This is a genomic window from Rossellomorea marisflavi (genome assembly GCF_001274775.1).
Classification (GTDB): domain Bacteria; phylum Bacillota; class Bacilli; order Bacillales; family Bacillaceae_B; genus Rossellomorea; species Rossellomorea marisflavi.
In genome coordinates this window covers 57,672-115,342 of record NZ_LGUE01000005.1, presented here as the reverse complement: position 1 = coordinate 115,342, position 57,671 = coordinate 57,672, and the positions used below count along the sequence as shown (strand labels likewise).

The window sequence follows — 57,671 nt, the reverse complement described above, 5'->3', positions numbered from 1 at the left end:
AAACCGATTACTATTGTACGACCAATTTCAGATTTTCTATTTTCTCCATCTGATCACTCCTTATTTAATCCCAGGAATGCACCGCAAGCTAATACGTTTCAATACTATTAAACCCAGCATTGCCGCTTCCAAGCGGACGACGATTTACCTACCCACATTACTCAAATTGAAGCACCCTACTAAAGAAATAAACGAGCAACTATCTATTCTCACAGCCCTATACGATGAGATTAAAAGGGAGAGATTTTATTCAAACGTGTTGTTAAATACAGTAGAAGAGCTCTCAACTCAAGAAATAAAACCCTACCAAGTTGTGATAAAACCAAATAATTTGGAAATTTGTTTAATCCTGAAGAATATTACGGGGTTAAACACGGGACAATTAGTAACTCTATGTTTTTTGATGAACTAGGATACATAAAAAAAGAGGCCCTGAGACCAGGACCCCTTTAAACATAAAATTAACGAAGAAGTTGAAGCACACCTTGTGGCTGTTGGTTTGCTTGCGCAAGCATAGCTTGAGCAGCTTGAGAAAGAATTGAATTCTTCGTTTGTTCCATCATTTCTTTCGCCATCGTGCGAACATTTACTTTCATAAATGACCAGACTATATCTTCACCCTCAATATAAGGGGTTGGGCACTTCGGATCCTCAGTGCTGATGGACACTGGCTCACCTACGGATTTCATCATCATGAGCAAGCTTTTAGATGGTCTATCCTAGTCGTTGAACCTTCTCCAAGGTTTCCCCACAGGAGCTTGGCTGCTGATTGCCCAATCTCTTCTTTTCTCATAGCCATCGCGCCTGTCGTTTCCAACTACGCTGTGGCAAGAAGAGCTCTAAGGGGTTTCCAGCAATTCACCCAATCATAATCACTGACCGTTACCAGTCAGGACGACTGTACTTGTTGCTGCTTAGGCAGCTAAAGTATAATCTACGTCGCGAACACGGGATTCTGCGGCAGTTAGGTTTTCGGAAGATGTATTAAGGTTATTAATAGTATGTTCTAGGCGATTTTGAGTTGCACCTAATTTAGAGCGCTCACTTGATACTTTTTCGATAGCATTATTAATGGTTTTGACTGCTGCGGTTGCTTTCTCAGAGTCAGTTATATCTAATGCGTTTCCACCATTTCTTAGTCCAAGAGCATCTGCTCTCATGTCGTCTATTCCTACTAGTATGTTTTGTCCTTCATTAGCACCAATTTGGAAAGATAAAGAATTACTTGCATCAGTACTTCCTGCATCGTTCTTCTGAATACTAATAGTTACACTTTCTCCAACTTTCATATTAGCCAAATTAGCTAGAGTTAGATCATCACCGAATCCCGATAAAGCAGTAAGATCATCCGCCGTTGTGAATGCAGCATTTGTGCCTGACGGATCTCCAATAGTGAAGTCTTTTGTAGCATCGTCAGCATCTTTACCTTCAGCTGTTCTCGTAATTGTTATTGTTCCCGTTTTAGTAAGAGCATCAGTATCAGTTGCTGCAGATACTGTTACTGAAGCAGTAGTGTTAGAAGCAACTTCTATTTTGCCAGTTGATGCTGGACGTAGTCCTGCTTTGTCCCCATTAAGTAACTTTTGAGTATTAAATTCTGTAGTATTAGCAATTCGATCAATTTCTTGAGTTAATTGATCCACTTCTTTTTGTAGTTCTTTTCTATCTGACTCAGTATTAGTATCGTTAGAGGATTGTACAGCTAACTCACGCATACGCTGTAGGATAGAATGAGTTTCATTTAAAGCACCTTCAGCTGTCTGAATTAAAGAAATTCCATCTTGGGCATTCTTTGATGCCATATCCAACCCACGAATCTGCCCACGCATTTTTTCAGAGATTGCTAGTCCGGCAGCGTCGTCTCCTGCACGGTTGATACGAAGACCTGAAGAAAGTTTTTCCATTGATTTAGATTGAGCATTTGTCGCACTGTTCAATTGACGGTGCGTGTTCAATGCAGCGATATTGTGATTGATTCTCATTTTGTTGTTTCCTCCTTGAAAGTGAGTTCACGTCCTTGTGAACTGTTTGGTTTTGGTTTGCCGGGGAGGAAGAGGTCGGCCGCCCTTTCCTCTTTGGCTTACATAAGTAGTATCGGTCGTTTTTCCTGGGTGTTTAGTCGTTTTGAAAAAACTTTTTATTCGTTTTTCGGGAGGAGGTTTAGTAGGTTTAGGATGCCTTTTGAGGCTTCGGTGTTTTGTTCTTGAATGGATAGATAGACTTCCTTTCGGTGGATGTCTATGTGTTTAGGAGCATCGATGCCGAGTTTGATTTGGTCTCCTTGGATCGAGACGACTTTGATTTCAATGTTGTCTCCGATTTGGATGCTTTCGCCGGTTTTCCTGGTGAGTACGAGCATGCGGTCACCCCTTCTTTCCGGCTGGCTGTGCCAAGATTTGGTGTTGGGTGCGGTAGTTGGTGTCCGTTAAGATGACTTGCTTCCCACTTTTCTTCACTGTGTTTATGATAATTGGTGCCTGGAGATTGGCTGTCGATTCCTTGAATGGGTCTTTTACTGTAAGGATTGAAAGGACTTGAATATCTTCTGTTGTCGGATTACCAAGTTGATCTAGACTTGCGCCATCAAGTTCGAAATCATATTCAGGGAAAAAGAGAAACGGATTTGTTGTGATGAAAGCAAGGTCTGGCGTCGAGGTGGACTGGAGAACTTGAAACCATTCATTCCCTTCAAGGGGAAGCAGGGCAAATTCGTTTTCATCATGGAAGCCGGGTATACCTTTTATGAATGAAAGTAGTTCTTCGTCATTGACAGTGATGTTGCCGTGATAGGCTGTTTGGATGTTCATATGTCACATTCCTTTGTTTAGATTTTCACCTGGTGCGACCCAGTCGATTTTGAGGTCCGCATATCTCTGCATACCGATGTTTACCTTGGCAGGAGTGAAGTCAACGATCGGTTTATTCGTCCGGGTATTGTTGATGACCCGTTGGGGCTCAATGTTCACCCTTACGCTTCCCGGATCGTACCCGATTTTGACGCTGCCGGCCGATGGGATGAAGCCTATATTAAAGTCATAAATCGGACTCGCACTGTTGCGGTCCGCCTGTTCGGCCAAGGCATTTCCACCGTTTTCGATCATCATGAGCTCATCGCCGTCCCCCGAGACGCGCGCCATGCCCTCGAGCCAGTCCTGATAGCCTTGATTCGCAAAGTCTTCAATCCGCCTTCTGATCGATTTTAGATCCATATCGGCCCTGGCTTCTGATTGATCGATGGTTAGTTTGGACGGAGTTCGCTCAATATCCATCTTAGCTTGCGGCTGCTGGATATCTACAGTGGCATTTGGTTGCTGCATATCGAATTGACCCGGAGTGGTCTCAATAGATATCGCGGCATTCGTTGATTGGATACGGATTTGCGGGACATTCATCCTGTTCACCTCTCTATGGTAAAAGGGACCGACCGCGGATGGTCGGTCCCTTTATTTAACTTATCGTAAAAAGTCCATCAAGGTCGGCTGCATGATTCTTGCCCCGACACTGAGTGCTGCACGGTGGACGCTTTCCTGTGATTTTAAATCAGTAATGACTCTCTCAATTTCAGCGTCTTCATTATCAGACATGATGCGCTTCGCCATTGTTTCTTGTTGAGAAAGACGGTCATCAACCATTTCTAAACGATTGTATCGAGCACCTAGGTCGGATCGTTCCGAGGATAGTTTTTCAATAACACCGTCAAGTTTATTTAGCATGCCATCTAGGTCCGTGTCATCATTCGACTCAAACGCTTTCTGAATGGAATGGAGCGTGTCAAACATCTCCTGATTAAAAACTTTACCCGGCGTGACATTTGCCTTAAGGGTAACTCCAGGGGACACCTCTACAATATAATCACCGATGGCGGCATCCCTGAGGTTATCAGCCACCTGTGGTGCACTACCGTCTGCTGGTGCTTTGTCCTTGATTGGTGAATGATTCACGTCGGTACCGTGGTAGATGTAGCGACTGCCGACCTTCGTTTCAGCGATGGTGATCATATCCTGCTTGATCTGTCCAATTTCAGCGGCTACGGCTTTCTTATCATCTTCTGAAAGAGTGCCATTCTTTCCTTGGAGAACCAACTCCCGGACACGTTGGAGGCCTTGGTTACCTTGTTCTAATCCTGCCTCCGAATTATCCATCCACAAGTACAATTCAGACAAATTCCGCTTATACTGCTCCACCCCGCTTACATTGGAGCGGTAGAACATTCCCTTCATGGCGACGACTGGATCGTCTGAGGGACGGGTGATCTTTTTACCGGTGGAGAGTTGATCTTGAAGCTGGCCCATCCGGCTGTAAGAGGAGCTGAGGTTCCTCATAGAGTTGTTGGTCAGCATGCTTTGGGTTACGCGCATGGTTCATTCACCTGCTTATCTTCCAACGGTTCCCATGCCGTTGATGATTTTGTCGAGCATTTCGTCCTGTAGGGTGATCATCCGGGCAGAAGCATTGTAGGCATGCTGGAATTTGATCATATCGGTCATTTCTTCATCAAGGGATACACCGCTTACGGACATGCGGCGTTCGTCGACGGAGGAACGAAGGACGTTTGAGTTTTTGGTAAGCTTGACGGACTCCTGGGATTCAACCGCCATTTTACCGATGACAGATTCAAAATGGCCTTGGAAGGAAGATTCCTTTTCGCCGTATGGCAGCTTTGTTGTTGTAATGAGATCAGCCAGCTTTTGAACATTCGAGGTATCACCTGCTGTCGGATTTCCGGTTCCTGCTGTGGCGATATTATCAGGGTTGCTCATTTCATCCGCGATCTGGATCCGCTGGGCGAAGCCTTCTTTATTTACGTCTTCAAGATCCGCACCAGGGGCCTTTCCATCCTTGAAGAATTTCGGCGTAGTCGACTCAAAGTTTTCAGGATCGAAGTTCGGATCTTCCATCTGCGCCACTGTGAGACCTTGCTGATGCTGTTCATTGAATGCTTTTGCAAATACATAAGCCATATTGTCAAGTTCATCGAGCATGGCCACATAGGATCCCGTGGCTTTTCCATCTTTATTCGTATACCCATATGAATCGATCAAACCACGAAGTTTTCCTTCCCCTTGGCTGAGGAAGCTGTTGATGTCCAGGGTTTGATTGCCGATCTTGACAGAGTCGACTGATTCTTGCGGTCCTTTGATCGAAAGGGAGAGTTCATTCACACCGGCCTTATCTACCAGTTTGATGGCAAAGTCTCCATCTTTCCCAACGAGATTCACAGATACCGAGCCTTCTGCTATAGCAGAGGAAGCTCCACCATTCGATTGGTAGCTGGTCTTGATTGGCACAAGGGTTGAGAGTTGATCCAATAAGCGATCACGCTCATCGTACAGATCATTTGGAAGATAGCCGTGTGGTTCTACTTCGGCAATCTGCTTGTTCACTTGATCGATCTGCCTTGTGAGGGAATTGATTTGCTTTTCAGTCACGGCAAGTTCATTTTGAAGGTCTTTTCTGACGCTTGTCAGTGATGTGGACAAATAGTTAAATGTTTCTGCCACGGCTTTTCCGCGTTGGATGACAACGGAACGTGCGCCGGTATTCGATGTATCACTCGCCAAATCCTGCAGGGACTTCCAGAAAGAGTCCATTGTACTGGACAATCCAGATTCAGAAGGTTCGTTCATGATTTCTTCCATCTTCTGCATGGATTCCATCTTGTTTTCCCAGTATCCGAGCTTATTGTTTTCATTGCGGTACTGCAGGTCAAGGAAGGAATCCCTTACTCGCTGGATCGAACCCGCTTCGACTCCTGTACCGAGCTGTCCGGGAATTTTGGGACTGTTAAAGCCCGGGGATGGGAAAGCTTCCGTAGGGTTGAAGTTGACGCGTTGACGGGAATAGCCCGGTGTGTTGGCATTCGAAATATTATGTCCGGTCGTATAAAGGGCTCCCTGCTGGGTGTACATGCCCCGTTTGGCTGTTTCAAGGCCCATGAATGTGGATCGCATCTTGATGCCTCCGTTTCTGATCTATGCTTTTGAATCAAACAAAGACCGGCTTGGAGCCGGGACTTTATTGTCATCGTTCGGTCTTGTATAGTTGGTCTGCTCTTCTTTCGGCTGCAGAGCCGACAAGCTCATATTCACAAATTGAAGAGATTGATAGACAAGCTTTTGATTGAGTTCATTTTGCTCTTTCAACTCAGCGATGACTGCCGTTAGTTTTCCGTGCCAATCGGAGAGTGTTTCTCTCTCTTCTTCGGGAGCCGTTTCCATGCACTGTAAAAGGGTCGGTGACTCATCAAATGATCGGCCATTCGATTCAGCATATTGCTTTGAATGGGTTTGAAGGTCGTTTTCTACCGTCTGAATGGCTGCAAGATGTCGTTGTTCATCTTTTAATAGGCCATCCAATTGGTCCATCTCACTCGCCTTGATAATGGTGGTTTTTCGTTTGGAGAGGTCGAGGAGGCTCATATGCAGTTTATGGAGTCTGTCTAATGTTGTGGTTAAGGCATTGAGTGACATGGTGATCCCCTTCCCTATTATTCTCCGTGATAGAATTGCTTCAGGCTTTTTGCGATGGAGCCTGCCTGGATCGTATAATTTCCGCTCTGTACCTGTTCTTTCAATGCATCTACTTTCACTTGGCGATCGTTTTCCAATCTGGACACTTCCTGCATCTCTTTAGCCCGTGAAGAAATTTCCACCTTATCTGAAGGAGCACTTCCCCCTTTGACAGGTTGGTCAGCTTTGTTTTGTTGTTGCTTATATGCTTGGATATTGTAGTTCCCGATCTGATTAATCTTCAAATCCGTCTACCTCCTTTTTCCGTTCTTTCCGAGTCTTATAGTAAGTATATCGGATGATTGAGAGGTTTGTTTAGTGATAGGATATGGTTCATTTTTCCTTTCTGCGGGTGTAGTACGTATGACCTGATTCCTTGATGGATTGCTTCCATTGTTCGTCTGATTCGTGCTGTTTAAGGTCTTGGATGAGGGACGTTTGGCACCCTTCGCAGATCCGTGCACTTTGGATGATCTTGCCGCACCGGTCGCATGGGTAGCCCATATTCGGGAATTGTCTGGATTGGATGCGGCCTTTTTTCACCCAATTAAAAAGAAGCTCTTCCTCTACACCGGTGACGTCAACGACTCGTGCGATAGACGCGGCCCGGTTTTCGCGTTTTTTCAGGAATCGGATGACAGAGTCGAAGAGAGTTTCTTCTGCTTTATGACATGCTTCACACACTTCACGGAAGCGGGATTTCATGAATAGCGCATTACAGCGTGGACAGTTGTTTACATCTGACATGGTTCATTCCTCCGTATTTGGCAGGTTCTTTTCTTTTATCGGCAGGTAAGGGCAAGGATTTAACCCCTGGCGATCGTGAACGATGAGACTTCCCTTGCACCTGCTTTTTTGAGGAGAATCGCCGCCTGTCTCACGGTGGTACCCGTCGTATAGATATCATCGATGAGAAGGATATTCTTGCCTGAGAGATCCTTATCGGGTAGGCGGAATACCTGTGCGCCTGTCATCCGCTCCCGTCTCGTCTTCTTCGATTGCTTCTCGGTGTGGGCCCTCATGAGGAGCTCATGACATGGATATCCCGCTTCGGTCAGGAGGGCCTTTGACTGATTGAATCCACGTTCATATAAACGCTCGGGACTGAGGGGAATGGGAAGAAAGAGGTCGGCTTTCGGGATAGCCGTTTGCATGAAAGACGCCAGTGCCTTAGCGAGAACGTAATCTCCTCTATATTTGTAGCGTGCGAGGACCTCTTTCATGAACTCATTGTATTGGAAAAGGGAGGCATTCCGCTCCAGCACCCCATTCCATTCAGGGTTCCCGTTCCACTCCAGGCAGTCACGGCAGAGGCTTCCCTCCGCTCCAGGTCTCGAACAGCCCGGGCAGCCGCCCTCGATCCGTACTAATCCCCTGTCACATTCGTCGCATAGAAGTCTGGTGTCCCTTTGAAATAAAGCCCCCCAATTCATTTTTTCATCAAGGACTTCTCCGCAGTACAGACAGTCACGTGGCATCGATGAGCCCCCTCTTCCCGGCTTCCTTGTTCATGTCGCTGATATGGGCACGGGCTTTAATCATCTCGCCGGTCTTGCCGTGGTGAAAGTACACAATATCCCCGTCCGGATGATCAGAACTCCTCCCCACCCGGCCTGAGATCTGGACAAGGGCACTCTCGGTGAAGATGGTTTCCTCTGCACCGAGGACCGCCACATCAATGCCAGGAATGGTGACTCCCCGTTCCAGGATTGTCGTGGTAAGGAGGATCGGCATCTCGAACTTACGCATCCTCATGACCTTCTCCTTTCGTTCCGGATCCTCGGCATGGACGGACTCGATCAGTGGGTGAATGGCTTTGAACATGGGAAGGGCTTTGTTCATGATGGCTACGCTGGGGAAAAAGATAAGGGCTGGGGTTGAGGTATGCAATCTTTGCAGCATCCACTTCTTCAGTGGCGGCGGGATCTTTCCTTTTTCCAACGATTTCTGCCAGTTACCACACCAGGCAAATCGCGGGGATGGAATGGGGTGACGATGAAAGCGGGCCGGGATCCTGAAGTGGTGCCGCCGTCCCGACCTGCACTCCCGCTGCGTTGCAGCATCGGGCGTTGCCGTGAGATGGATGAGGGAGGAAGACGGTTTTCTTGCTTTCTCCACTGCGTACTGAAGGGATGAATCGAAAGAATAGGGAAACGCATCGACCTCGTCGACGATCATGACATCGAATGCCTCCTTGAACCGGAATAGCTGATGCGTGGTGGTCAGCACGATTTGCCCGTATGACTGGCGTTCCTCGGAACCACCGTAGAGTGTGATCAGATCGGTCTCAGGAAACACCTTCTTCAAACGCGGGGAAAGCTCCAGGATTACATCCGTCCTGGGCGTGGCAAGGCAAACACGATTACCGCTCCTGAGCGCCTCGTGGATCCCCTCGAACAGCACCTCCGTCTTACCGGCACCGCACACGGCCCACACCAGAAGATCCCGATTCTCTTTCACCGCCGTGACGAGCTCGGTGGATGCCTCCTGTTGCGCAGGCGACAGCGTCCCCTCCCATGCAAAAGGCGCATCATCTTTCATATGGGGCGGCGGACCATTCCACGTCAGGAGGGGTGTGCACTCAGACACCCTCCCCATCATCAGACAGTTCCGGCAATAGCGGCATGATTTCCCGCAGCGGGCGCATTCAAACTCACCAAAACTTCCGCGCGAACCATTCCCGCAGCGCTGACAAATCCCAGCCTTCACACCGGGACCGTATGATACGTATCCATGACGATAATGCTCATGAACGAGCGCCCCATCAAACGGTACCTCATCCATCAATAGGGACCTGCCGCAAAGTAGTAATTGTAAATCTGGAGAATAAGAAAAAGATTCATCGAGAGGGGGAGAAGGAATGGAAGGAAGGTCTGAAATGCGTACAGCCTTGGGGTCAGGTTGACCAACAGGGGCTATCGGGGCTATAAAACCATCTTGCTTTGTAAAAAGCATGGCCTCAATCCTTTCTAAAGGGGTTGTAAGAGTAATTCTCCACTAGGTATGCGAATTCCTTTATTTTCATGGAGGGGCTGTACCAGACCTCTCTTCCTCCCCAAAGAGTGAAGTGTAGCGGAGGGCGGCCGACTCTGAGGCGAAAAGCGGGCAGGGTGAGACCCCGCAGGCACGAGGAGGCTCACCGCACGCCCCGCGGAAAGCGGACACCCGCAGCGAAACGAAACGGTCCTCATCCCAATAGCTCCAAACTCCGGACCACTCATCCAAATAAAAAAGGCCTGGACCCAAGTCCAAACCTCCTTCACTCTACAATCATTCCGTCATCTTGCGCGCCCATCCCATACCCATGGACCCTTCCCCAAGATGCGTCCCGATAACGGGACCGAAATAACTCACATTGAATTCCACATTCGGGAACTGTTCCTCAAGCTGCGCCTTCCATTCCAGTGCTTCTTCTTCGCGATTGGCATGGATGACCGACGCCTGATAACGTCCGCCGTCTGAAACAGCTTCACCCAGCAGGTTTTCGACGCGCTTCAGAGCTTTCTTCCGCGTACGGATCTTCTCGAACGGGACGATGACCTTGTCCACAAAATGAAGCAACGGCTTCACTTGCAGCAGGCTTCCGATGATGGCCTGCGCGTTCGACAAGCGTCCTCCGCGCTGAAGATGGGTTAGGTTGTCCACCATGAAGTACGCCCTCACCGTTTCCTTCATTTCATCAAGGAGGCTGACGATCTCTTTGGCATCCCGTCCTTCACTGCTCAGCTTTGCCCCCTCAAGAACATAGAAACCCTGGACCATACAGCTGATCTCGGAATCATACGGGTACACCTCGATTCCGCTTACCATTTCACCAGCTTGCACGGCGCCCTGGTAGGTGCCGCTGATGCCGCTCGAGAGATGGATGGAGATGACGGCGTCGTAATCGTGTGAGAGCTTCTCGAAAAGCTCCACGAACTGGCCGACGGGCGGCTGCGAAGTGGTTGGCAGTCGATCCGAGCTCCGTACTTCTTCAAAGAACTGACTTGCGGTGATATCAACTTCTTCCTGATAGGTTTCCCCTCCGATGATGACGCTCAAGGGGATCATATATATGTCCAGCTGATCACGCAATTCTTTCGGGATGTAGGCTGTACTATCCGTTACAATTGCCGTTTTCATAGAATTATTACCATCCTTATATGTTATTTTCATCGCTATCTGTAATAGCTTATCTTATGTATCCCTCTCATTTTATATGAAAAGGAATGGATTTGCACCCGTTAAAAGGCTGCGGTTGTCTAAACGGCTGTTTAGACTTAGAACTCCTTCATTACGGCCTTCCCACAGTTCCATCAAACGTTTGTTTAACCTTGACTGTCCTCTTTTTCCTTGATGAAAGGTACACGCCGGTGAAGATGATGAGGAGCCCGATGATCAGGTTCGGGGTGATTTCCTCCTGTAGAAGGACGAATCCCCATACCATGGCGCTTGCCGGGATGAGGTACGTCACCGTGGACGCAAGCTCAGGGCTTCCCTTCGTGACAATATAGAAAAACAGCAGGGCCGCAATACCCGAACCGAGGCAGCCGAGACCGATGACGCCCGCCAGTACCTCAAGGCTTAGAAGTCCTTCATACGAGTTCGGTCCGCCCGTGGCGGCAAGCCCGATGAAGCTGAAGACACTTCCGATCAGCAGCTGGAAGGTGGAGATGACGACGACGCTTGTTCCACCGAGGTACTTTTTCGTGAAATGGGACGAGAACGCATAGCACATCGTGGCGGCAAGCATCGTTCCCACCCCAACAAAGTCCGATGAGAAGAGACCGGTGATCTGAAAGTCCATCAGCACCAAGATCCCGAAGAACCCGATGGCGATGCCCAGCCACTGCGAGCCGGTCAGGATGACGGAAAACAATAAAAATCCGATCACCCCTGTCCAGATCGGCGTCGTCGCGTTCAAGATCGACGCCGTATTGCTGTTGATCTGGGTTTCACTGAGCGCGATGAGCGTCCACGGTAAGGCTGCGTTCCCGATCCCCACGACGAGGAGTTTCTTCAAAGGAAGCTTGGTCTTCCCTGACTTCTTTCTGTGCATGAAATAGATTGGAAGCAGAATCAGAGCTCCTGCAAAGCAGCGGATGAACACGGTCCCCCATATCCCTGCAGGCTCCACGAGCCATTTAATGAATACAAACGACATCCCCCAGATGAGGCTGAGCCCCACGAGGGCACTATATAATCGGACCACTCCGGTCCCTCCTCCCTTTTACCTTCTATCATCCTATCCTATGCGCCAGGAATTGGATAGACCCCACTGTAAAATCCCGGTTTTCCGTTTACACAAATGATACTTTTCCACCATTTCAACTTTACAGCTTTATGCTAGGATGGAATTGCTTTCATATCATGACAACATTAGGAGAGATGAACATGCAGTATACGAAACTGAAGTGGATCACCGGTACCTCCCTGGCCCTCACCCTCCTCGCCCCCAATGTACATAGCGCCAAGGCTGCAGAAACGGATCTCGTCAACCTCCGCATCCTTGAGACGACGGATATCCATGTGAACCTGGCCAACTACGATTACTATCAGGACGCGGAAACGGACAAGTACGGACTTGTCAAAACCGCAACCCTCATCAAACAGGCCCGCACCGAAGCAAAAAACAGCCTCCTCTTCGATAACGGGGACTTGATCCAAGGAAATCCACTCGGTGATTATGTCGCGAAAATCGACCCGCTGCAACCGGGGGAAACCCATCCAGTATACAAAGCCATGAACCTGCTTGATTATGATGCCGGGAATATCGGAAATCACGAATTCAACTATGGACTCGATTTCCTGAAAACGTCCCTTTCAGGCTCCAACTTCCCGTACGTGAATGCGAACGTGTATGTGGATGACGGAACCGGGGAGAAGAATTACTTCAAACCTTATGAGATCCTCGACCGCCAAGTCGTCGATGAAGACGGTGAAACCCACTCAATCAAAGTAGGAGTCATCGGGTTCGTCCCTCCTCAAATCATGCAGTGGGATAAAGCCAATCTTGAAGGAAAAGTCGTCACAAAGGATATCGTAGAAACCGCAGAGCATTTCATTCCAAAGATGAAGGCTGATGGAGCCGACATCATCGTCGCCATCCCCCACTCCGGAATCGGAACGGTAACGAGCGAAGGCATGGAGGAAAACGCCACCTATGACCTCTCTAAAGTGGACGGAATCGATGCGATCCTCTTCGGCCATTCCCACGGGACCTTCCCTTCTGCCGCTTATGATGGGATTGAAGGTGTCGATACGGCAAACGGGACCATCAACGGAACCCCTGCCGTCATGCCAGGCTACTGGGGCAGCCACCTCGGCCTCGTCGATCTACAGCTGCAGCACGCAGATGGGAAATGGACCGTATTGAACGGGAAATCATCCACCCGTGGCATCGCCGATAAAGACGGGAAACCACTTGTCGCCCGCGATGAAGAAGTGTACAAAGCCATAGAGGACGATCATCAGCACACCATCGACTGGGTGCGTAGCTCCGTTGGCGAAACGACAGCTCCCATCACGTCGTACTTCTCACAGGTGAAGGATGATCCATCGATCCAGATCGTGACCAATGCCCAGAAATGGTATGTGGAGAAATATATCCAAGGTACAGAATACGAAAACATTCCGGTCCTTTCAGCGGGAGCACCGTTCAAAGCAGGTACCCGAGGGGACCCGACATACTACACCGATATCCCTCAGGGTGAACTGGCCATCAAGAATGTAGCCGACCTTTATCTCTATCCGAACACCCTGCAGGCTGTCCTCATCAAAGGCTCTGACGTGAAAGAGTGGCTCGAAATGTCTGCCGGTCAGTTCAACCAGATCGATCCGAAAAAACGCGGTGAACAATCCCTGATCAATCAGGAGTTCCGCTCGTACAACTACGATGTCATCGATGGTGTCACGTACGAAATCGATGTCACCAAGCCGGCAAAATATGATGCCGATGGAAATGTCATCAATCCAAAATTACAGCGAATCAAGCACCTGAAGTTCAACGGCAAGAAAATCGATCCAAAACAGTCCTTCCTGGTTGCCACCAACAACTACCGTGCAAGCGGGGGTGGGCACTTCCCGGGCATCGATGGCACCAACATCGCCATCCAAGCACCGGATGAAAACCGCAACGTCGTCATCGACTACATCATGGAACAAGGCAGCATCAACCCGGAAGCGGACGGGAACTGGAGTTTCTCTCCAATCAAAGGTCCGGCCACCGTCACCTTTGAATCATCACCAAAAGCAAAAGAGTACATCAAGGATTCACGCACTTTCAAATACATCGAAACCAAGGAAGATGGCTTCGCCAAGTACACCATCAAACTTAAGAATTCAGGCAAAGACGAACAACCAAAAGGGTTCATCGCGAACCTCATTTCTTCCATCTTCAAGTAAAATTAGAGAAAGCGCCCGATGAACGGGTGCTTTTTTTGTATGCAATTTTATAGGAAATATCGTTAGTAAAAGGTCCGTTCCTTTTCGCTGCAGGCGCTTGCTTTCCTGCGGGGAGGGTGTCGAGCCTCCTCGTGCCTGCGGGGTCTCGCCACTCCTCCTTTTCCGCTGGAGTCAAGCACCTTTCGCTTCAATCCACTCTTTGGTTGAGGATGAGATGGAATTTTGCATTGTACTGCACACTTATCAGAGCTGAATGGTTTATCAGGGACACACACTTCATTACCCCAAACCCGTTTCCGCATTGGTTACGTGCTTATGTATGGGACAGTTCCTTTCCGCTGCAGACGCCTGCTTTCCTGCGGGAATGGCGGCAAGCCTCCTCGTGCCTGCGGGGTCTTGCCACCATTCTTTTCCGCTGGAGTCAGACGTCTTCCGCTTCAATCCACTCCTTGGTTGAAGATTGGAATTAAAGTAACCTTAGTTTGGTAAGTCTATTGTGAGGAATAGGGGATGGTCGACCTTGTCCTTCTTATTTGATATGGGAGAAAGATAAGTTCACCTCAAAATCTTCCCTCTGTATCCAAAATGGGCTTGATACAGAATGGTATTCCTTTATCTCTCCACCACAAAGTGTAGTGCACTGAAGGGTGAGACCCCACCAGAATGAGGAGGCTCACCGCACACCTCGTGGGCTCCCACAGCGAAACAGAACGAACCCTTCCTCTCTTCATCCCTAATCAAAAGAGAGGTGGTTGAATTTCGTCACATGCATGAGCATTCTCTCCTCCAAAAGCACACAGTGCAGTGCAGCGGAGGACGGCCGACTCCTGCGGGAATAGTGGACAGGTGAGACCCTGCAAGCGCAGCTGAAGCGGCTCACCGTCCACCCCGCAGGAAAGCGGCCGACCGCAGCGAAACGGAACGGACTCTTCTCCTCTTCACCCCTAATCAAAAGTAACAGCAGACCCAAATGAATCCCTCCAAACAACGACGCTCACCCCTAATTCACCCAACTGTCAAACGAAACCATTTAACTTTCATGGGTTTTCGTCATATAATGGTGTGGTAACTTCATTCACGGATAAAATATTCTATAGGACTGATAGAGATGTACAATAAAGAAATCGTTTACCAAGAACTCTCAAACGTAATGAAAAAAGAAAACATCAAACGCGACGAACCGCTTCGCGATCACCTTTACACGCGACTTGGCGGCAACGCCGACTTCTTCCTCACGCCGACCACCTATGAAGAAGTCCAGGAAATCGTGAAACTCGCAAACAAGAGCGACGTGCCCTTCACCCTTCTCGGGAACGGATCGAACCTCATTGTCAAAGACGGTGGAATCCGCGGAATCGTCCTTCATTTGAAAAACTTCTCCGACATCAGCGCAACCGACCAGCAAATCGTTGCCCAGAGTGGAGCTGCCATCATCGATGTATCCAGACGTGCCCTTGATGAGACCCTTTCCGGGCTTGAATTCGCCTGCGGCATCCCTGGAACCGTCGGCGGTGCCCTCTTCATGAATGCCGGAGCGTACGGCGGTGAAATCAAGGACGTGCTGGACTACTGCTATGTCGTCGACCGTGAAGGCAACCTTGTGAAAAGGACGGCACTGGAGCTTGAGCTGGATTATCGCCACAGCAACATTTCCGAAAAGGGAGACATCGTCCTTGAAGCGACATTCAGCCTGAAGCCGGGAGACCATAAGGATATTAAGGCCGTCATGGACGACCTCACGTTCAAGCGTGAGTCGAAGCAGCCCCTTGAATATCCTTCATGCGGAAGTGTCTTCAAACGTCCTCCAGGCTATTTCGCCGGGAAGCTGATCCAGGACAGCGAACTGCAGGGCACGAACTTCGGTGGAGCAGAAGTATCCACGAAGCATGCCGGCTTCATCGTCAACAAAGATAACGCATCGGCTTCCGATTACATCGCCCTCATCGAACACGTCCAAAAGACGGTCAAAGAAAAATTCGATGTGGAACTTGAGCGTGAAGTACGCATCATCGGGGAAGATCCCCAATAACACAAATAAGGCGCCAGGGAGTTGATCCCCGGCGCCTTATTTCTATCCCATAGATGACCCCTTAACGTCCGCTATTTCTTCGAAACTTTCGCCATTGACTTCTGTTTGTTGTCGTCTTTCATGCTCGCGGCCAGAGAAGCCTTTGAATCACGATCATATGCTTCACGAGCCTTCATATACAACAAGGACACGGGGATGCCTCCTTCTCTTTGGGATTATATGGTCTCAGTTTACCACACACAGCCTTGCTAAAACCATTAAATTGGAAAATCTCCGAACTCATTTAAAGTGATAATTCCAAAGCACCTTCCATTTGCCTTTGTCAAGGGCCACATAGCAGGGCTGAGTGACAATCAGCTCTCCGAACTGGCTATCGTAAAACATATCCACTTGCGCTTTCCTTACATCTTTAAACACAAGTCCCTCATCGTCAAAAGCAAAGCGCTCCACCTTTTCAAGCTTGCTGATTTCAACATCGAACTCTTCCACACCCATATGCCCCATGAATACATGATTCTTGGTTTGGATGTAATTCGATTTGGAGAACTTTTTCTTCATCTCAGGATGAAACAACTCCCACGCATTGCCGAAATCCCCCGTCGACTCAAACTCATAAAAGTCCCGGATCACCTCCTCCGGTGAACCCGAAGCATCCCCCCTGCCAAAAAGCATGAACCCAACAAACGAGAGGAACAGTACGGCCACGACCACGACAGCCACCAGGGGGAAAGGGCTCCTCCTTCTCATTGGTCACCACTCCCTGCTTATCCGTACATAAATATGAAGGACGCGCTTGGTGTATGTTGAAAGATTTTAAAAGTCGTTCTTTTTCAGCTTGGCTGCATAATCAGAGCGTTTTTTTTGAAGAAAATCAAGATAAGGACAATCTGGGTTCAGTTCAAATAATTGAATACTATAGTCCAAGTACTCCAATGCCTTCTCATAATCATGTAAAAGCTCATGATTATATCCGATATGATAGTGCAGTTCTGCCATGAGATAGAGATCCTCACACTCGATACACCAGTCGATGCCTTGAAGAGCGTAGGAGATGGACTCCTGATAATTTTTCAAGCGGGTGTTCACACGGGCAATATTGTAAAGTAGGCGGCTCTTTATAGACTTTACTTTTAATACACGATCAGTGGACGTGATGATCTGTTGAACAAGCTGATATTTCTCCATGGCCCGGTCGTAATGCTCACCATTGAATTCGAATGCTCCCAGGGTCAATAACATTTCAAGTTCATTTTCTGTATATGCGCGTTTCTTTCGGTCTACTAAATCCATTGCCTCCTCCAACAATGATATGGCACCGTCATGATCCCCTTTCACCTCGTACATGTACACACTTTTATGCCAGTAAAGGAATTGCATGGCCCTGCTATCATTGCTGAATAAAGGATTATGTTCCTCCACCTGAACGATCTCCATCATTTCTTCATGCTGACGATTGATTCGCAGTCTCCTTAACTGAGTTGCCACCTCACGTACATAATCGAGTCTTGGAGTTGAACCAATTTGAAAAAAGTAATTAACATCCACCCCAAGCTTCCTGGAAATTTGGTAAAGGACCGTGGCATTGGGATCCAACTCACCTTTTTCAATCAGACTGATCAGTGCCTGCGTACAGATCCCTTCTGCCAGTTCCCCTTGAGTTAAATTCATTTCTCTTCTCAGTTCACTGATTTTCTTTCCAATTTCAGCTAGCTTCAATAGATTCCACCCCCTATGAAATAAATGGGTTGGTCCTCTTACTTTTCAAGCATATGTATGTAGTTTACTCTTTTGTCTCTTACGAAATTTCCACCAGGGTTTTCTGGATATAGTTCAAACAATTGAATACTGTGATCCAAAAATTCTAAAGCTTTTTCAACGTTATTCATAAGTTCATAGTTATAAGCGACCTGATAATGCAGGACCGGCATAAGATAGAGCTGATCATATTCTAAGCACCAATCAATTCCCTTGGTCGCGAGTGAGATGGAATGGTCGAGATTTCCCAAACGTGTATGTGCCCTTGCTGAATGATAATAAAGACGGCTATATATAGACTTATCTGCAGGAATCCTTTTTGATCCTTCCAAAGCTTCTTCCACTTGATTAAAATGTTTTATTGCTCCTTGAAAGTTCTCCTCCCTGTATTCAAACACACCCAATGTCAAAATCATTTCCATTTCAAGCTCAGTAAAGGCTCTTTTACTATTCTTAGTGAGGTGGAAGGCTGATTGGATATGTGAAACAGCCAGTGGGTGGTCCTTTTCTACCTCAAAGGCATAAATGCTCTTATGCCAAAGGAGCAACTGCATTTTATTCGGATCACGGTAAAAAAGGGGATTCTTTTCTTCTGATTTTATATAATCCATCATTTCTTCATACTTATAAACGATCCGGAGTGCCCGAAGCTGTTTTTCCACCTCATTGACGTAGTCTAGCCGTGGAGTCGAACCAATTTCAAAAAAATAGTTAATGTCCACTCCAAGCTTCCTTGCAATCTGACTAAGCGTTGAAGCATTCGGTTCCAGTTCACCTTTTTCAATCAGACTGATTGAAGCTTGTGTACAAATTCCTTTCGCCAGCTCCATTTGGGTCAAGTTCTTTTCGCATCGAAGTTCACTAATTCTCTTCCCGATTTCCTCCATTTTCATACATCCACCCCAACTCACACTTAGATATGAACCTTGATCTTATTGCTTCTTTAAAGCCTCCAAATAGCCTGTCCTTTTGTCAGTAAGGAATCCATTATTCACCGGATGTTCGGGTGTTAAAGCATATAGAAGAATGCAGTAGTCCAGATATTCCAAGGCCTTTTCATAGTCACCCAAGAGTTCGTAATTATATCCGATTTGATAATGAAGCCCCGCCAGGAGATAAAGTTCCTCACTCTCGATGCACCAATCGATTCCTTCGTTTGATAACGCAGTGGACTCTTCCAGGTTACCCAGCCTCGTGTGCGCTCTGGCAAGATTATAATACAGTCTCGTTTTAATCGACTTATCATTGAGAGCTCTATTGGTACCGTCCAGGATTTTTTGAATCTTGTCATATTCTTCAATGACAGCTTCGTAATTTCCGAGGGAAAACTCATAAATGCCAATAGTTAACATCATTTCAATTTCAAGCTCAGTGGTTGCCCTTTTTTTGTTTGGAAATAGCGCAAACGCTTCTTCTAGTATGGAAACAGCCTCTTGATGGTCATTCTTCACTTCAGAATAATAAATGCTCTTATGCCAATATAAAAACTGAAGATTTTTTGGGTCATTATAAAACAACGGATTTTTCTCCTCGATCGAAACAATATTCATCATCTCTTCAAACTCATTTAAGATCCGTAGCTTCCTCACTTGTTTCTGTACTTCAGTAATATAATCCAGCCTTGGCGTCGAACCAATATGAAAGAAGTAGTTCACATCCACTCCGAGTTTCTTCGCAATTTGATACAAGCTTGATGCATTGGGGTCCAACTCCCCTTTTTCAATCAGACTGATTGATGCTTGTGTACAGATTCCCTCTGCCAGTTCCCCTTGGGTGAGATTCATTTCTCCCCGAAGTTCACTGATTTTTTTTCCGATTTCGGAAAGCTTCATGCTCAGCACCTACCTTTGTGATTGGGCTACTCTTACTGCTTCTATCTTTTTATCAATAAAGTCAACGAAGCGGGCATTCTTTTGGATTTGGAAGTAGTCTCTTCCCTTCTGAAAATATGAAAGTGCCTCTTCGTCATTACCTTTTAACTCAAGGTTGTATCCAATTTGATAGTTTAATTGAGCAATCCCATATAATCGTTCTTCACTAATGGTCCATTTCAACCCTTCCTTGCAGTACTTAATCGATTCATCATAGTCTCCAAGACGGGTAATAATCCTAGCAGTATGGTAGTACAACCGTGTTTTAATAGACTTATCCTGCAGATAAGGATTTTGATCTACTGCTTCCTGAGCTTTCCCATAAGCTGCTAACGCCTCATCATATCTTTCCAGAAGTGCTAACATATTACCCAGTGTAATTTGAAGGCGCATTTCCCTCTCCGTCATGGCCCTCTTAGGATCCTCCGTCAATTTGATTGCATCCAACACCATACCCACCGCTTTTTCTTTATTTCTTTCCACTTCACTCACATAGATGGCTTTATTCCAATCCAATAGCTGTTTATTTTCCTTGTTGTTCACAAACAACGGATTTTGTTCTTCCTTCTCGATCAGCTTGATCATGTCGTCATATTGCAAATTGAATCGATAGGTGTGAAATAGGCGCTCCACATTTTTAATATAGTCATGTCTTTCGGTAGAACCTATTTCAAAGAAATAATTCACATCCACCCCAAGTCTTTGGGAGATTCGATAAAGAACGGTAGCGCTAGGATAGATATCTCCCTTTTCCATACGACTGATCAAAGCCTGGGTGCAGATTCCTTCTGCAAGTTCTCCTTGAGTGATACCTATAGCTTTCCTGAGTTCTTTTATCTTCTTTCCAATTACTGAGTAATCCATGGAATTCCACCTTTATCTTTCATTTTCTGTTTCAACTACACCACCTACGTTTTTGCTTCTACATTTACCGACCTCTTTGTCTCTGCAATCTTTCGATCGATGAATTCGACAAGCTTCTTATTCTTTTGAATTTGAAAGTAATTTCTCCCTTTTTGAAAATAGGGAAGCGCCTCTACAGGTTTTCCTTGAAGCTCCAAATTGTAACCAATTTGATAATTCAATTGTGCAATGCCGAATAGCCGCTCTTGGGTAATGGTCCATTTCAGACCTTCCCTACAATAGTTGAGAGATTCCTCGTATTCTCCAAGCCTTGTAAGAATTCTGGCCGTATGATAATAAATTCTCGTTTTAATCGACTTATCTTGAAGGAACGTATCCTGACCAATGGAATCTCGTACTCTGTTATACGCCTCCAACGCTTCTTTATCTTTATCCTGGGAAGATAGAATGTGACCCATAGATAGCTGAATGCGCATCTCCCTCTCCGACATCGCCCTCTTCGGGTCTGCCGTCAGCTGGTAGGCGTCCAGTAACACGCTGATGGCCCTGTCTTTGTCGTTTTCTATTTCTGCTATGTAGATGGCTTTATTCCATTCGAGTAGCTGCTTGTTTTCTTTGTGATTGATGAAAATCGGATTTTTCTCTTCTTTTTGCACGAGTTCGATTAGTTCGTCGTACTGCAGTTTGAATCGGTAGTTATTCAGTAATCGTTCCACGTTTTTGATGTAATCAAAGCGCTCGGTGGAGCCGATTTCGAAGAAGTAGTTCACATCCACCCCAAGCTTCTGGGAAATACGGTATAGCACCGTGGCACTGGGGTAGATATCCCCTTTCTCCATGCGACTGACCAGTGCCTGCGTACAGATTCCATCAGCGAGTTCCCCTTGGGTGATGCCGATGGCTTTTCTCAATTCCCTTATTTTCTTTCCTATGATTGAATAGTCCATTCTAATCCACCCCTGCTGTAGATATGTTCGTCTCGATCATTGGTTTGCACAATGAGCAAATATTAATATTCTTATAGATTCTGAGATTTCCGCAAAGCCCTATCATATTGACCTCCTACACCGGTCAAGGTAAGACGAGAGCGGGATTACATGTACTTATTGAATATGGTTTAATGAATTCAACGACAAATTACAATACCTTTGGACGACGCTCTTGCTTAGGGGGCGTCCTTTTTTTGTAAAAGAAAAATATTAATATCCTTATAATTTCTGAGAAATTCTCACTTTCATCATGAAATACTGAAAGTCCTGACCTGCCGTGTGTCGAGAGGGGGGAATTCATTGAATTCCCGGATATGGTTTAATGAATCCAACGACAAATTACAATACCTTTGGACGGCGCTCTTGCTTAGGGAGCGTCCTTTTTTTATGTAAAAGAAAATATTAATATTCTTATAACTTCTACGAAATGCACGCTTTCATCATGAAATACTGAAAGTCCTGACCTGCCGTGTGTCGAGAGGGGGGAATTCATTGAATTCCCGGATATGGTTTAATGAATCCAACGACAAATTACAATACCTTTGGACGGCGCTCTTGCTTAGGGAGCGTCCTTTTTTTCGGCTATGAATATTAATATCCTTATATTCTTTTAGGAATAAAGGCTTTTATTCCGCATAAGACGTTTTATCCCTGAGGCATTCCTTCACAGCAGGATTTCACCCATTTTCGATCTATGGTTAAATAGACCCAACGACAAATTTCAATACCTGTGGATGACGCTCTTGCTTAGGGGGCGTCCTTTTTTTATTCTTTTATACGTACGAAGCAGCCGGTGGTTTCAGCCTGCGTCTATTTCAAATCTCATACAGTTCCAATGGGAGACCATCGGGGTCAGAAAAGAACGTGAATCGTTTGGACGTATATGGATCGATTCGTATATCCTCGACCTGTATGCCCGATTGATGAAGTTCAGCCACCACTTCTTCCATATTCTCCACTTCAAAAGCCAGATGCCTGAGTCCCCTGGCTTCCGGATAGCTGGCGCGTTCCGGAGCTTCAGGGAAAGAGAATAGTTCGATGAGGTAGGTGCCGTTCAAGGCAAGGTCGAGCTTATACGAGTCACGGTCTTCCCGGTAGACTTCCCTGATGATCGTGAAACCAAGGAGATCGGTGTAGAAGGCCTTTGAAGCTTCATAGTCGGAACAGATAATGGCAATATGATGGACAGCCTGTAGGTGCATATGTTTCCTCCATGTAAAAAAGGAGCAGCCTGTTTCAGCTGCTCCTTGATGATTATTTGATGGATTCGGTCAGGACCGGTACGATTTGTTTTTTACGTGAAACGACGCCTTTAAGAAGTGCACGGTTGTTCTCAAGCTTCACGTTGAAGGCTTTCTCGACTTCTCCTGCCTTGCTTCCAAGGGCAAGGGCCGTCGAGTCGTTCTCAAGGATGTCAGTGACCACAAGAAGGAACAGGTCCAGGCCTTTTTGTTTGATGAGGGTTTCCATGGCTGCTTCTACCTCTGCTTGGCGGCCGAAAACATCATTCAGGTCGACGACATTGATCTGAGCAACTTCAACCTTGGCAGTCCCCATGGAGAATTCCTTGGCATCAAGGGTCACAAGCTCAGCAACCGTCTTCGTGCTCATATTGGCTCCAGCTTTCAACATTTCAAGACCGTATACCTGTGCGTCAACACCGGCGATTTCAGCCAGTTCATTCGCTGCAGCCACGTCTTCATCTGTGCAGGTCGGCGATTTGAACAGGAGTGAATCAGAGATGATGGCAGACAGCATGAGGCCGGCCATTTCCTTCGTCACTTCCACGCCTTTCTCTTTGTACATTTTGTTCAGGATCGTCGCCGTGCAGCCAACTGGCTCGGCGCGGTAGTACAACGGGTCAGCCGTTTCGAAGTTGGCGATACGGTGATGATCGATGACTTCGAGTACGCGTACGTCTTCGATGTCTACGGCGCTTTGCTGGCGTTCGTTATGATCGACCAGGATGACCGTGTCGGCTTCAGGTGCGACCTTCTCCACAAGGCGGGGCGCTTCCACATTGAAATGGTCGAGTGCATATTGGGTCTCCCCGTTCACGTCGCCGAGGCGTACCGCTTCCACTTCTGCTCCCAGCTTCGTCTTCAAGTCTGCATAGACAAGGGCGGATGTAATCGTATCAGTATCGGGATTCTTGTGTCCGAATATAAGCGTTTTACTCATGATCATACTCCTTTTATGTAAAGTTTGGTGATGTTCTCGTATTCATTTTCTTATATTACCATATTTGATCGCAAAACCGAACGAAGATCCGACGAATTTTTCATGGAAAAATGCCACGGTATAGGGAATTGGAACCCTATCTGATTCAAAAGAAGCCTGCCGGGAACACCGGCAGGCTTTCTCTTATTTCAAGCTGTCATAGAACTTCTTCGTCACCTGAACGGTATGGGTGCTTCCCCCGTTGTCCTGGACATTTTCCAGTAGCATGGCAAGGACCATATCAGGATTGTTCTGGTCATAGGAGACGAACAGTCCATTTTCTCTTCCTTTTGACCCCTGTTCCGATTTGATTTCAGCTGTTCCGGTCTTTCCGGCAATGGCTTTCCCTTCAGAGTTCGCTTTCGTGGCGATCCCTTCTGATACGACCTTCCTCAAATCCGTTTGCAGCAGTTTTGCCTGTTCCGTTGTGACGACTTCCTTCTTCCACACCTTCGGCTCTTGATCAAGAACGAGCTGTGGCTCCATCATGTTCCCATCGTTGATGATGCCTCCATAGGCACTGGCAAGATGGACGATATTCATGAGCACTTGTCCCTGTCCGAAGGCAGAATCGGCGAGTTGGACTTCTTTCTCGATCTTTCCATCATTGGACACTTGGGAGTTATAGAGCGGATACTCAAACGGGATGTCCTCTCCGAATCCGAAGTTTTCTTTCAGACCCTTCACGAAGGTATCTGCCCCCATATCGAGTCCGACACGGGCAAAATAGATATTATCGGAGAATTTCAGGCCGCTTTCGAGATCCACCGAGCTATCGTTGTCGAATACGCGGACGACCTTGTAGTTCCCCCATGATTCATCCTTCTTCCATGTCTTCCCTTTGATGTCATACGTCTTATTCGGATCGAGCTTGCCGGATTTCAATCCGACGGATGCGGTGATCCCTTTCATAGTGGATCCAGGTGAGTAGGTGATCTGGAAGCGATTCTCGAGGGGCTTATCCGGATCTTCCGAAAGCTCCTTGTAACGGTCCGAAGATATACCGAGAATCATTTCATTCGGGTCAAAGGACGGTGTGCTGACCAATGCCAAGGCTTCACCGGTCTTCGGGTTCATGGCTGCCGCCGTGCCCGGTTCCTTCTTCATCTGGGCGTAGATTTTCTTCTGCAACTCTGCATCGATGGTCAGCTTGACGTTTTTCCCGTTCTCCACTTCCTGCTCAGCGACGGTCACCTCATCGCCATTTTCCTTCGTGAGGAAAAGGCGCTGACCGTCTTTCCCGCGTAGCTTGTCCTCAAATACTTCTTCTGTGCCGCTCACCCCGATGAGGGAATTGGCTGTATATCCCTTGTCCTTCACCTTCTCGAGCTTCTCTGCTGTAAGCTTCCCGATATAACCCGTCAGGTGGGCGGTCGCTTCACCGAAGGGATACTCCCTTGCTTTCACCCGCTTGGAGTAGAGACCATCAAGATCGATGACCTCCAGAGCTAGGGGGCGTTCGGAAAGGGGCAGTTTTTTGATCGGAACAAAATACTCCGGTTGCACCCAGCTTTGATCGAGTTCTTTTTTAATTGCCTCTTCAGAAGTATCAAGGAGATCGGCTACCTTCTTCAGATTGCTTTCGTCAAATTCACCTGGTACGATCCCGATTTGGAACGCTTCACCGTTCACGGCAAGGGGCTGATCATTGCGGTCGTAGATTTCCCCGCGCTGAGCAGTGATCGTGTCGATCCCGACCTTATCCCCATCCTCCAGTTCAGGCAGGATAAAGGAAGGATCCCAGTTGACGTACCAATCCTCTTTATCATCACGTTCTTCTTTTGTAAGCTTCACTTTTTGATCGTACTTCACTTCTCCCGCAGATGTGTTAAAGCTGATGATGACGGGGAACTCTGCTTCCTTCTTCTTATCCCAGTCGGTATCATCTTTCGGTTCTTTGAATGATACCTTCAAATCCGATACACCGGCGTCTTCATAAATTTTCTTATACCGGTCGACAAAATCCTTCTTTTTATACGAGTCCTTTGTCTCGGTACTCAAGTAGCTACCGTACATGTCATCAAACGTCTGTTTATTCCACAATTTCACATAATCCTTCAGGCGATCATCGGGCTTCGATTGCTCCTGGCACCCTGCCAGTACAAGTCCGAATATCAATAGGAAACAAAGTATGAGTATCTTGCGCATGAAATCGTCATCCCCTAATGTAGAATTTTCCTCTACGTTCATTCTTTCAAAAAGATAGACAAGTTTCAATACAAAGTCACCGAACTGTACCAGTAAAATCCACCGTTTCCTGACGATTCTCTTCAATGGATGATGCATTTTATAAAAAATTTGTTATAATAGACAATCGTAAGAGTAATAAGGAAGAAATCCTAAGATTATATCTTGCAAATATTAATCGACAGGTGGAATAAAAATGAACGACTATCGTGTTTTACTGTATTACAACTACACCCAGGTAGAAGATGCAGAGGCATACGCTCCTCAGCATAAAGCCAAATGTGAAGAAATCGGACTGCTCGGACGCATCCTGATTTCAGAAGAAGGAATCAACGGAACTTGCTCCGGTACAGTCGAACAGACTGACGCCTATATGGAGTACATGAAAAACGATCCGCGTTTCAAAGACACGGTCTTCAAGATTGAAGAAACAGACGGCCACGCATTCAAGAAATTGAAGGTGAAATACCGTAAAGAACTAGTTACCCTTCGCCTTGAAGATGATGTAGATCCGAATAAACTTACCGGCCAGTATCTTGAGCCGAAAGAATTCTACGAACAAATCCAGCGCGAAGACACCATCGTCCTCGACGCACGGAATGATTATGAATATGACCTTGGACACTTCAGAGGCGCGATCCGCCCGGATATCCGCAACTTCCGCGACCTTCCGCAATGGATCCGCGATAACAAAGAAAAGTTCATGGATAAAAAGATCATCACCTATTGCACAGGCGGAATCCGCTGTGAGAAATTCTCCGGCTGGCTTCTTAAAGAAGGATTCGAAGACGTTGCACAGCTTCACGGAGGCATCGTGACGTACGGTCAGGACCCAGAAGTGCAGGGTGACCTATGGGACGGACAGCTTTACGTATTCGATGAGCGTATCTCCGTACCGGTCAACCGCAAAGAGCATGTGGTCATCGCCCGCGATTTCTACGACGGCGAACCATGTGAACGCTACGTCAACTGTGCGTACCCGCCATGTAACCAAAAAATCATCTGCTCTGAAGAAAATGAGCACAAATATATGAGAAGCTGCTCTCACGAATGCCGCACACATCCTGAAAACCGTTATGTACAAGAATACGGTATGACAGAAGAGGAAGTGGCAGAACGCCTCGCTGTCATCGAGCGTGAGAAAGAAACAGCTGCGATCTAAATAGAACGACGAACAAGCTGCCGGATGCCGGTAGCTTGTTTTTTTATGTTCATCTACTTTGGTAAACACTAGGACTGTTATTTTTATGAGTGAGCGGTTTGTATTTAGTCCGTTCCTTTTCGCTGCAGGTGCTTGCTTTCCTGCGGGGAGGGCGGCAAGCCTCCTCGTTCCTGCGGGGTCTCGCCACTCCTCCTTTTCCGCTGGAGTCAAGCACCTTCCGCTTCAATACACTCTTTGATTTTAATGAAGTGGTGAATGGTAATTGACCAGGTCCGGACATTCGACATTCACGGCATCCGTTTTTCAGATTAAGCATTGGTCTTATATGGCTCGCAGGAGCATTGAATGTTCTTCAAACGTGTGTAAAAGGCACAGGATCGTTCCTTTCCGCTGCAGGCGCTTGCTTTCCCGCGGGGAGGGCGGCAAGCCTCCTCGTGCCTGCGGGGTCTCGCCACTCCTCCTTTTCCGCTGGAGTCAAGCGCCTTCCGCTTCAATACACTCTTTGGTTTTAATGAAGTGGTGAATGGTAATTGACCAGGTCCGGACATTCGACATTCACGGCATCCGTTTTTCAAATTAAGCATGGGTCTTATATGGCTCGCAGGAGCGTTGAATGTTCTTCAAACGTGTGTAAAAGGCACAGGATCGTTTCTTTCCGCTACAGGCGCTTGCTTTCCCGCGGGGAAGGTGGCAAGCCTCCTCGTTCCTGCGGGGTCTCCCCACTCCTCCTTTTCCGCTGGAGTCAAGCACCTTCCTCTTCAATACACTCTGTGGTTTTAATGAAGTGGTGAATGGTAATTGACCAGGTCCGGACATTCGACATTCACGGCATCCGTTTTTCAGATTAAGCATTGGTCTTATATGGCTCGCAGTCGCGATGATTGTTCTTCAAAAGCGTGTAAAAGGCACAGGAGCGTTCCTTTCCGCTACAGGCGCTTGCTTTCCTGCGGGGAGGGCGGCAAGCCTCCTCGTGCCTGCGGGGTCTCGCCACTCCTCCTTTTCCGCTGGAGTCAAGCGCCTTCCGCTTCAATCCACTCTTTGGTTTTAATAAAGGGTGGTATATGAATTAATCTTTAATTGAGATCTTTAGAGCATCCTGAATAAATTGTCTTAAACAAATCAGTATAGAAAAATGTACTGTGGCCCCCTCTTGTTCTAATCACCATGGAAAGATAGTATTATTTCCATGAACAATAGCAATTGCTCCTCCAAAATACACAGTGCAGTGCAGCGGAGGCCGGCCGACTCCTATGGGAAAAGCGGGTAGGCTGAGACCCTGCAGGCTTGCCGAAGCAGCTCACCGCACGCCCCATGGAAAGCGGGTGGCCGCAGCGAAACGGAACGACCCTTCTCCCATCCTAACCTAATAAAAATGTGGATTGTCAGACAGCGGTCACTCATCCAAATCTACATACTGCAGGGTAGCGGAGGCCACCCGACTCCTTTGGGAAAAGCGGGCAGGGTGAGACCCTGCAGGCTTGCCGAAGCGGCTCACCGCACGCCCCATGGAAAGCGGGTGGCCGCAGCGAAACGGAACGAACCCTTCTCTCATACATACCTAATAAAAGGTGGATTGCCAGGTAGCAGTCACTCATCCAAACCTGCATAGTGCAGTGCAGCGGAGGCCGGCCGACTCCCGCGGGAATAGTGGGCTGGTGAGACCCTGCAAGCGCAGCTGAAGCGGCTCACCGTCCACCCCGCAGGAAAGCGGACGGCCGCAGCGGAACGGAACGCCCCTTCTTTCCTCCAAACTTAATAAAAAGGTGGATTGTCAGACAGCGGTCACTCATCCACTTCCACACAGTGCAGTGCAGCGGAGGCCACCCGACTCCTATGGGAAAAGCGGGCAGGGTGAGACCCTGCAGGCTTGCCGAAGCGGCTCACCGCACGCCCCATGGAAAGCGGGTGGCCGCAGCGAAACGGAACGAACCCTTCTCTCATACATACCTAATAAAAGGTGGATTGCCAGGTAGCAGTCACTCATCCAAACCTGCATAGTGCAGTGCAGCGGAGGCCGGCCGACTCCCGCGGGAATAGTGGGCTGGTGAGACCCTGCAAGCGCAGCTGAAGCGGCTCACCGTCCACCCCGCAGGAAAGCGGACGGCCGCAGCGGAACGGAACGCCCCTTCTTTCCTCCAAACTTAATAAAAAGGTGGATTGTCAGACAGCGGTCACTCATCCACTTCCACACAGTGCAGTGCAGCGGAGGCCACCCGACTCCTATGGGAAAAGCGGGCAGGGTGAGACCCTGCAGGCTTGCCGAAGCGGCTCACCGCACGCCCCATGGAAAGCGGGTGGCCACAGCGAAACGGAACGAATCCTTCTCCCATCCACACTAATGAAAATTTGGGTTAACAAATATCCTTGTCTAATCAAAAAGGGAACCCGCTTATCCTCATCCAATACAAAACCTTCCAACCACTAACCCAAGCAGATTATTAGTCAAACACCCCGTCCATCCACTATGATTATTCCCGTACCAATCGAAGGAGGCAAAACCACATGAACGAAAAATTCAAAGAACTGCTATCTCCATATACATTCAAAAACGGAATCGAACTCAAAAACCGCGTAATCATGGCGCCGATGACGAACTTCTCTTCCGATGATAACGGCAACGTCACAGATGCAGAAGTCGACTATTATGCCCGCCGCTCACAAGGTGTCAGCATGGTCATCACGGCCTGCACCAATGTAACACCGAACGGAAAAGGGTTCCCAGGCGAATTCGCCGGTCATTCAGATGACATGATCCCAAGCCTTGAGCGTCTTGCTAAAGGTATCAAGGACCAAGGAGCCAAAGCCATCCTGCAAATCTTCCACGGCGGCATTCAATGTCCACCGGAACTAGTAGATGGCGACGTCGTGAGTGCCAGTGACATCACAGGCGAAAACGGCGAGAAAAAAGCCCGCGGTCTATCTCAAGGTGAAATCGAAGAAATCATCGAAGCATTCGGTGAAACAACACGCCGTGCCATCGAAGCCGGATACGACGGAGTCGAGATCCACGGTGCGAACGGATATCTTCTTCACCAGTTCTTCTCTCCGATGACAAATCACCGTGAAGATCAATTTGGTGGAAGCCTTGAAAACCGCATGGCATTCCCACTTGCTGTTGTAGATAAAATCAAGAGTGTCGTGGATGAGCATGCCAATTCTCCTTTCCTTGTCGGCTACCGCTTCTCTCCTGAAGAGCCGGAAGAGAACGGCTTCACCATGGGTGAAACCTTGAAGCTTGTCGATGCCTTGGCGGATAAAGAGCTTGATTATCTTCACGTGTCACTCTTTGACTTCTTCTCTACGCCGCGTAGCGGAGTGGATGATCTTGAGAAAACCCGGATCGACTACCTGCTTGAAACCATCGGTGACCGTGCGCCCCTTATCGGCGTAGGTTCCATCTATTCAGCAGAGGATGCGTACAAAGCGTTCCAAACCGATGTACCGCTTCTAGCGATCGGCCGCGAGCTCATCATCGATCCTGACTGGATTCAGAAAATCGAAGAAGGTCGCGAGAATGAGATCATCACGGAAATCGATAAAGAAAAACAAAAAGAACTCGTCATCCCGGATCCACTCTGGAATGCCGTCTTGAATACTCCAGGCTGGTTCCCTGGCGTTTAATACATGATACCCAACAAAAAAAGGACCCTTGCGCTGCACGTTGCACGCAAGGGTCCTTTTTCTATTATGGTCGGCCACATACTCCTAAGAGCTTGCAGAGCCAGTTTTTCAATTTCTTGATGATGTCACGGATCTGATCTCCCCAGCCGCCATGGCCGTCGTCGTCACCGTCTCCATCGCCACCGCCGCCGTCACCCGGATCATCTTGCTTGACCTCTTGTACGATGCGGTCTTCGAGCTCCGGTGAAACCGGGCTGTTCTTCTCAAGGTATTCAGTCATGACTTCGAAGTCCACTTGGAACAGCTCCGTCATGCGTCCATCGTCTTTTGCTTCCTTCAGCATGGAATATCCGTCTCCACCATCTGCTGTGAAAGCATTTGTTGCCACTGTGTACATCGCTGCTGGATCAAGCTTTTCGAATCCGTTGTCTGTTTTCACATCAACAGACCATACACGCTCTCCAACAGGCTGATTCACATCATACTTGAATTTGATTCCTGAAACCTGCAGGAAGCGACCTTCGCCGGACTCGACGGCGCTTACACTATGCTCGAGTGCCTGCTTGATTTCTTCTCCAGTCAGATCAATCGCAACCAGGTTGTTTCCGAAAGGCAGGGTGGTCAATACATCACCGAGCGTGATGTCTCCCTCACCGATTGACGCCCTGATTCCTCCACCATTTTGGAAGGCGATATGAGTCTTCACGGATTCGTTGGCTTTGGCCACCATTCCATCGGTGATCAGATTTCCAAGGTTCGTTTCCTTCGTACGGACGTCAGCGCGTTCTCCATTCAATGGAACGTCACTTGAACCGACAACCTCAGACATAAGCTCATCAAGAGGTGCTTTGAACTCTTGTACTTTTGCTTCTGCTTCAGGATCTTTTTCGTAATTGGCAAGTGGGACAAGCTCCCCTTTGTATTCCTTGATGACACCGTCAGGATCGAACGTGACATCGAGATTACCGATGTTGTTCAAGTATTCTCCTGTCTGTACGATCAGTGTAGGCTCATCCTTTTCAACGAATGTCGGTTCTTTCAAAGCTGTGTGGGAGTGACCACCGACGATTACATCGATGCCGTCCACTTCTTCTGCAAGATCCTGATCAGGTCCGTATCCAAGGTGGGATAGGACGACAATCTTATTCACACCTTCTTCTTGGAGCATGGAGATCGTCGCATTGGAAGATTCCACGACATCCTCGAACACGATGTCTTCACTTGGGTTGGCAAGGAAAGAGGTGTCAGGCGTCGTCAATCCGAAGATTCCCACCTTTTCACCGTCGATTTCCTTGATGATGGCAGGGTAGATCTTCCCGCCTTCAGCCGGGTCACCGATTTCATCTTTATAAAGCGGGGACAGATCCTTATCGGCTGTCACGTTTACGTTGGATGATACCATCGGGAACTTCATTTCTTTGATGAAATTGGCCAGGATATTTGAATCTTTATCAAATTCATGGTTACCGAATGTCATGGCGTCGAAATTCAGGTCGTTCATGAATGATAGATCAGCCAGACCAAGATACTGGCGGAAATAAAGCGTGCCGGAGAATACATCCCCTGCATCCACCAAGAGGGAATTCGATTTACGAAGATCGTCCAGTGCCGTCACGAGGCGCGGGTATTGCTCCACATGGGCATGGCTGTCATTCGTATGAAGAATCGATAGATCAAAGTCCTTCGGCTCTTCCGGTTCTTGCTGGGTATTCAGGTCAAGCTGTGCCACCAGGGCATCGTGATCGCTTGCACGCCCATGCTCTTCCATATAAGGAGAGTTGAAGTTGACGATATCAAACTCGGCTTGATCAGCGAGGCGATTCGACACAAGCATGTGATCGAGCACCTGTGCATTTCCTTGATACGAATACGTATAGCGCTCGTTGGCAGGAAGTGTCTCGATCAAGTTCGTGAGCTCTTCCCCTTTAAGTTTCTGAAGCGGTGCAGAGAATTCAAAGTCATTCAAGTCGCCAAGGACCACGACATTTGCATCTTCATTCTTCGCTTCAATATCTGACACGAAGCCGTTGATGACTTCTGCAATTTTCAAGCGTTGCGTTTCACTTCCAAGGGTCGGAGGCTGGTTGCGTCCGAACAGCGGCTCGTCTCCACCTTTGGAGTTAAAATGATTGGCAATGACGATGACGTCTTCACCGTTGAAATCGAATTGTGCTGCAAGAGACTTACGGCTGCTGCGGAATGCATCGTTCGTCGGATCGATCCGACCAGGGTTAATGGTCAGGGAGCCGTCCTCATATCCGACTGCAGTCGTTTGATCCCCTTTTTCACCTTCTGCCAGGGTAACGCGCTCAGGGTTGTAGAGATACCCTACACGGATATTCCCTCCAGGAACCCCTCCGTCCTGTTTGTCCTGTGGAGCGATTTCCGTCCACTTGTAAGCAGGGCCGCCGAATTTCACAGAAGCATCACTCAGTGCTTTATAGTTTCCATCAGCCTTCACCGTACCGTCATCTTTCGTTCCGCTGTCATCGAGTACTTCCACAAGACCGATGATATCAGGAGAGCCAAGATTTTCGACCATGGATCTGGCCAGTTTGTCACGTTTTGTGGTATCTGACGCGTCAAAGTTTTCGATATTGTAGGAAGCAACCGTCAGCTTGTCCTCATCTTTTTCAATCGTCGTCGTTTCAGGTGTGAACTCACGCTCGTTCAGAGCAGGAAGCTCATCATCATTGACTAGGATTTTGAAGTTGCTGAAGCTGTAGCTGACAACACCCGTCACGGTTCCGTCGAACTGATCGCCGGTCTTCGCTACGTAATTGCGGTCTTGAAGCTGGATAAACATTCTTTCAGGATTCTGATTGTCCGCTGTCAGGAGCGGAGCACCTTCTTTGGTATAGTTCTTCCCTTCCACCTGTTCGGTGATGACCGGAAGCTCTCCGTACTTCTGAGGTCCCGTAACCGTCGGATCTTCAAGGGAAATACGCATGCCTTCAAGGCTTTCATAGAAATCGATGGCATCCACATCAGGATTGAATTCTTCCAGGCCGTCACTGTCGATGACATCTGTCGGAGGGAAGATATCCTTGCCGATCACGAGGGCTTCAGGAAGCTCGTTACCGGAAGACTGGACCACCACATTCCCGTTCTGGGAATTGATTTCCGTCATGGTAAGGTCGGTTTGAAGCTTTTCCGCATAGCCATCAAGGACCCATTCTTTCACCTGTCCATCAACCTTCACGGCATCTCCTGTACGGACTCCGTGGGACGGTTTATAAACGAGGATCCCTTCTGATGTCTTCTCGTTATCATCAGGTTGATCATCTTGCATGTAGAAATTGCTTCCATCCACGACGTGAGTGACGATCCCTTCTACTTCTTTGACGTTCTTGAGGTTGTAAGGGGACGTATGACTCTCACCTTGGATGTCATGGATGCGAAGTCCTTCGATCCCTTCGAACGGATCGGGTTCTCCCGGCTCCGCTCCATCAACGGTGATGGCCGTCGGGTTTTTCAGCCCGGGTACGTTGAAATAGGCCGTAAGCTGACCCGTCACGACGATTTTTTCGCCGATCATATCCGGGTTGGTCTGTAGACCGAATTGCGCACGGAACGAGCTTGGAAGCTGTACCGGCAGGATTCTCGCCGGATCCGTCTCATTTGCAGAATCTGCTATGGCAATATTGAAATCATTACTGAAAGGAGCTTTCGTATTATAATTGGAACCAGATATCGTGTGGCCCACGATGTATCCGGTGACCGTTCCGTTCCCTGTGTTGTTATCGATGGCTTCCTGTACCGTCATGGTGCCGGCTGCACCAGCTGCCGCAGGAAGCATGGCAATCAACATGACAAAAACGGTCATTAAAGCGAATAATGGCTTTTTCATGGTTTTCACTATTTCGTTCCTCCTCCGAATTCAACAATCAGAAATGAGCTGATATCGTCATTATGTGCCCATTTCAAAAAACCTACCCTCGAATAACCCTGCACCCCTAAAATGTAAGCGCTTTCTTTTATCTACATTCCTTTTGCCGATGAACCCGATTCTCTCTCTGCAAATAGGTCCGGCAACCCACCACCGATCCTTTCTTCCCGCATAGTTTGAGCGGAACATACCAAGTTTCCCATTTAATATATCATTTTTCTGTCGAAGATTAAGGAATAATGAAAAAATTAACAAAAATGAGACGATTGGTTTATGAATGCTTCATATTTCCATGTGTTTTTTAGTGAAATAGTCTTACATATGGTAAGACTTCTTTACAAATTCGGTATTCCGTAAGCAGAATAACAAGCTTCCGTCCCTTTCGCTTATGACGTCCTTAGGTAAAAGTGTTTATTTCAGATCATGAGTAAGTATTGGTTCATTCCCTCTCAGGATGTGATGAGATTTGGTTTCCTCCCTCTTCTAGTAAAAGAAGTCTCCCAAACTGAAATCACAACCATATGAGATTATTTTTGTTGTATTTTTCACTCCAACAATGTAATATATATCTTACAAAAAAGCAATATATATATTACATTTGAGGTGAAGCAATGAAAACTAAGGTCAAGGAGGCCAGAATGGAGAAAGGAATGACACAGGCAGAGCTGGCTCGGCGGGTTAATGCGACACGACAGACAATCGGCCTGATTGAAAAGGGATCGTTCAATCCAAGCCTTCAGCTCTGCATCGCCATATGCATAGCCGTAGGAAAGACGCTGGACGAATTATTTTGGGAGGATGATGAACAATGAGTTGGTTGACAATGTTTTTACCAGAGGATGAATACAAACAAAAGAAACTGATGTCGTTTTTAGCAGAAGCGGCTGTCATCGCGTTTCTTACGACAGTGATCGGGGCAGCATTGATTCGCTTAACAAGCATACCTACGGTTGGATCAGAAAAATCATTTTTGATCATAGCAGCTGTCCTGATCCTCTATCCCCTCCTCCGCTACATCCTTTCAGGCATGGAGTACGGGGACATCTTCACACCGCAGCAATACAAAAAACAGATGAAGCACATCGCATTCCGCTCCATCACATTCTTCATCCTATTCAACCTGATCTATGCCATCGCTACCGAGCACCATGGATTGACCACCAGCATCCAAACCGCGGGCCTCGCCCTCATCTTCATGATCCTGCTCTTCCTGATCGACATAAGCTCACTCACCGTTTCCTACAAGAAAAACAAAAACCTTGAAACAGACTGAAAACAAGCAAACAGGACGTGCAGCCGTACATCCTGTTTTTTCTATCTATTGAAATAGAATGAAATAAAGGCACGCCCCCTTCCAACAACCATCCCTCCAAAAAAGAAAGGGGGGAATGGATAATCTCCATTCAGAAAACTACATGCCCATCACCCGCACAAAGTGCCTTGCAGCGAAGGTGGGATGACTCCTGCTGAATAGGAGGAACGGGGAGACCCCGCAGGCACGAGGAGGCTCAACGCCCTCCCCGCGGAAAGCAGTCCACCGCAGCGAAAAGGCACGCACCCCTCCAACCACAAGCCCTTTTCCAAAAAGAGAGAGGGAGGAACGAATACTTACCAATCAAAAACCCTTAAATGCTCATCACCTGCGCAGAGTGCCTTGCAGCGGAGGGTGGCTGACTCCTGCGGAAAAGGAGAGAAGGTGAGACCCCGCAGGCACGAGGAGGCTCAACTCTCTCCCCGCGGAAAGCAGCCACCCGCAGTGGAAAGGCACGCACCCTTCCAACAACCATCCCTCAAAGAAAGGGGGAATGGATATCCGCCATTCAGATAATTACATGCCCATCACCCGCACAAAGTGCCTTGCAGCGGAGGGGGCTGACTCCTGCGGAAAAGGAGGAGCGGGGAGACCCCGCAGGCACGAGGAGGCTCAACGCCCTCCCCGCTGAAAGCAGCCCACCGTAGCGGAAAGGCACGGACCCTTAGCCATTAGGGTTCCATCCAAAAACAAAAAAAGAGCATGACCCAAAAGGCCACACTCCCCAAAACTCATTCCATCCAATCCGGTTTCCCGAACCCTTTAAACTCTTCATCAATCACTTTCTCAAACTCATCCGACTCCACAACCGCCTTGATATCCTTCGACACCTGTGAATCTTTATCATCCGTATTCACAACCACCCGGTTGCGGTACTCATCCGGCATATTCTCAAGCTGAAGCGCATCAAGCAGATCCATATCCGCCGCAAGAGCAAAGTTACCCGGTACAGCCGCCAAATCGACACTATCCACTGTGCGTGGAAGCTGAGCCGCTTCAATCGCCTTGAACTTCAAGTTCTTCGCATTCGTCTCGATATCCTTCTCCGAAACCGTCAGCGGATTGCTGTCCGCCTTCAACGTGATCAGCTTCGCATCGGCAAGGATCTGGAACGCACGCGCCGCATTCGTCGGGTCATTCGGAATCGTGATTTCGCTTCCTTCCTTGATGCTGTCGATGGAATCAAACTTATCGGAATAGATACCCATCGGAGCCGTCGGAACGGAAATCAGCTCAGAAAGCTCGATCTTGTTTTCTTTCGCAAAGTTTTCCATGTAGATCTTATGCTGGAACAGGTTGGCATCAAGATCACCCTGTGCCAATGCATTATTCGGCTGGATGTAATCATTGAATTCCTTGACCGTCACTTTGTAGCCCTTTTCTTCCAGACCCGGCTTGATGGCTTTTGTCACCATATCGCTGTAAGGTCCGGTTGTCGCTCCGATGGTGATATCTTTTTCATCTTTTTTGTCGTTGCTGTTGCCGCATGCCGCCATGAGGCTGACTACGATGGCAAGGCCGAGTAGTAATGTCCACTTTTTCATTGTGTTTCCTCCATTATCTATCGTTTGTCTACTGCTTTAGCGAAAATGTCGCCGGCATATTGGATGACTTGTACAAGACAGATCAAGACGACGACCGTCGTGAACATGACCGTGTTGTCATATCGGTAGTATCCGAATCGGATGGCAAGGTCACCGACCCCTCCCCCGCCGATCGTACCCGCCATGGCGGAGTAAGCGATGAGGGAGATCGCCGTGATGGTCACGCCTTGGATGACCGCCGGTTTCGCTTCCGGAAGAAGCACATCCTTGATGATCATCCACGGGCTCGCCCCGACGGATACAGATGCTTCAATGACGCCCTTGTCGATTTCCTTCAGGGCGGTTTCGACGATCCGGGCGAAGAACGGGATCCCCGCGACTGATAGGGAGACAGAAGCCGCTGTCGGTCCGATCACATCCCCTGTGAGGATCTTCGTCAGAGGAAGGAGCGCCACCAGAAGGATGATGAACGGGATCGACCGGACCATATTCACAATGAATCCGACGATGGATTTCACGAAGCGGTTCTCGAGGAACAGGCCCTTATCCGTTGTGAAAAGGAGCACCCCAAGGGGAAGTCCGATGACAACGGCGATCAACAAGGAGATCCCCACCATATACAACGTTTCTAAAAATGCCTGATTCAGGTCCGGCAAGATTTCAATGATGGCTTCAGGCAGCATCTTCAAGCACCTCCAGACTCTGTGTACGCTGGGTGATGAATTCGATGGCGGCATCGATCTCGGCACGTTCTCCGATCAGTTCCATGATGAAGATCCCGAGTGGTACTTCCTGGATGTATTCGATCTTCCCGTGAAGGATATTCCCTTTCACGTGATACCGCTGGAAGACATCGGACACGACGCTTTCTTCTGCAATGGAGCCTTTGAATTGGATTTTGATCAGAGTTCCTTTCCTCGCTTTCGCCAAGTGATCCGGCAGGTCGAACTGAAGGATCGTCTCGATGAACTGCCTGGTCAGGGGCTCCTTCGGATTCGAGAAGAGATCATATACGGGACCTTCTTCAATGATCCGTCCATCCTGCATCACGGCCATCCGGTCACAGATCTCCTTGACGACTTCCATCTCATGGGTGATGAGGACGATGGTCAGCCCGAGCTCTTCGTTCAGCTTCTTCAATAATTTCAGGATCGACCTTGTGGTATTCGGGTCGAGGGCGGATGTTGCTTCATCGCATAGGAGGACAGAGGGATTATTCGCAAGGGCACGGGCAATCCCGACGCGCTGCTTTTGACCTCCGCTCAGCTGAGCGGGATAGGCATCTGCCTTATCCGATAGGCCGACCATGGCGAGAAGCTCTTCCACACGCGGCCGGATCTCAGCCTTTGGCACCTTGGCCGCTTTCAGGGCGAATGCCAGATTGCCGTAGACCGTCTTTGCCTTGATCAGGTGGAAGTGCTGGAAGATCATGCTCGTCTTCTGCCTTGCCGATCTGAGCTCACGCGGGGACAGCTTTGTAAAGTCCAATCCGTCGATGATGACTTCTCCTGAAGTAGGTCTCTCCAACAGATTCAAGCAGCGGATGAGGGAGCTTTTCCCTGCTCCGCTGTACCCGACGATTCCAAAGATCTCACCCTTATCAATCTTGACGGAAACGTCATTGACGCCGATCACAGTTTGTTTTTTCGTTTTATACTCTTTCACAAGATGATTGATCTCGATCATTGCGCTTCACCTCTTTTTCCCAATAAAAAATGCCTCTTTCAGCTGAAAGAAGCATCGCATATCGATCATCGACTTATCTCTCAGAATGAAAAACATCCTGCAGGAATTAGCACCGTTCCATATGGAGGTTGCCGGACGTCATAGGGCCTGATCCCTCGGTCGCTCTTGATAATTGGAATACTATATAATTTTAGAAAATTTCATCTAAAAGAGATAATAATGGGTATTTGGTTGGGTGTCAACTGCCATTCCCGCATCCGCAAACCATGTAAGCGTTACCTTTACTTTAGGAATAAGCTTCAATTTTTTTTGAGTCTTTCAAAATATTTGCCAATGAATGCTCCATCTTCATGCGCCACCACTTTGACGAAGCCTGCCATTTTCCATATGATAGGCTTACATCATCATTGATCCGGAGGTCACTATGAACATTCTATTAGTAGAAGACGATAAAACGATCGCAGCAGGACTCGAATACTCCCTGCAGAACGAGCAATTCGGTACATTTGTTTGCCATAATGTCGCTGCCGCTGAAAACATGATCAACACCCGATGGACAGAGATCGATTTGTTCCTCTTTGACCTGTCCCTACCCGACGGGAGCGGCTATGATCTGTGCTCCCTCGTAAAGAAAAAGACCGATAAACCCGTGATCTTCCTGACGGCCATGGACGAAGAAGTCAATGTGGTCATGGGCCTCGACATGGGGGCCGATGATTACATCACGAAGCCGTTCCGTGTCAGGGAGCTCATGTCACGGATCAAGTCGGTCCTACGCCGCTACGATAAGCAGACGCCCTCTCATTTCACACTCGGCGACATCAAGATCCTTCCGGCGGAAGGCAAAGCATATAAGGGCAGCGAAGAAATCCAACTGACTGCCCTTGAATACCGTCTTCTTCTCATCTTCGCCCAGCATAAGGATCAGGTTCTCACACGTGCACAGCTCCTCGAGAAAATCTGGGATGTGGCAGGTGATTTCGTCAACGATAACACCCTTACCGTCTACATCAAACGGCTCCGTGAAAAACTCGAAGACGATCCGCAGAAACCAGTCATCATCAAGACGATCCGTGGAATGGGCTATAAGGCAGGCGACCGCTGATGCTGAGGAATAAAGAAGTACGGGTGTTCCTTGTGGCTGTCGTGATCATCGCCGTGATCGGCACAATTTGTGCGTACTACATCAGTCTGCAGGCGTCTGTGGCCACAGCCGCCACCTCCCTCCTGCTCATCACATGCTTCATGCTCTACACAGCTTGGCGCTACAGGGAAATCGGGAAGCTTTCCGACTACCTCCGAAAGATATCAAATGGAGACTACTCCCTCGACGTCCGGGACAACCATGAGGGGGAGCTCAGCATCCTGAAGTCCGATATGTACAAGGTGACGCTACGATTATCAGAAAACAGCTCACGCCTCCAGGAAGACAAGCTTAAACTGACCGATGCCATCTCTGATATTTCCCATCAGCTGAAAACGCCCCTCACCTCCATGATGGTTATGTCCGACCTATTAAGGGACCCGGGCTTGGATGAAGGAAAGCGCAGGGAATTCACACGCCGCATCCAGGTCCAGCTTGAACGGATCGAATGGCTCGTCTCCTCCCTTTTGAAACTTTCAAAGATTGATGCGGGAACGGCACGTTTCAAGAAGGAAGTCGTGAACGTCCCTTCCCTCATACAGGAAGCCCTAGAACCGCTTCTCATCCCCTTGGAAATAAAGGACGTGACACTTCAGATTGAAGGGGGACCGGCCTCATTTGTTGGAGACGGGAACTGGACGAAGGAAGCCATCATCAATATATTGAAAAACAGCATCGAGCACTCAGCAGAGGGAGGACGTATCACCATCGCCTCTCAGGAAAATGCCCTTTTCACTGAAATCACCATTACTGATCAAGGCAGCGGTATCCCGAAGGAAGACCTCCCCCATATCTTCAAGCGCTTCTACCGGGGAAAGAATGCCACGGAAGACAGCGTCGGAATCGGCCTTGCCATGGCCTACAGTATCATGAAGAACCAGGACGGAGACATTGAAGTATCAAGCAGTCCTGCGGGAACGATCTTCTCACTCAAAATCTACAAACATACCATCTAGCCAGGTGACAGAATTGTCACTTTCATAGTCACGGAGAAGTCATTTTAGGCAGATATACTAAAAGCATCAACCAACTGGAGGTACAATTTCGTGAATATCTTACAAATTGAAAATCTGTCTAAAGTGTACGGAAAAGGGGAAACGGCGGTCAAAGCACTCGATAATGTTTCGTTCACTGTGAAACAAGGCGAATTCGTCGTCATCATCGGACCGTCTGGTTCTGGAAAATCCACGCTACTTCACATGTTGGGAGGCGTCGACCGCCCAAGCTCCGGTCGCGTCCTCGTCAACGATACCGACATGTACAGCCTGAACGAAACCCAGCTTGCCATATTCAGAAGGCGGCAGATCGGGCTCATCTATCAATTCTACAATTTGATCCCGATCCTTTCTGTAGAAGAAAATATCACCCTACCGATGCTACTGGATAAGCAGAAAGTGGATCCGAAGCAGCTCAATGACATCACAACCAAGCTCGGCCTTTCCGAAAGGCTCGGCCATCTCCCGAATCAGCTCTCCGGTGGGCAGCAGCAGCGTGTATCCATTGGCCGGGCCCTTATCAGCAACCCGGCTCTCATGCTTGCCGATGAACCGACAGGGAATCTGGATAGCAAGAACTCCGAGGAGATCATGGAACTCCTCAAAATGTTCAACAAGACTTATAAACAGACGCTGATCGTCATCACCCATGACGAACGCATCGCCATGCAGGCGGACCGCGTCATCTCCATCGAAGACGGCAAGATTTCTAAAGATGAGGTCCTCCGTCCATGAATATCGTAAACAAACTGACCCTCAGACATTTGAAAGAAAACAAGCGCAGGACCATGGTCACCATCATCGGTGTCATCATTTCCGTCGCCATGGTGACCGCCGTATCGACCCTGTTCGTCTCCTTCCTTGATCTCATGAAGCAAGACAACATCAACAAAGGCGGAGAATGGCACGTCCAGTACAAAAACATCAACCAGGAGCAGCTGGATGCCATTAAGAGTGAAAAGAATACAGATCATGTTTTTCTACGCAAGGACCTGGGGTATTCGAAAATCGAGGATCCTCCGAATGCTTCAAAGCCTTATTTATTCTTTACTTCATTTGATGAAAAAGGCCTGAAGGAAATGCCCATCAAGCTGAAAGACGGCCGCTTCCCTAAGAATGATGGGGAAATCGTAGTTTCAGAGGATATCCTGAATCAGAAAAACAAGCTTAAAATCGGCGACTCCTTATCCGTCGAGCTCGGTGACCGATTGATGGATGACACGACATTGTTTCAGGACAATTCATTCAATGGAGAGGAAGAAGAATTTCGCACGAAAGAAAAAGCTTCCTTTACTATTGTAGGGACAATAAAGCAGCCTGAATGGGAATACCCATGGGCTCCAGGCTACACAGTAATCAGCGCTTTAAACGATAAACAGGCAGGGAGTACGGCATTTGTCGTGGAACAAAAGCTAAGCAGAAAGCTTTTTGACGATGCAAAAGCATTTGCAAAAAAACATGACATCCAGACCGTTGAGTTCAACCACGAGCTTCTGCGCTATTATGGAGTTTCCAATAACGATAACCTTAATGCGACACTTTTTGGGATGGCTTCCATCATTGTCGGGATCATCCTGATCGGCTCCGTCGCTTTGATCTATAACGCATTTGCTATCAGCGTTTCGGAGCGCGCCCGCCACCTCGGCATGCTCTCAAGCGTCGGGGCGACAAAGATTCAAAAACGAAACTCCGTCTTCTTTGAAGGGGCTGTCATCGGCTTGATTTCCATCCCGATCGGCCTGATTGCCGGAATCGGTGGTATGGCCGTTACCTTCTGGTTCATGAATACGACTTTGACCAACGTATTCGCAGACGGATTAAAAATATCTGTATCCATTACTCCGTTTTCTATCCTTGCGGCATGTGCAGTCTCGATTGTTACCATTTTCATCTCCACACTGATTCCTGCGAGAAGAGCATCGAAGGTATCAGCCATTGATGCAATCAGACAGACACAGGATGTAAAAATGAGCGGTCGTAGCGTGAAAACATCTAAACTCACCCGCAAACTGTTTGGCATTGAAGGAGAAATAGGACTAAAAAACCTGAAGCGGAACAAGAAGCGATACATTGCTACTGTGTTCTCACTCGTCATCTCCATCATTTTGTTTCTCTCGGTATCGTTTTTCACTGACAACATCAAGAAATCAGCGGGCATGACACAGGAGAACTATGATTTTGACATTCAACTTACTGGTCCATCCAACAACCTTGAAAGCCTGAAGCCCTTTGTGAATGCCGAAAACGTTACCGATTCCGTTTTATTGGAATATGTCTCGTTCCAAAGCTGGCTGGCTAGTAAGGACGTTCCATCGGCATTAAAGAAAGATCCTGATTACCAAGCAAACTTAAATGATGGGAAGTATGCGTATAACCTCCAGCTACATGGCCTTGACGAGGAAGATTTCAAGGAGTACCTCAAGAAAACCGGTAGTAAAGTCGATCCTGACGGGGTTGTTGTAATCAACATGCTTAAATATCAGGGATCAGATCGCAAATTCTATCAATCGGAAGCACTGGATCTTCAAAAAACGAAGAAGCTGGACTTGTATGACTTCAACGGTGAGGAAGATGAAAAAGTCGGATCCATTAATATCGATGGAGAAGCCGAAGAGGCACCAATGGGAGTCAGAGTCGGTTATGGGCTAAACCTGATCATGAGCCGTGATACACTTCAGAAAATCCAAAAGGAAACCGGCTCAACTAATTCCATCCCTTTCCTTTATCTGAACAGCTCTGATCCATCCGCAACCCAGGAGGCGATTGATGAGTCGAAAGGCGGAGACGTTGAGGTATTTAACATCACGCAAATGAAGGAAGAAAACGAACAGTTCTCCCTTCTGGTCTCCATCTTCGCCTACGGATTCATCACCCTGATTTCAGCCATTTCAATCGCGAATATCTTCAATACGATCTCGACGAGCATCTCGCTCCGGAAACGTGAATTCGCCATGCTGAAATCTGTGGGCATGACGCCTAAGGGCTTTAATAAGATGATCCATTATGAGAGTATCTTCTATGGCTTGAAATCGCTCCTTTATGGTCTACCAATCGGGTTTGCAGCCATGTATCTCATGCATATGGCCCTGAATGAATCATTTGAATACAGCTTCTCCCCTCCTTGGATGAGCGTGCTGTTCGTGGTCGTTGCCATCTTTGCGATCGTGGGATCCGCCATGCTTTATTCCACAGGGAAGATCAAAAAACAGAACATCATCGATGGATTGAAGCAGGAAAACATTTAATAGGAAAAAGAGGCTGAGACAAACATGTTTTAGTCATAGTAAAACCCGAATCATCTGCCTACGATAAAGCAAATGATTCGGGTTTTTTAATGCGTTTAATGAAAATTCAAATTTCATCGTTTCCAGCGGTTGATCGGAGTACAAGACGAAGACTCCTGCGGGAAGAGTAGCTAATGTGAGACCCCGCAGGCTTGCCGAGGAGGCTCACGGGCTACCCGCGGAAAGCGAAGTCTTGCACGGAAATCACAAGCGGTATTAAGAATCTATACTGATATTGGTGGTCATTATATGGCTACTTTTAAATTTTGTCCCACTCTCTTTTTCCTTACATATCCTTACTTCACCGTCACTTCAATCGGCTCTGACACAACATTCCACTCTTCGCCGAGCATCGTGAACGTATGCTTTGCGAATACTTGTGCTTTTCCAGGGGCGATGGCTTCAATCGTATTGCCGTTGACTGTCACGACGCCATTCCCTTCGGCAACGAATAGTTCAGTCTCGATCTTCTCACGCTCGGCGACGCGGTAGCTGACGCGTGCTTTGGCGCGGATGGTGCGCGTTTTTCCTTCTTTCAGATTCACTTTTTTGATTGGAATTTCAAGTTGGACAGGCGATTCTGTCAGCCACTGCGTATAATCCGTAATCGGTCCGATGAGTCCGTCTTTCAGCTTATCGGCAAACGGAGGCTCAGCTCGGAACGTCCAGTGCATGCTCAGCATCCCACGCTGCCTCATGTATTGAATGAACTCTTTGTACAGGGAACCATAACTGGAATTAAGGGTCACATCGTTGATCGTTCCGTAATCCACAAGCTTCTTCGCATTCTTCAGCTTTTCCTGCAGTGTGCTTGGGACGGCAGAAGAGAACAGATATCCTCCCGGCAGCTCAGGGGCAAGCTCATTGGAGCGCTGCATGCTGTCTAGGTAGAAGCTTTGAAGGACCACCTGATCCATCATGCCTTCTTCCTTGATCTCCTGAATCGTCTGCTCCTCCACATCATGGGCTTTCAACTCCACAAGGAGCATGACATTCTTCCCTTTGAACTCCTGGAGATATTCCTTGAAGGTCGGTACCTTTTCACCTGCGAATTTCTCGTCAAATTTGATTCCGGCATCGAGCGCGCGAATTTCAGCAAGGGTCAGATCTTTGACCGCACCCGTTCCATTCGTGGTCCGGTCCACCGTTTCATCATGGATGACCACGAGGTGACCGTCTTTCGTGCGTTGCACATCGGTCTCGATTTGATCGGCACCGAGCTCATAGGCGAGGCGGTAGCCGGCCATCGTGTTCTCAGGAGCAAGGGACGGAACACCGCGATGGGCAGCCACCATCGGCCGTTGGACGATCGTCTGCTCCGGATACTGACCGAATGCCTTCACGGCAAGCTCAGGTGCGTTCGTGACGATCCCGTCGACACCAAGGTGGATAAGCTCATGTGTCGAGGCCATTGTATCACCGCCTACGCCCCATACAGCAACCATTCGGTTATGAAGATAATACATGCCTTCTTCCGTCAGGACATTCTGAGGGATCATGACCATCTTGCTTTCACTCTTATGGACATCCTGAACAATCTTCTTCAAATCATGTTTATTGAGATGACGCTGATCATAATAGAGTCCCCCACGGATCCTCGGGTTCAGGTCTTTCACTGCTTCAATGATCCCCGTCTGACTGGACACGACATGGACATCACTGATGGACAGATCATTGAGCAAACCGACGACAGATTCTTCAAGGCCACCCTTTTCCATATGTAACACCGGGATTTTCTTTCCTTTGAGCGTCATCAGGACGCTACGAAGATCCTTTCCGTTCCCTTTCAGATTGCCTGCGTCCCCGTCCACTTTGATCAGGGCAGAAGCCGTTTCATCATGCGGAACATCGACTCCTTCCCCGTTGATGATGGTAGGGGCGTTGATCATGGATGTTTGAGCTTCCTGAGGCAGAAGGGCCCCTTCACCGTCTACAGGCGGCAGTTCGCCTTCGAATGAGGTCAGTTTCACATTATCGTATTCGACCTTTGATCCGCTCGTCTGGAAGCCGACGTCTCCATTCAGGTATTTCCCCGCTTGGTCTGTATCGATGACCAGCTGCCCGTTGACATACTGCTGGACGCGGTTTCCGCTTGCGACCACTTTCAACCGGTACGTCTTCCCATATTCCATATTTTCAGTGTAAAAGTTGCGCTCCGGCACGAGCCACTTATCAGCCGGCGTCCGCTCTGCGAATTCCAGGCCATTCACGTCGGAAGCTCCCCGGCGCACGGCAAATTGATAGTATGGATAGTTTTCGTTTTGGATCCGGTACATAAGCGATGCCCATCGCTTATCCTCCACAGCCGACTGGAAGGTCACATCCGCTTCGAAGACATAGTCCCCTTCCTCTTCTTCCAAAGGGACGACGACCCTTGCAGGCTTTGAGGTGGCGGAGGAATTCAGGACGAGCTTCCCGCCCTGGACGGCCCCTTGTCCTTCTAAGAGCTTCCATCCATCGGGCAAACGGCCATTCGCGATATCATCAAAATCCTCTTCCAATAGAACCGGGCTTGCAGCTTGTACGGAACTGGTCTGGACAGGGGCAAATAAGCCCAAGGCCAATGTGGAAACGGCCATTGTACTGAATAATTTCTTCACGTGTAAAACTCCCTCCCATGATTGGTTTTACTAGACTGATAGACGGACTGATCCAAAGGGCCGCACCCCACCTCCTTTCGTTCGGGTATGTTGCATTTAGGGGTAAATATGGTAAACTTCAAATAGGTAAATAGACAGATAATTCTTAATATGACTGGGTGTGACTTCTTTGGAAATTGTAAACATGGTAGAGTCTCAGATCATCGCTTCCATCAAAGAAGAAAAGGATATTGATAAAGCGATCCGGAGCTCGGCGAACATCGCCTTTCTATTGATTGGGGATATCCTGACGGTCAAACCCTATATAGAGAAATTGAAAGAAGCGAATATGTATATCTTTATCCACCTCGACTTTATCGAGGGGTTATCCAATACGAAGGGAGCGGTGAAATTCGTCGCCGACGTCTGGAATCCGACGGGCATCATCTCGACTAAAACCAATATGATCCGTTATGCCAAAGATGAAGGACTCGTGACGATCCAGCGCATCTTCCTTATTGACAGGGGCGCCCTTCAAAAAGGGATTGAAATGATCAAGTCATGTAAACCCGATGCGGTTGAAGTACTGCCGGGACTCATGCCGCGTGTGATCGACCAGCTGTCGCACCAGCTCAAGCTCCCCCTCATCGTCGGGGGGCTCATCCAGGAGAAGAAAGATATCCTCGATGCCCTTGAAGCCGGTGCCCTGGCTGTCTCATCCGGTGACCCGAATATGTGGAAATTCGACTTATAGATTCACGATCTCCTTAATGCTATCAAGCACATATGAAGGCTGATATGAAGATTTTGTTAACATTTCTTTATTTGTTACCCCGGTGAGCACAAGGACCGATTGCAACCCATTCTCGATTCCCATCCTGATATCCGTCTCGAGTCGGTCCCCGACCATATAGCAGTCGGCCGGATCCAGCTTCAACACTTGGGAGACCACGTATTCGGCCATCCATTTCGACGGCTTGCCCGTAATGGACTCGATCCTCTCACCCGTCACACCCTCAAGGGCACCGATCATCGCGCCGCAATCAGGAATCTGGCCGCCGAGCACGGGACAGGTCCTGTCAGGATTCGTTGCGATGATCCTCGCCTTATTGAGCCACGCCTGAAAAGCCAGATTGATTTTTTCATAGCTGAACTCCCGGTCCCATCCGAGGACGACGAACTTCGCCTGTCCTGCATCCTGGGTGAGGGTGATCCCCTCCTCCTGCAGTTCATCCAACAGGGGCTTTTCCCCGATGACAAGCGCCGCTTCTCCCGACTCCAGTGCATCCTTCAGAAACTTTGCCGTGATGAAATTGGAATTGATCACTTCATCAAGCTCCACTTCGATCCCGAGCTTCCTCAGCTTCTGCACATAGTCCATCCTTGTGGAGATGGATTTATTGGTCAGGAAGACGACCTTATCGCCCCGTTGTTTCAGGGCAGCGATGGCATCTGCCGCCCCTTCGATCATTTCTTCATCCAAATACACCGTTCCATCCAAATCAAAGATAAATCCTCTAGTCACGTTCTACCTTCACCGTCCTACAGTTGATTTTTCGACATGCGATTGGCTATTGCCTGAAGCAGGAGGACGATGATGACAAGCACCACAGACATCGCTGCCGCCGTATAATATTCCCCTCGCAGGATATTCTGGAAGATTGCCAGACTCATAGGCGCCCAATCGGCGGGGGCCAGTAATATAGATATACTCGTTTCCTTGATAACGGTGATGAAAACGAGGATCGAACCGGCAGCGATCCCCGGGAGCATCAGCGGACCGATGATCGTGATCGCCGCCGTCAGAGGCGTCGCCCCGAGGTTCACGGCCGCTTCCTCGATATCCTGCTTGATGGCCCTCATCGTTCCCATCGTGGAGCGCACCATGTAAGGCAGCCTCCGGATCGTATAGGCGACGATGAGAAGGACCGCAGTGCCAGTCAGGTGGAGAGGCGCCGTGTTGAACGTCTGGATCAGGGCAATCCCGAATGCGATCCCCGGTACGACGAGTGGGATCGACGTCATGAAATCGAGCTTGTTGGAATTCTGCCTGACGACGAAATAGGACACAAATGTCGCGATGATCACGCTCAGAACAAGGGCTCCGAGGGCGAGGACGATACTGTTCTGGATATTCCCAAGGGAACTCGTGAAGATCGTCTTATAGTGGTCAAGAGTATAGCCGTTCGGCAACGGATTCTTTCCCCAGGTGGTCGCAAGGGACTGTAGCACGATCGACAGCATGGCAAGGAGCGGGAACAGAACAAGCACAAAAGAGTACACGGAAAGCGTGCGCGTCAATCCCTTTGAATCATTGAGCTTCTGCTGCTTCGGTTTCCCTGAAACGGAGCCGTAGTTCTTACCCTTCGTGAACAGATGCTGCAGCCAGAAGAAGAAGGCCGCCACAAGGACCATGATCACCGTCAGGATCGCAGCTCCGCCCCAGTTGAAGAATCCGGCGATTTCCCGGTACGCTTCGACCACGAGGAGGTTCATCTCCTTCGGTGCCAGGATGATCGGCGTCCCGAAATCGGAGAACGAAACCGTGAAGATCAAGAGTGCACTTGAGATCACACCCGGTATGGCCAGGGGAAACGTGACGAAGATAAACGTGAACCAGTTCTTCGCTCCAAGGTTCAAGGATGCCTCCTCAAGGGAGATATCACTCACCTTGAATGCCGCCACCATGGGCCACAGGGCATACGGGAAGAAGAAAAACACCTGCACCAGGACGATTCCGGCCATGGAATAAGGGTCGATCAGCATCCCTTCCCCGCCGAGCTTCTGATAGATGTACGTCACCCACCCCGAACGGCCGAACATGATGATCACGGCATATGCCGAGATGAACGTCGGAACGATGAGGGGGATCGTACAGAGTGCTGAGATCGTCTTCTTGAGGGGCATCGTCGTCCGTGCAATTCCGTAGGCGATCGGCACGCACATGACGATGACGATCAGTGCCACCAGGACGGCGAGTCCCAGGCTGTTTTTAACCGCTGAGAAATAGGTTTTATTGGTAAAGATCTTTTCATAGTTTTCAAGGGACACGGCCTTGAACTTCTCCACCGTGGAGCTGAAGATCGCCGGATCCGTGATGGAGCCGAGTAGGTTCACGGGCTGCCCCGTGAAGCTGACAAGGAACACCGACAGGAGCGGAAGGATCAGGAATACACCAAAGAAAAGATAGATCAGGATCTTGACGACGCTTAGTCCATTCCACCGTCCCTTCATATGAGAAGCACCCTTTCAGGATCGATGGTGAGCTGGATCATTTCCCCTTCGGCGAGGATCGGTTCACCTGGCACGAAGGTCGTGTCCACGACAAGCTGATACTCATCGACCTGGACGTCATAGCGGACGATGGACCCGAGGTAGGTGGAGACGAGCACTTTTCCTTCGATGATGTTTGTTGCTTCACTTGTGATGGTCCCGGGCTTGAAGGTATTAATATTCTCAGGACGGACGATGACATTGACCTCTTTATGGTCCACGCGGTGGGTCGATTTCAGCACATAACCTGCACCCTTCACGACGGAATAGCCGTTTTCCGTATCCACGACGGTCCCCTTCATGACGTTCGACGTACCGACAAAATTCGCAATGAAGGGAGTCGAAGGCCTGCTGTAGAGCTCGATGGGCGTCCCGATCTGTTTCACTTCACCGCTGTCCATGACCGCTACCCTGTCCGCCATGCTCATGGCTTCCTCCTGGTCATGGGTAACGAAGATCGTCGTGATGCCGAGGTCCTGCTGGATGCGCCTGATCGTGTTCCGCATGGAATGGCGAAGCTTTTGGTCAAGGTTTGAAAGAGGCTCATCCATGAGGAGGACCGCCGGCTCCATGATCAGGGCGCGGGCAAGGGCGACACGCTGTTGCTGGCCACCGGACAGCTCGCTCGTCAGACGCTTCGCATGCTTGTCGAGTTCCACGTATTCCAGGATCTCCATGACCTTTTGCTCCATGGCTTTCGGATACCGGCCGAGCTTCCGGTTCAAAAGCCGCATGTAAATCGGGAGCTTGGCGGCTACGTTGCTCGCATTCAGCTGTTTGATGTTGAGGCTGTAGGCGACGTTTTCAAACACATTCATGTGGGGGAACAAGGCGTAGCTCTGGAACACCATTCCGCAGTTCCGCTGATTGGGCGGGATGCGGTTCACCTCTTTTTGTCCGATGGTGATGATGCCGGATGTCGGCTGTTCAAATCCTGCAATACAGCGCATCGTGGTCGTCTTCCCGCACCCCGAAGGGCCGAGGAGGGCGAAGAATTCCCCCTCCTGGATATCAAGATCGACGTTTTTTAGCGCCTGCACTCCGGAAAATTCTTTTGTTAGTTGTGTCACTTTGACTGATCCCATTCTTATCTCATCCCCTATTTTGGTGTATTACTGAAACTTATCTTTCCATTCGTTCCGTACGCGATCGTAGTTCTCATTCACCCAGTCGATATCAAGATCGACGGCATGCGGTTTGACTTTTTCAAGTGTTAGCGGGGTCTTGGACTCCACTTCCGGGTTGATCGGGATATGATACCAGTTGGCTAGGATCTGCTGACCATCCTTGGAGAGAAGGAAATCCATGAGCTTCTTGCCACCATCGGGATTCGGTCCGCCTTCGACGATGGATACAGGGTTCGTCAGGATCGGTGTTTTATCCGGAACAACGAAATCGACGCTTTCCCCTTTTGCTTTCTGCTCGTAAGCCATGAAGTCGAAGCCGACTCCGATATGGGCTTCACCCATTGAAACCGCTTTCGTTGGAGCGGAACCTGAATCTGGCATGGAGTTTGCCTGATCTACGAGCTTTTCGAAGTACTCCCAGCCCTCTTTCTCACCGCGTTGCATCATCTGATTCAGCACCATGAGGGTTGCGGTCCCAGATGCAGCCGGGTTGGAGAATTGGATCTTTCCTTTCCACTTCGGATCAAGAAGATCATCCCATGTCTTCGGCGCTTCTTCCTCCGATACCAGCTCTGTATTATAAGCAAATCCGAGGACGAAGATTTCCGTACCCACATACTTGCCATCTTCATGCTTCACTTTGATCCCGTCTTCCACTGTGTCCCAATCCTTGGCGAAATCAGGAATGTAGGAACCGATGATCCCTTTATCCGCTGCCGCTTCAAACGGAAGGATCCCTCCGCCCCCATACCAGACGTCCCCTTGGGGATTATCCTTTTCCGCCATCATCCGGTTCACCAGTACGTTCGTTCCCGCATACTGAACGTCAACGGAGCCACCGTGGAGTTCCTCGAATTTTTGACCGAGCTCCTTCGTCATATCCGGTGTTTCCGGAGAATAGAACGTAATCTGCCCCGTTTTGCCGTCTCCATCACCGGAACTCTTGTCTCCTGCGCAACCTGCAAGCAGGCTTCCTGCCAGGATCATGGAAGCCACGATCGATAGTGATTTTTTCATCTTGAAATCCCCCTATTTTGTTTTTTCGAGTTTCCGGGCAAAGAAAAAGAGAAGACGCACCAATGTAAACCCTTACATTTTAAGGGTCATCAATTGGGCTTCTTCTCAAAGTCTCTTCCCAGTCCTATTCGATTACATTTATTATACAAAAATATCTGAATTTTACAACATATAATTTACAAATTGTTTACAAATGGGAAGAAGGGCATGGATGGCCACGCCCTTCTCTCTTACTCTATACGTTTCGTAAACAAGTGGAATGAAACGCCAAATGGATCCCTCACGAACCCATATCCTTCCGTATAAAACTCCGGAGTGAACGGCTTCAGGATCTCAGCTCCACGGCTCACCAGCTTATCATATATTGCCCTTGCTTCCTCAACCATTTCAAATGTGAGACATAAGGAAATATGACTACCTGGTGTGACGGGTAATCCTTCTGTATCATCGGCAAGCATCAGAGTGATGTTTCCCAATGAGAGGACAGCTTGGTCGATCCGATTCAGTCGATCTTGCTCTATGCCGATCTTCGCACTTTCAGGTCTATCGCTTATCCGTTGGATGTATCGTGTTTCGGCACCAAATATGTCTTCATAAAACGTTCTTGCTTCTTCTGCCTGGCTTGTCATAAGTACATAAGGTGATACGTCGAATGTCATGATTCATGTCCTCCTTTTCGCTATACTGATAGTATAGAACGGATCGGTGTCAATTTCCGGAACCGTTGGGAGGGTGACAATGAAAAAATCTACTCGTTTGTACCATATGATCCATTACATGAATGAGATGCATCATTTCACGTTGAGTAATTTGATGGAAGAATTCAACATTTCCAAAAGCACGGCACTTCGGGATATGAGAGATCTCGAGGATCTTGGTGTCCCATTCTATAGCGAAAGCGGTCAGCATGGCGGGTATCACATCATCCGCGAAAGGGGCTTGACGAAGATCGATCTCACTCCTCAGGAGCTGCTCGCCCTTCTCTTCGCCTTCGGAAGTATCTCCCAACTCCCGACGATCCCATTCAACGCTACATATGAGGGGATATATCGCAAAATCATCAGCCATTCAAGTACTGAACAAAAGGCGGAAATCAACCGGTTTTTGGGTAAATTTCAGTATTTCAACAAAAGTGGTCAAGCCCCTATTCCACACTTTGAGCAAATGGTTCAAGCCTCATTCAGCCAGCAAATCTGCATGATCCAATATCAAGGCCGATCCCTGGCTTCCCCCTACTCAGTGGTCGGTTTCCTATTCAAAAACAGCAAGTGGTATGCAGTGGTGCTGGAGATTCAAACGGATCGTGTCAGACTGTTCAGTATGGAAAAGATTGAAGATGTAGAGCTGAAAGACGAGGTGGCCGACACTGGCGGCGTCACCCTTGAAAACTTCACTCAATACATGAGTACGGGAGATTTGGAAATCATGGTTCAATGCACGGAAAGGGGGCTATCCGATCTGTCTTCATATTTATGGTCAGATCAAAAAGTGATCAACCAGGACGGACGCATACTCTTTACATCCTCCATACATCCTGGTGACATTCCTTTTATCGCAAAGCTTCTCACGAGATCAGGAAGGGAAGTGAAGGTCCTTTCCCCTCCGGAGTTAGTAGAGGCAGTGAAGAAAGAACTTTCCTTCTCCCTCGCCCAGTACCAATAAAAAACACCCGCTCTTTGCCGAACGGGTGTGGGGTAAAGCTTATCTTCGTTCCTCACAGCTTTCACGCTTCACAAGGTGATTGGGCACAACAACCTTTTTGGCGAGCTCCCGCTTGGATTGAATCTGATCCAGGAGAAGCTCGACGGCGGATTCGCCCATGAATTCCGTGTACACCTTCACGGTGGTAAGGGATGGCTGCAGGAATTTTGATGTGGCGATATCATTGAATCCGACGATCGATACCTGCTCCGGCACCTGATACCCGGCTTCATGGAGGGCACGGATCGCCCCGATCGCCATGGAGTCGGAGGCGATGAAGAAGGCGGTCGGCAGCCGCTCCCCCTGCAAGGCTTCCTTCATGAGGCGGTAGCCGTCTTCCGAGGTGAAGTTCCCCTTCGTCCACGTGAATTCCGGATGATACATCCCCCGGAGGGCCTGGTACTGGTAGAACGAGCATTCACGCTCGTCCCGGATCGGCTGGTCTTTCGTGACGAACTCCTGTCCGCCTATGTATCCGATATCTTCGTGGCCTAAGGAGGAAAGGTAATCAAGGACTTCATTCATCGCCTTCCGGAAGTCCACGACCACGCAGTCATAATCATCGCTCGGGGAGTAATCGACCAGGACCAGATGGCGGGCGGCGCCTTCGAACAGATCGATTTCCTCTTGGCTGTATTTCCCGACGGCAATGATGCCGTCCAGTCCTTCAAGGCGGGATGGATCGAGGTCGTCCCCGCTTTTGAACAACTTGATGAGGTCGATGTTCCTCTCCTGGCATTCCCGTTCAACGCCTGAGCGGATCGCCATATAATACGGATCCGCCATCTCCTGCTGCTCGGAGTACCAGTAGACCAGGCCGAACAGCATGCGTTCCTTCATCTGCTGGGGATCTTTCCGGTTGCGGAGTGTTTTATAGTTCATATCCTGGGCGATCTGGAAGACCCGCTTCTTTGTTTCATCTGCGACAGAGAGCGTTTCATCGTAGTTCAGGACCCTGGAGACCGTAGCAAGTGAGACACCTGCCTTTTTTGCAATATCCTTCAAAGTGGCCATCCCACTTCCTCCTTCTGATTACAAGCATTCGTTTCTATTATAGCGAAGAAGCGGGCATCACACACTTCATTCTCTGAGTTATTTCCATTCCACGATTGTGCTGCCATATGGTGCAAGCGTGTGGTTTCCAACGGTTTTTTCTTCTCCTGTATGATTGAGGAGGAACAGATGGTCCTTGCCATCCAGCGTCCGTTTATACACTTCGACCCCCGGTCCGGTTTCCATGGACCAGATTCCGTGTCGGTCGATGACGCTTTTTCCGATCTCCTTCATGGACTCCTGATCAAGCCCTCCACCGATGTAATACACCTGGCCATTCCCATAGGTGTTCCGTGTAACGGCGGCTTTCTCTTCGTAGAATGAATCCTGATAGCGGTAGAGGACTTCCGCTGTATCTGGTGTGATGAGATCACGCCAGACCGTGACCGTACCGGATTTTTCTCCCTTGACGGTCAATTCCTGTCCATCGGCAAGCGCCTCGGTTTCATGGATCCGGATGCCGCATAAATCATTAACCAAACCAGGCAGTGCTTCTCCTAGACGGATGTTGTTATCTTCATCCCTCAGTCCCGTCCTGAAGGAGAAGAGGATCGTCCCGCCGTTATCGGCAAACGTCCGCAACCTGTCAGACAGCTCAGCATCCATCATCTGCATCACCGGCACGACCAGTACTTTGTAGGAATCAAACGATCGGTCGACGGGGATCACATCAATCGAAGTGTTCCAGTCGTAGAAGGCCTGATACATTCGCGTCAATTCCTTCGTGAAGTCAAAGCCCGAGCTTTGGACCTGCGAGCGCCATGACCAGATGTTGTCATAGCTGTACAGCACGGCGACATCGGCCTGGATCGGAGCGTTCAAAAGCTCTTCATAAGGTTTGATCTCGGAGAAAAGGGACTGGACTTCCTTGTATTTGCGTCCCCGGTGGTTATCATGGTCCACCACCCCGAAGCAGAACTGCTCTGCTCCCTTGGTCATCCCCCTCCACCGGAAGTACAGAAGGTCGGTGCATCCGTGTGCGAATGCCTGGTAGGACCACATCTTCGCCTGATTCGGACGCGGCAGGTACCCGATGACATCGTGGCCCTGTGCCCCCATGAGTTCCTCGACGATCCAGTAGTTCTTCCCGAGGAGCCCCCGGTTGAAGTCGTGGTTCATGGCCACTTCTGCAGGCGAGATCGGTTCCGTCAGGCCGCCCCAGACCGGATAGTTATCATATGAAACGACATCAAGCTCCCGTGCATGCTCAGGGTGATCGAACCACTTATCAAAAAATCCTCCCGACACATTTGTCGTGACAAGCTGATGATCGCCTTTGAATTCCCTGACGATCCTCACCATTTCCTTCGCATAGCGATTCACGGAGAACGAACGGAATTTCGCCCAGTCGAGCTTCAAGGATGGGTTGTGCGTCGTAACGGTAGGCGTGGGCATCGGAATTTCGTCGAACCCATTATAGGTCTGTCCCCAGAAGATCGTACCCCAGCGCTCATTGAGCTCGTCGACGGTCTTGTACTTATCCTCAAGGAATGCCTGGAACCCTTCATGACACTGCCCGCAGTAGCACTGATCGCTGCCTTCGTGGCCGAACTCATTGTCGATCTGCCAGACGGTGATGCCAGGCTCCTTGCTGTAATGCTTCACAAGCTCCTCTGTGATGCGTGAACTGTAGGTCCAATAGTCCTTGGAATTGAAACAATACTGCCTTCTGCCTCCGAAGCTCCTCGTGAGCCCCCTCTCATCCTTTGACAGGATGGACGGATGCTTCTTCGCAAGCCAAGCCGGGAACGTCGCCGTCGGTGTCCCGAACATGACCGACAGATCCCTTTCTTTCGCCTTCTCAATCACTTCATCAAAGAAGGAAAAGTCGAATTCCCCTTCCCTGCTCTCCATCAGATGCCAGGCGAATTCACCGATCCGGATCATGGTGGATCCCATCTCCTTGATGCCATCAAGGTCTTCATCCATCATGTCTTTCGGCCAATGCTCCGGATAATAATCCACTCCCAAATACATATCATTTCCTCCATTCTATCGTTATCTTGCCGATGTGACTTCACTTGCTCCCGCTCCGGCTTTCACCACATAAAAGCTGGCGTCTCTGCCGGTCTTCCTCTTATAGGCACTCCCCACTTCCTGGATAAAGGACGGGACGGCGGTTTCTGCCACCAGATTCACTGTGCACCCGCCGAATCCCGCACCCGTCATGCGCGCCCCGATCGTTCCATGATGCTGCCAGGCCGCATCGACGAGAGTATCAAGGGCATCACCCGTCACCTCATAATCGACCCGCAGAGATTCATGGGACTCCTTCATCAACTGTCCGAATCCGTAAATGTCCCCATTCCTTAGAAGCTCTGCCCCCCTGCGTGTTCGGTCATTCTCCGTCACCACATGACGGACCCGCCTTGCTTCCTCTTCGGATAGCCTCGGCATCATCCTGGCAAATTCGTCCGGCTTCAGCTCTCCCAATGACGCAATCCCTTCAAGTTTCAAAAGCGCATCCTCACACGTTT

General features: G+C 48.7%; 52 protein-coding genes and 1 riboswitch (2 of these 53 cut by a window edge). Of the genes, 14 read left to right on the top strand and 38 right to left on the bottom strand.

Annotated features, from left to right (window positions below; all coding sequences use genetic code 11):
- A protein-coding gene (locus AF331_RS15805) for an endonuclease (RefSeq protein ID WP_160316572.1) crosses the window boundary here: on the top strand, positions 1-412 show its final stretch. Its footprint begins 494 nt before the window's first position; 412 of the gene's 906 nt are visible here — the last part of the coding sequence; its start codon lies beyond the left edge, outside the window; its stop codon occupies positions 410-412.
- Positions 413-461: 49 nt separating this feature from the next.
- Here AF331_RS15805 and AF331_RS23185 read toward each other — a convergent pair whose 3' ends face one another.
- The 14 genes from AF331_RS23185 to AF331_RS15735 all read right to left on the bottom strand — a co-directional run bounded on the left by AF331_RS23185 (position 462) and on the right by AF331_RS15735 (position 11,700).
- Positions 462-689: a flagellin gene (locus tag AF331_RS23185; RefSeq protein WP_412177724.1), complete on the bottom strand. Its 228-nt coding sequence runs from the start codon at positions 687-689 to the stop codon at positions 462-464.
- 225 nt (positions 690-914) lie between these two features.
- The gene (locus tag AF331_RS15795) at positions 915-1,982 is read right to left on the bottom strand and encodes a flagellin N-terminal helical domain-containing protein (RefSeq protein WP_053429070.1); all 1,068 of its coding nucleotides are present in this window, start codon (positions 1,980-1,982) and stop codon (positions 915-917) included.
- Between the two features lie 155 nt (positions 1,983-2,137).
- A complete protein-coding gene (csrA, locus tag AF331_RS15790) occupies positions 2,138-2,359 on the bottom strand; it encodes a carbon storage regulator CsrA (protein ID WP_053429069.1) in 222 nt (73 codons plus the stop codon).
- A gap of 4 nt (positions 2,360-2,363) precedes the next feature.
- Positions 2,364-2,807 carry a flagellar assembly protein FliW gene (fliW, locus tag AF331_RS15785; protein ID WP_053429068.1) on the bottom strand — a complete coding sequence of 148 codons (444 nt, stop codon included), beginning with the start codon at positions 2,805-2,807 and terminating at the stop codon, positions 2,364-2,366.
- A 3-nt stretch (positions 2,808-2,810) separates the two neighbouring features.
- A complete protein-coding gene (locus tag AF331_RS15780; RefSeq protein ID WP_053429067.1) occupies positions 2,811-3,392 on the bottom strand; it encodes a DUF6470 family protein in 582 nt (193 codons plus the stop codon).
- Positions 3,393-3,452: 60 nt separating this feature from the next.
- The gene (gene flgL / locus AF331_RS15775) at positions 3,453-4,358 is read right to left on the bottom strand and encodes a flagellar hook-associated protein FlgL (protein WP_053429066.1); all 906 of its coding nucleotides are present in this window, start codon (positions 4,356-4,358) and stop codon (positions 3,453-3,455) included.
- A gap of 15 nt (positions 4,359-4,373) precedes the next feature.
- Positions 4,374-5,951, bottom strand: a complete 1,578-nt coding sequence (gene flgK / locus AF331_RS15770) for a flagellar hook-associated protein FlgK (RefSeq protein ID WP_053429065.1) — start codon at positions 5,949-5,951, stop codon at positions 4,374-4,376.
- 21 nt (positions 5,952-5,972) lie between these two features.
- Positions 5,973-6,470, bottom strand: a complete 498-nt coding sequence (locus AF331_RS15765; RefSeq protein WP_053429064.1) for a flagellar protein FlgN — start codon at positions 6,468-6,470, stop codon at positions 5,973-5,975.
- Positions 6,471-6,487: 17 nt separating this feature from the next.
- Complete coding sequence (gene flgM, locus AF331_RS15760; RefSeq protein ID WP_053429063.1) at positions 6,488-6,754, bottom strand: flagellar biosynthesis anti-sigma factor FlgM; 267 nt, start codon at positions 6,752-6,754, stop codon at positions 6,488-6,490.
- Between the two features lie 88 nt (positions 6,755-6,842).
- Positions 6,843-7,256 (bottom strand): TIGR03826 family flagellar region protein, encoded by a 414-nt coding sequence (locus AF331_RS15755; protein WP_053429062.1) that lies wholly within the window; start codon positions 7,254-7,256, stop codon positions 6,843-6,845.
- Between the two features lie 59 nt (positions 7,257-7,315).
- Positions 7,316-7,987 (bottom strand): ComF family protein, encoded by a 672-nt coding sequence (locus tag AF331_RS15750; RefSeq protein ID WP_053429061.1) that lies wholly within the window; start codon positions 7,985-7,987, stop codon positions 7,316-7,318.
- Positions 7,977-9,293, bottom strand: a complete 1,317-nt coding sequence (locus tag AF331_RS15745) for a DEAD/DEAH box helicase (RefSeq protein ID WP_053429060.1) — start codon at positions 9,291-9,293, stop codon at positions 7,977-7,979. The genes AF331_RS15750 and AF331_RS15745 overlap by 11 nt, the downstream gene beginning before the upstream one ends.
- 486 nt (positions 9,294-9,779) lie before the next feature.
- On the bottom strand, positions 9,780-10,631 hold the full coding sequence (locus AF331_RS15740) for a DegV family protein (RefSeq protein ID WP_053429059.1): 852 nt from the start codon (positions 10,629-10,631) through the stop codon (positions 9,780-9,782).
- A 151-nt stretch (positions 10,632-10,782) separates the two neighbouring features.
- Positions 10,783-11,700 (bottom strand): DMT family transporter, encoded by a 918-nt coding sequence (locus tag AF331_RS15735; RefSeq protein ID WP_082347009.1) that lies wholly within the window; start codon positions 11,698-11,700, stop codon positions 10,783-10,785.
- Positions 11,701-11,882: 182 nt separating this feature from the next.
- On the opposite strand from AF331_RS15735, the gene AF331_RS15730 reads away from it, so the two are divergent.
- Positions 11,883-13,892, top strand: a complete 2,010-nt coding sequence (locus AF331_RS15730) for a bifunctional 2',3'-cyclic-nucleotide 2'-phosphodiesterase/3'-nucleotidase (RefSeq protein WP_053429058.1) — start codon at positions 11,883-11,885, stop codon at positions 13,890-13,892.
- Positions 13,893-14,171: 279 nt separating this feature from the next.
- Here the strand turns inward: AF331_RS15730 and AF331_RS22530 are convergent, their stop codons facing one another.
- Positions 14,172-14,333, bottom strand: a complete 162-nt coding sequence (locus AF331_RS22530) for a hypothetical protein (protein WP_160316571.1) — start codon at positions 14,331-14,333, stop codon at positions 14,172-14,174.
- A 292-nt stretch (positions 14,334-14,625) separates the two neighbouring features.
- A complete protein-coding gene (locus AF331_RS22210; protein WP_152915670.1) occupies positions 14,626-14,862 on the bottom strand; it encodes a hypothetical protein in 237 nt (78 codons plus the stop codon).
- Between the two features lie 138 nt (positions 14,863-15,000).
- Between AF331_RS22210 and murB the strand changes: the two genes are divergently transcribed.
- Positions 15,001-15,921, top strand: coding sequence for a UDP-N-acetylmuramate dehydrogenase (murB, locus tag AF331_RS15725; protein ID WP_048013192.1), 921 nt, complete (start codon positions 15,001-15,003; stop codon positions 15,919-15,921).
- A gap of 279 nt (positions 15,922-16,200) precedes the next feature.
- Here the strand turns inward: murB and AF331_RS15720 are convergent, their stop codons facing one another.
- The 9 genes from AF331_RS15720 to AF331_RS15680 all read right to left on the bottom strand — a co-directional run bounded on the left by AF331_RS15720 (position 16,201) and on the right by AF331_RS15680 (position 25,768).
- Positions 16,201-16,668, bottom strand: a complete 468-nt coding sequence (locus AF331_RS15720) for a hypothetical protein (RefSeq protein WP_053429057.1) — start codon at positions 16,666-16,668, stop codon at positions 16,201-16,203.
- Between the two features lie 66 nt (positions 16,669-16,734).
- The gene (locus tag AF331_RS15715; RefSeq protein ID WP_053429056.1) at positions 16,735-17,637 is read right to left on the bottom strand and encodes a helix-turn-helix domain-containing protein; all 903 of its coding nucleotides are present in this window, start codon (positions 17,635-17,637) and stop codon (positions 16,735-16,737) included.
- 38 nt (positions 17,638-17,675) lie between these two features.
- Positions 17,676-18,563: a helix-turn-helix domain-containing protein gene (locus AF331_RS15710; protein WP_268787159.1), complete on the bottom strand. Its 888-nt coding sequence runs from the start codon at positions 18,561-18,563 to the stop codon at positions 17,676-17,678.
- A 45-nt stretch (positions 18,564-18,608) separates the two neighbouring features.
- Positions 18,609-19,508, bottom strand: a complete 900-nt coding sequence (locus tag AF331_RS15705) for a helix-turn-helix domain-containing protein (protein ID WP_053429054.1) — start codon at positions 19,506-19,508, stop codon at positions 18,609-18,611.
- Between the two features lie 9 nt (positions 19,509-19,517).
- A complete protein-coding gene (locus AF331_RS15700; RefSeq protein WP_053429053.1) occupies positions 19,518-20,411 on the bottom strand; it encodes a helix-turn-helix domain-containing protein in 894 nt (297 codons plus the stop codon).
- 44 nt (positions 20,412-20,455) lie between these two features.
- Positions 20,456-21,358 carry a helix-turn-helix domain-containing protein gene (locus AF331_RS15695; RefSeq protein ID WP_053429052.1) on the bottom strand — a complete coding sequence of 301 codons (903 nt, stop codon included), beginning with the start codon at positions 21,356-21,358 and terminating at the stop codon, positions 20,456-20,458.
- Positions 21,359-22,215: 857 nt separating this feature from the next.
- Positions 22,216-22,602, bottom strand: coding sequence for an SMU1112c/YaeR family gloxylase I-like metalloprotein (gene gloA2 / locus AF331_RS15690; RefSeq protein WP_053429051.1), 387 nt, complete (start codon positions 22,600-22,602; stop codon positions 22,216-22,218).
- A gap of 52 nt (positions 22,603-22,654) precedes the next feature.
- Positions 22,655-23,581, bottom strand: coding sequence for a manganese-dependent inorganic pyrophosphatase (locus AF331_RS15685; RefSeq protein WP_053429050.1), 927 nt, complete (start codon positions 23,579-23,581; stop codon positions 22,655-22,657).
- A 183-nt stretch (positions 23,582-23,764) separates the two neighbouring features.
- Positions 23,765-25,768, bottom strand: coding sequence for a penicillin-binding transpeptidase domain-containing protein (locus tag AF331_RS15680; protein ID WP_053429380.1), 2,004 nt, complete (start codon positions 25,766-25,768; stop codon positions 23,765-23,767).
- A 235-nt stretch (positions 25,769-26,003) separates the two neighbouring features.
- On the opposite strand from AF331_RS15680, the gene trhO reads away from it, so the two are divergent.
- The 3 genes from trhO (at position 26,004) to AF331_RS15670 (ending at position 30,590) form a co-directional block, all read left to right on the top strand.
- On the top strand, positions 26,004-26,969 hold the full coding sequence (trhO, locus tag AF331_RS15675; protein WP_053429049.1) for an oxygen-dependent tRNA uridine(34) hydroxylase TrhO: 966 nt from the start codon (positions 26,004-26,006) through the stop codon (positions 26,967-26,969).
- A gap of 1,372 nt (positions 26,970-28,341) precedes the next feature.
- Positions 28,342-28,578, top strand: a complete 237-nt coding sequence (locus AF331_RS22525) for a hypothetical protein (protein WP_160316569.1) — start codon at positions 28,342-28,344, stop codon at positions 28,576-28,578.
- 893 nt (positions 28,579-29,471) lie between these two features.
- Positions 29,472-30,590 carry an NADH-dependent flavin oxidoreductase gene (locus AF331_RS15670; protein ID WP_053429048.1) on the top strand — a complete coding sequence of 373 codons (1,119 nt, stop codon included), beginning with the start codon at positions 29,472-29,474 and terminating at the stop codon, positions 30,588-30,590.
- Positions 30,591-30,654: 64 nt separating this feature from the next.
- Here the strand turns inward: AF331_RS15670 and AF331_RS15665 are convergent, their stop codons facing one another.
- Positions 30,655-34,440: a 5'-nucleotidase C-terminal domain-containing protein gene (locus AF331_RS15665; RefSeq protein ID WP_152915693.1), complete on the bottom strand. Its 3,786-nt coding sequence runs from the start codon at positions 34,438-34,440 to the stop codon at positions 30,655-30,657.
- A 650-nt stretch (positions 34,441-35,090) separates the two neighbouring features.
- On the opposite strand from AF331_RS15665, the gene AF331_RS15660 reads away from it, so the two are divergent.
- Both AF331_RS15660 and AF331_RS15655 read left to right on the top strand, forming a co-directional pair.
- Positions 35,091-35,291 carry a helix-turn-helix transcriptional regulator gene (locus tag AF331_RS15660; protein WP_053429046.1) on the top strand — a complete coding sequence of 67 codons (201 nt, stop codon included), beginning with the start codon at positions 35,091-35,093 and terminating at the stop codon, positions 35,289-35,291.
- On the top strand, positions 35,288-35,752 hold the full coding sequence (locus AF331_RS15655) for a hypothetical protein (RefSeq protein ID WP_053429045.1): 465 nt from the start codon (positions 35,288-35,290) through the stop codon (positions 35,750-35,752). The genes AF331_RS15660 and AF331_RS15655 overlap by 4 nt, the downstream gene beginning before the upstream one ends.
- A gap of 770 nt (positions 35,753-36,522) precedes the next feature.
- On the opposite strand, the gene AF331_RS15650 is transcribed toward AF331_RS15655, so the two are convergent.
- The 3 genes from AF331_RS15650 to AF331_RS15640 are packed head-to-tail and all read right to left on the bottom strand — an operon-like array spanning position 36,523 to position 39,021.
- Complete coding sequence (locus AF331_RS15650) at positions 36,523-37,335, bottom strand: MetQ/NlpA family ABC transporter substrate-binding protein (RefSeq protein ID WP_053429044.1); 813 nt, start codon at positions 37,333-37,335, stop codon at positions 36,523-36,525.
- A 17-nt stretch (positions 37,336-37,352) separates the two neighbouring features.
- Positions 37,353-38,018, bottom strand: coding sequence for a methionine ABC transporter permease (locus tag AF331_RS15645; RefSeq protein WP_053429043.1), 666 nt, complete (start codon positions 38,016-38,018; stop codon positions 37,353-37,355).
- A complete protein-coding gene (locus AF331_RS15640; protein WP_053429042.1) occupies positions 38,008-39,021 on the bottom strand; it encodes a methionine ABC transporter ATP-binding protein in 1,014 nt (337 codons plus the stop codon). Before AF331_RS15640 ends, AF331_RS15645 begins: the two co-directional genes overlap by 11 nt.
- Positions 39,022-39,091: 70 nt before the next feature.
- Positions 39,092-39,196: riboswitch (SAM riboswitch) on the bottom strand.
- A gap of 249 nt (positions 39,197-39,445) precedes the next feature.
- Here AF331_RS15640 and AF331_RS15635 point away from each other — a divergent pair.
- The 4 genes from AF331_RS15635 (at position 39,446) to AF331_RS15620 (ending at position 44,405) form a co-directional block, all read left to right on the top strand.
- Positions 39,446-40,126, top strand: a complete 681-nt coding sequence (locus AF331_RS15635; protein ID WP_053429041.1) for a response regulator transcription factor — start codon at positions 39,446-39,448, stop codon at positions 40,124-40,126.
- Positions 40,126-41,121 carry a sensor histidine kinase gene (locus tag AF331_RS15630; protein WP_053429040.1) on the top strand — a complete coding sequence of 332 codons (996 nt, stop codon included), beginning with the start codon at positions 40,126-40,128 and terminating at the stop codon, positions 41,119-41,121. The genes AF331_RS15635 and AF331_RS15630 overlap by 1 nt, the downstream gene beginning before the upstream one ends.
- Before the next feature lie 90 nt (positions 41,122-41,211).
- Complete coding sequence (locus tag AF331_RS15625) at positions 41,212-41,895, top strand: ABC transporter ATP-binding protein (protein WP_048006552.1); 684 nt, start codon at positions 41,212-41,214, stop codon at positions 41,893-41,895.
- Positions 41,892-44,405 carry an FtsX-like permease family protein gene (locus AF331_RS15620; protein ID WP_053429039.1) on the top strand — a complete coding sequence of 838 codons (2,514 nt, stop codon included), beginning with the start codon at positions 41,892-41,894 and terminating at the stop codon, positions 44,403-44,405. The genes AF331_RS15625 and AF331_RS15620 overlap by 4 nt, the downstream gene beginning before the upstream one ends.
- 335 nt (positions 44,406-44,740) lie before the next feature.
- On the opposite strand, the gene AF331_RS15615 is transcribed toward AF331_RS15620, so the two are convergent.
- Complete coding sequence (locus AF331_RS15615) at positions 44,741-47,044, bottom strand: glycerophosphodiester phosphodiesterase family protein (protein ID WP_053429038.1); 2,304 nt, start codon at positions 47,042-47,044, stop codon at positions 44,741-44,743.
- Positions 47,045-47,213: 169 nt separating this feature from the next.
- Between AF331_RS15615 and AF331_RS15610 the strand changes: the two genes are divergently transcribed.
- Positions 47,214-47,777 (top strand): glycerol-3-phosphate responsive antiterminator, encoded by a 564-nt coding sequence (locus tag AF331_RS15610; RefSeq protein WP_053429037.1) that lies wholly within the window; start codon positions 47,214-47,216, stop codon positions 47,775-47,777.
- On the opposite strand, the gene AF331_RS15605 is transcribed toward AF331_RS15610, so the two are convergent.
- The 5 genes from AF331_RS15605 to AF331_RS15585 all read right to left on the bottom strand — a co-directional run bounded on the left by AF331_RS15605 (position 47,772) and on the right by AF331_RS15585 (position 53,099).
- Positions 47,772-48,548, bottom strand: coding sequence for an HAD-IIA family hydrolase (locus AF331_RS15605; RefSeq protein WP_053429036.1), 777 nt, complete (start codon positions 48,546-48,548; stop codon positions 47,772-47,774). The two genes, AF331_RS15610 and AF331_RS15605, sit on opposite strands and share 6 nt — an antisense overlap.
- Positions 48,549-48,565: 17 nt before the next feature.
- Entirely contained in the window at positions 48,566-50,257 is a 1,692-nt protein-coding gene (locus tag AF331_RS15600) for an ABC transporter permease (RefSeq protein WP_048013205.1), read from the bottom strand.
- A complete protein-coding gene (locus tag AF331_RS15595) occupies positions 50,254-51,366 on the bottom strand; it encodes an ABC transporter ATP-binding protein (RefSeq protein ID WP_235576415.1) in 1,113 nt (370 codons plus the stop codon). The genes AF331_RS15600 and AF331_RS15595 overlap by 4 nt, the downstream gene beginning before the upstream one ends.
- Before the next feature lie 42 nt (positions 51,367-51,408).
- Positions 51,409-52,440, bottom strand: a complete 1,032-nt coding sequence (locus AF331_RS15590; RefSeq protein ID WP_053429034.1) for an ABC transporter substrate-binding protein — start codon at positions 52,438-52,440, stop codon at positions 51,409-51,411.
- A gap of 230 nt (positions 52,441-52,670) precedes the next feature.
- Complete coding sequence (locus tag AF331_RS15585; protein ID WP_053429033.1) at positions 52,671-53,099, bottom strand: VOC family protein; 429 nt, start codon at positions 53,097-53,099, stop codon at positions 52,671-52,673.
- Positions 53,100-53,178: 79 nt separating this feature from the next.
- On the opposite strand from AF331_RS15585, the gene AF331_RS15580 reads away from it, so the two are divergent.
- Positions 53,179-54,102 (top strand): helix-turn-helix transcriptional regulator, encoded by a 924-nt coding sequence (locus AF331_RS15580; RefSeq protein WP_053429032.1) that lies wholly within the window; start codon positions 53,179-53,181, stop codon positions 54,100-54,102.
- 39 nt (positions 54,103-54,141) lie between these two features.
- Here the strand turns inward: AF331_RS15580 and AF331_RS15575 are convergent, their stop codons facing one another.
- The 3 genes from AF331_RS15575 to AF331_RS15565 form a co-directional block, all read right to left on the bottom strand.
- Entirely contained in the window at positions 54,142-55,155 is a 1,014-nt protein-coding gene (locus tag AF331_RS15575) for a LacI family DNA-binding transcriptional regulator (protein WP_053429031.1), read from the bottom strand.
- Positions 55,156-55,233: 78 nt separating this feature from the next.
- Entirely contained in the window at positions 55,234-57,171 is a 1,938-nt protein-coding gene (locus AF331_RS15570; RefSeq protein ID WP_053429030.1) for a beta-galactosidase, read from the bottom strand.
- Positions 57,172-57,192: 21 nt separating this feature from the next.
- On the bottom strand, positions 57,193-57,671 hold the 3' end of the coding sequence (locus AF331_RS15565) for a galactokinase (RefSeq protein WP_053429029.1). Its footprint extends 664 nt past the window's final position; only the last 479 of its 1,143 coding nucleotides appear in the window; its start codon lies off the right edge, out of view; its stop codon occupies positions 57,193-57,195.

What these genes read in the sequence shown, in the direction of transcription:
- AF331_RS23185 (WP_412177724.1), bottom strand. Translation starts at nt 689, where the DNA reads ATGAAATCCGTAGGTGAGCCAGTGTCCATCAGCACTGAGGATCCGAAG.
- AF331_RS15795 (WP_053429070.1), bottom strand. Translation starts at nt 1,982, where the DNA reads ATGAGAATCAATCACAATATCGCTGCATTGAACACGCACCGTCAATTG.
- csrA (WP_053429069.1), bottom strand. Translation starts at nt 2,359, where the DNA reads ATGCTCGTACTCACCAGGAAAACCGGCGAAAGCATCCAAATCGGAGAC.
- fliW (WP_053429068.1), bottom strand. Translation starts at nt 2,807, where the DNA reads ATGAACATCCAAACAGCCTATCACGGCAACATCACTGTCAATGACGAA.
- AF331_RS15780 (WP_053429067.1), bottom strand. Translation starts at nt 3,392, where the DNA reads ATGAATGTCCCGCAAATCCGTATCCAATCAACGAATGCCGCGATATCT.
- flgL (WP_053429066.1), bottom strand. Translation starts at nt 4,358, where the DNA reads ATGCGCGTAACCCAAAGCATGCTGACCAACAACTCTATGAGGAACCTC.
- flgK (WP_053429065.1), bottom strand. Translation starts at nt 5,951, where the DNA reads ATGCGATCCACATTCATGGGCCTTGAAACAGCCAAACGGGGCATGTAC.
- AF331_RS15765 (WP_053429064.1), bottom strand. Translation starts at nt 6,470, where the DNA reads ATGTCACTCAATGCCTTAACCACAACATTAGACAGACTCCATAAACTG.
- AF331_RS15755 (WP_053429062.1), bottom strand. Translation starts at nt 7,256, where the DNA reads ATGTCAGATGTAAACAACTGTCCACGCTGTAATGCGCTATTCATGAAA.
- AF331_RS15750 (WP_053429061.1), bottom strand. Translation starts at nt 7,987, where the DNA reads ATGCCACGTGACTGTCTGTACTGCGGAGAAGTCCTTGATGAAAAAATG.
- AF331_RS15745 (WP_053429060.1), bottom strand. Translation starts at nt 9,293, where the DNA reads ATGGATGAGGTACCGTTTGATGGGGCGCTCGTTCATGAGCATTATCGT.
- AF331_RS15740 (WP_053429059.1), bottom strand. Translation starts at nt 10,631, where the DNA reads ATGAAAACGGCAATTGTAACGGATAGTACAGCCTACATCCCGAAAGAA.
- AF331_RS15730 (WP_053429058.1), top strand. Translation starts at nt 11,883, where the DNA reads ATGCAGTATACGAAACTGAAGTGGATCACCGGTACCTCCCTGGCCCTC.
- murB (WP_048013192.1), top strand. Translation starts at nt 15,001, where the DNA reads ATGTACAATAAAGAAATCGTTTACCAAGAACTCTCAAACGTAATGAAA.
- AF331_RS15720 (WP_053429057.1), bottom strand. Translation starts at nt 16,668, where the DNA reads ATGAGAAGGAGGAGCCCTTTCCCCCTGGTGGCTGTCGTGGTCGTGGCC.
- AF331_RS15710 (WP_268787159.1), bottom strand. Translation starts at nt 18,563, where the DNA reads ATGGAGGAAATCGGGAAGAGAATTAGTGAACTTCGATGCGAAAAGAAC.
- AF331_RS15705 (WP_053429054.1), bottom strand. Translation starts at nt 19,508, where the DNA reads ATGAAGCTTTCCGAAATCGGAAAAAAAATCAGTGAACTTCGGGGAGAA.
- AF331_RS15700 (WP_053429053.1), bottom strand. Translation starts at nt 20,411, where the DNA reads ATGGATTACTCAGTAATTGGAAAGAAGATAAAAGAACTCAGGAAAGCT.
- AF331_RS15695 (WP_053429052.1), bottom strand. Translation starts at nt 21,358, where the DNA reads ATGGACTATTCAATCATAGGAAAGAAAATAAGGGAATTGAGAAAAGCC.
- gloA2 (WP_053429051.1), bottom strand. Translation starts at nt 22,602, where the DNA reads ATGCACCTACAGGCTGTCCATCATATTGCCATTATCTGTTCCGACTAT.
- AF331_RS15685 (WP_053429050.1), bottom strand. Translation starts at nt 23,581, where the DNA reads ATGAGTAAAACGCTTATATTCGGACACAAGAATCCCGATACTGATACG.
- AF331_RS15680 (WP_053429380.1), bottom strand. Translation starts at nt 25,768, where the DNA reads ATGCGCAAGATACTCATACTTTGTTTCCTATTGATATTCGGACTTGTA.
- trhO (WP_053429049.1), top strand. Translation starts at nt 26,004, where the DNA reads ATGAACGACTATCGTGTTTTACTGTATTACAACTACACCCAGGTAGAA.
- AF331_RS22525 (WP_160316569.1), top strand. Translation starts at nt 28,342, where the DNA reads ATGTGGATTGTCAGACAGCGGTCACTCATCCAAATCTACATACTGCAG.
- AF331_RS15670 (WP_053429048.1), top strand. Translation starts at nt 29,472, where the DNA reads ATGAACGAAAAATTCAAAGAACTGCTATCTCCATATACATTCAAAAAC.
- AF331_RS15665 (WP_152915693.1), bottom strand. Translation starts at nt 34,440, where the DNA reads ATGAAAAAGCCATTATTCGCTTTAATGACCGTTTTTGTCATGTTGATT.
- AF331_RS15660 (WP_053429046.1), top strand. Translation starts at nt 35,091, where the DNA reads ATGAAAACTAAGGTCAAGGAGGCCAGAATGGAGAAAGGAATGACACAG.
- AF331_RS15655 (WP_053429045.1), top strand. Translation starts at nt 35,288, where the DNA reads ATGAGTTGGTTGACAATGTTTTTACCAGAGGATGAATACAAACAAAAG.
- AF331_RS15650 (WP_053429044.1), bottom strand. Translation starts at nt 37,335, where the DNA reads ATGAAAAAGTGGACATTACTACTCGGCCTTGCCATCGTAGTCAGCCTC.
- AF331_RS15645 (WP_053429043.1), bottom strand. Translation starts at nt 38,018, where the DNA reads ATGCTGCCTGAAGCCATCATTGAAATCTTGCCGGACCTGAATCAGGCA.
- AF331_RS15640 (WP_053429042.1), bottom strand. Translation starts at nt 39,021, where the DNA reads ATGATCGAGATCAATCATCTTGTGAAAGAGTATAAAACGAAAAAACAA.
- AF331_RS15635 (WP_053429041.1), top strand. Translation starts at nt 39,446, where the DNA reads ATGAACATTCTATTAGTAGAAGACGATAAAACGATCGCAGCAGGACTC.
- AF331_RS15630 (WP_053429040.1), top strand. Translation starts at nt 40,126, where the DNA reads ATGCTGAGGAATAAAGAAGTACGGGTGTTCCTTGTGGCTGTCGTGATC.
- AF331_RS15620 (WP_053429039.1), top strand. Translation starts at nt 41,892, where the DNA reads ATGAATATCGTAAACAAACTGACCCTCAGACATTTGAAAGAAAACAAG.
- AF331_RS15600 (WP_048013205.1), bottom strand. Translation starts at nt 50,257, where the DNA reads ATGAAGGGACGGTGGAATGGACTAAGCGTCGTCAAGATCCTGATCTAT.
- AF331_RS15590 (WP_053429034.1), bottom strand. Translation starts at nt 52,440, where the DNA reads ATGAAAAAATCACTATCGATCGTGGCTTCCATGATCCTGGCAGGAAGC.
- AF331_RS15585 (WP_053429033.1), bottom strand. Translation starts at nt 53,099, where the DNA reads ATGACATTCGACGTATCACCTTATGTACTTATGACAAGCCAGGCAGAA.
- AF331_RS15580 (WP_053429032.1), top strand. Translation starts at nt 53,179, where the DNA reads ATGAAAAAATCTACTCGTTTGTACCATATGATCCATTACATGAATGAG.
- AF331_RS15575 (WP_053429031.1), bottom strand. Translation starts at nt 55,155, where the DNA reads ATGGCCACTTTGAAGGATATTGCAAAAAAGGCAGGTGTCTCACTTGCT.
- AF331_RS15570 (WP_053429030.1), bottom strand. Translation starts at nt 57,171, where the DNA reads ATGTATTTGGGAGTGGATTATTATCCGGAGCATTGGCCGAAAGACATG.